At 39.3% G+C, this 57,671-nt stretch carries 49 protein-coding genes, 1 tRNA gene and 1 pseudogene (1 of these 51 running past the window's edge); 19 read left to right on the top strand and 32 right to left on the bottom strand.

Translation table 11 applies throughout. From position 1 onward, the window contains the following. Positions 1–1,343 carry the 3' portion of an anaerobic C4-dicarboxylate transporter DcuC gene (gene dcuC, locus Q1K78_RS05630; RefSeq protein ID WP_300175300.1) on the top strand. Its footprint begins 25 nt before the window's first position, so 1,343 of the gene's 1,368 nt are visible here — the last part of the coding sequence; its start codon lies off the left edge, out of view; its stop codon occupies positions 1,341–1,343. A gap of 356 nt (positions 1,344–1,699) precedes the next feature. Beyond that, the gene (locus Q1K78_RS05625; RefSeq protein WP_300175298.1) at positions 1,700–4,072 is read left to right on the top strand and encodes a YgiQ family radical SAM protein; all 2,373 of its coding nucleotides are present in this window, start codon (positions 1,700–1,702) and stop codon (positions 4,070–4,072) included. 154 nt (positions 4,073–4,226) lie between these two features. On the opposite strand, the gene tyrS is transcribed toward Q1K78_RS05625, so the two are convergent. Continuing rightward, a complete protein-coding gene (gene tyrS / locus Q1K78_RS05620; protein WP_300175296.1) occupies positions 4,227–5,507 on the bottom strand; it encodes a tyrosine--tRNA ligase in 1,281 nt (426 codons plus the stop codon). A gap of 357 nt (positions 5,508–5,864) precedes the next feature. Here tyrS and Q1K78_RS05615 point away from each other — a divergent pair, with 357 nt between their 5' ends. After that, complete coding sequence (locus tag Q1K78_RS05615; protein WP_300175294.1) at positions 5,865–6,635, top strand: phosphoribosylglycinamide formyltransferase; 771 nt, start codon at positions 5,865–5,867, stop codon at positions 6,633–6,635. 100 nt (positions 6,636–6,735) lie between these two features. On the opposite strand, the gene Q1K78_RS05610 is transcribed toward Q1K78_RS05615, so the two are convergent. Beyond that, on the bottom strand, positions 6,736–6,825 hold the full coding sequence (locus Q1K78_RS05610; protein WP_105055118.1) for a YnhF family membrane protein: 90 nt from the start codon (positions 6,823–6,825) through the stop codon (positions 6,736–6,738). Positions 6,826–6,984: 159 nt separating this feature from the next. Here Q1K78_RS05610 and Q1K78_RS05605 point away from each other — a divergent pair, with 159 nt between their 5' ends. Continuing rightward, positions 6,985–7,566 carry an outer membrane beta-barrel protein gene (locus tag Q1K78_RS05605; protein WP_300175289.1) on the top strand — a complete coding sequence of 194 codons (582 nt, stop codon included), beginning with the start codon at positions 6,985–6,987 and terminating at the stop codon, positions 7,564–7,566. A gap of 112 nt (positions 7,567–7,678) precedes the next feature. Continuing rightward, positions 7,679–8,305 carry a glutathione S-transferase gene (locus tag Q1K78_RS05600; RefSeq protein WP_300175287.1) on the top strand — a complete coding sequence of 209 codons (627 nt, stop codon included), beginning with the start codon at positions 7,679–7,681 and terminating at the stop codon, positions 8,303–8,305. An 82-nt stretch (positions 8,306–8,387) separates the two neighbouring features. Here Q1K78_RS05600 and ptsG read toward each other — a convergent pair whose 3' ends face one another. From ptsG to yceD, 14 genes are all read right to left on the bottom strand, one after another. Beyond that, positions 8,388–9,818 carry a PTS glucose transporter subunit IIBC gene (gene ptsG / locus Q1K78_RS05595; protein WP_300175285.1) on the bottom strand — a complete coding sequence of 477 codons (1,431 nt, stop codon included), beginning with the start codon at positions 9,816–9,818 and terminating at the stop codon, positions 8,388–8,390. Positions 9,819–10,268: 450 nt separating this feature from the next. Then, the gene (locus Q1K78_RS05590; RefSeq protein WP_300175283.1) at positions 10,269–11,039 is read right to left on the bottom strand and encodes a YchF/TatD family DNA exonuclease; all 771 of its coding nucleotides are present in this window, start codon (positions 11,037–11,039) and stop codon (positions 10,269–10,271) included. 1 nt (position 11,040) lies between these two features. Beyond that, the gene (gene holB, locus Q1K78_RS05585; protein ID WP_300175281.1) at positions 11,041–12,012 is read right to left on the bottom strand and encodes a DNA polymerase III subunit delta'; all 972 of its coding nucleotides are present in this window, start codon (positions 12,010–12,012) and stop codon (positions 11,041–11,043) included. Then, on the bottom strand, positions 12,002–12,634 hold the full coding sequence (tmk, locus tag Q1K78_RS05580) for a dTMP kinase (RefSeq protein ID WP_300175279.1): 633 nt from the start codon (positions 12,632–12,634) through the stop codon (positions 12,002–12,004). Before tmk ends, holB begins: the two co-directional genes overlap by 11 nt. 2 nt (positions 12,635–12,636) lie before the next feature. Further along, positions 12,637–13,647 (bottom strand): endolytic transglycosylase MltG, encoded by a 1,011-nt coding sequence (mltG, locus tag Q1K78_RS05575; protein ID WP_300175277.1) that lies wholly within the window; start codon positions 13,645–13,647, stop codon positions 12,637–12,639. Further along, positions 13,641–14,450, bottom strand: coding sequence for an aminodeoxychorismate lyase (gene pabC / locus Q1K78_RS05570; RefSeq protein WP_300175275.1), 810 nt, complete (start codon positions 14,448–14,450; stop codon positions 13,641–13,643). Before pabC ends, mltG begins: the two co-directional genes overlap by 7 nt. A 106-nt stretch (positions 14,451–14,556) precedes the next feature. Beyond that, positions 14,557–15,801, bottom strand: coding sequence for a beta-ketoacyl-ACP synthase II (gene fabF / locus Q1K78_RS05565; RefSeq protein ID WP_300175273.1), 1,245 nt, complete (start codon positions 15,799–15,801; stop codon positions 14,557–14,559). A gap of 91 nt (positions 15,802–15,892) precedes the next feature. Then, the gene (gene acpP / locus Q1K78_RS05560; protein ID WP_300175271.1) at positions 15,893–16,126 is read right to left on the bottom strand and encodes an acyl carrier protein; all 234 of its coding nucleotides are present in this window, start codon (positions 16,124–16,126) and stop codon (positions 15,893–15,895) included. Between the two features lie 169 nt (positions 16,127–16,295). Beyond that, positions 16,296–17,030, bottom strand: a complete 735-nt coding sequence (gene fabG, locus Q1K78_RS05555) for a 3-oxoacyl-ACP reductase FabG (protein WP_300175349.1) — start codon at positions 17,028–17,030, stop codon at positions 16,296–16,298. Positions 17,031–17,049: 19 nt separating this feature from the next. After that, entirely contained in the window at positions 17,050–17,973 is a 924-nt protein-coding gene (gene fabD, locus Q1K78_RS05550; RefSeq protein ID WP_300175269.1) for an ACP S-malonyltransferase, read from the bottom strand. A gap of 63 nt (positions 17,974–18,036) precedes the next feature. Further along, a complete protein-coding gene (locus tag Q1K78_RS05545; RefSeq protein ID WP_300175267.1) occupies positions 18,037–18,990 on the bottom strand; it encodes a beta-ketoacyl-ACP synthase III in 954 nt (317 codons plus the stop codon). A gap of 5 nt (positions 18,991–18,995) precedes the next feature. Then, positions 18,996–20,021: a phosphate acyltransferase PlsX gene (gene plsX / locus Q1K78_RS05540; protein ID WP_300175265.1), complete on the bottom strand. Its 1,026-nt coding sequence runs from the start codon at positions 20,019–20,021 to the stop codon at positions 18,996–18,998. Between the two features lie 10 nt (positions 20,022–20,031). Further along, complete coding sequence (gene rpmF / locus Q1K78_RS05535; RefSeq protein WP_300175263.1) at positions 20,032–20,202, bottom strand: 50S ribosomal protein L32; 171 nt, start codon at positions 20,200–20,202, stop codon at positions 20,032–20,034. Positions 20,203–20,218: 16 nt separating this feature from the next. Continuing rightward, positions 20,219–20,740 carry a 23S rRNA accumulation protein YceD gene (gene yceD, locus Q1K78_RS05530; protein WP_300175261.1) on the bottom strand — a complete coding sequence of 174 codons (522 nt, stop codon included), beginning with the start codon at positions 20,738–20,740 and terminating at the stop codon, positions 20,219–20,221. A gap of 133 nt (positions 20,741–20,873) precedes the next feature. Here yceD and Q1K78_RS05525 point away from each other — a divergent pair, with 133 nt between their 5' ends. Further along, on the top strand, positions 20,874–21,455 hold the full coding sequence (locus Q1K78_RS05525; protein ID WP_300175259.1) for a nucleoside triphosphate pyrophosphatase: 582 nt from the start codon (positions 20,874–20,876) through the stop codon (positions 21,453–21,455). 77 nt (positions 21,456–21,532) lie between these two features. Here the strand turns inward: Q1K78_RS05525 and rluC are convergent, their stop codons facing one another. Next, positions 21,533–22,480: a 23S rRNA pseudouridine(955/2504/2580) synthase RluC gene (rluC, locus tag Q1K78_RS05520; protein WP_300175258.1), complete on the bottom strand. Its 948-nt coding sequence runs from the start codon at positions 22,478–22,480 to the stop codon at positions 21,533–21,535. A gap of 442 nt (positions 22,481–22,922) precedes the next feature. Between rluC and rne the strand changes: the two genes are divergently transcribed. The 3 genes from rne (at position 22,923) to cobO (ending at position 28,354) form a co-directional block, all read left to right on the top strand. Continuing rightward, positions 22,923–25,901, top strand: coding sequence for a ribonuclease E (rne, locus tag Q1K78_RS05515; RefSeq protein WP_300175256.1), 2,979 nt, complete (start codon positions 22,923–22,925; stop codon positions 25,899–25,901). Between the two features lie 174 nt (positions 25,902–26,075). Next, entirely contained in the window at positions 26,076–27,623 is a 1,548-nt protein-coding gene (locus Q1K78_RS05510) for a SulP family inorganic anion transporter (RefSeq protein WP_300175254.1), read from the top strand. A gap of 125 nt (positions 27,624–27,748) precedes the next feature. Continuing rightward, positions 27,749–28,354, top strand: a complete 606-nt coding sequence (gene cobO / locus Q1K78_RS05505) for a cob(I)yrinic acid a,c-diamide adenosyltransferase (RefSeq protein ID WP_300175252.1) — start codon at positions 27,749–27,751, stop codon at positions 28,352–28,354. Between the two features lie 84 nt (positions 28,355–28,438). Here the strand turns inward: cobO and Q1K78_RS05500 are convergent, their stop codons facing one another. The 3 genes from Q1K78_RS05500 to apbC form a co-directional block, all read right to left on the bottom strand. Further along, positions 28,439–30,577 carry an AsmA family protein gene (locus Q1K78_RS05500; RefSeq protein WP_300175250.1) on the bottom strand — a complete coding sequence of 713 codons (2,139 nt, stop codon included), beginning with the start codon at positions 30,575–30,577 and terminating at the stop codon, positions 28,439–28,441. 175 nt (positions 30,578–30,752) lie between these two features. Continuing rightward, positions 30,753–31,400 (bottom strand): uridine kinase, encoded by a 648-nt coding sequence (gene udk / locus Q1K78_RS05495; RefSeq protein ID WP_300175248.1) that lies wholly within the window; start codon positions 31,398–31,400, stop codon positions 30,753–30,755. Positions 31,401–31,504: 104 nt separating this feature from the next. Beyond that, a complete protein-coding gene (gene apbC, locus Q1K78_RS05490; protein WP_300175246.1) occupies positions 31,505–32,572 on the bottom strand; it encodes an iron-sulfur cluster carrier protein ApbC in 1,068 nt (355 codons plus the stop codon). A 133-nt stretch (positions 32,573–32,705) separates the two neighbouring features. On the opposite strand from apbC, the pseudogene metG reads away from it, so the two are divergent. Further along, positions 32,706–34,766: pseudogene (gene metG / locus Q1K78_RS05485) on the top strand (methionine--tRNA ligase). 87 nt (positions 34,767–34,853) lie between these two features. Here the strand turns inward: metG and pyrF are convergent. From pyrF to aroA, 7 genes are all read right to left on the bottom strand, one after another. Then, positions 34,854–35,558, bottom strand: a complete 705-nt coding sequence (pyrF, locus tag Q1K78_RS05480; RefSeq protein WP_300175244.1) for an orotidine-5'-phosphate decarboxylase — start codon at positions 35,556–35,558, stop codon at positions 34,854–34,856. A gap of 69 nt (positions 35,559–35,627) precedes the next feature. Beyond that, on the bottom strand, positions 35,628–36,797 hold the full coding sequence (gene lapB / locus Q1K78_RS05475; protein ID WP_300175242.1) for a lipopolysaccharide assembly protein LapB: 1,170 nt from the start codon (positions 36,795–36,797) through the stop codon (positions 35,628–35,630). 7 nt (positions 36,798–36,804) lie between these two features. Further along, positions 36,805–37,089 (bottom strand): lipopolysaccharide assembly protein LapA domain-containing protein, encoded by a 285-nt coding sequence (locus tag Q1K78_RS05470; protein ID WP_300175240.1) that lies wholly within the window; start codon positions 37,087–37,089, stop codon positions 36,805–36,807. 133 nt (positions 37,090–37,222) lie between these two features. Then, positions 37,223–37,504 carry an integration host factor subunit beta gene (gene ihfB / locus Q1K78_RS05465; protein WP_045102545.1) on the bottom strand — a complete coding sequence of 94 codons (282 nt, stop codon included), beginning with the start codon at positions 37,502–37,504 and terminating at the stop codon, positions 37,223–37,225. 57 nt (positions 37,505–37,561) lie between these two features. Then, positions 37,562–39,235, bottom strand: a complete 1,674-nt coding sequence (gene rpsA / locus Q1K78_RS05460; RefSeq protein WP_300175236.1) for a 30S ribosomal protein S1 — start codon at positions 39,233–39,235, stop codon at positions 37,562–37,564. Between the two features lie 96 nt (positions 39,236–39,331). Further along, complete coding sequence (gene cmk, locus Q1K78_RS05455) at positions 39,332–40,006, bottom strand: (d)CMP kinase (RefSeq protein WP_300175234.1); 675 nt, start codon at positions 40,004–40,006, stop codon at positions 39,332–39,334. Positions 40,007–40,162: 156 nt separating this feature from the next. Beyond that, positions 40,163–41,443 (bottom strand): 3-phosphoshikimate 1-carboxyvinyltransferase, encoded by a 1,281-nt coding sequence (gene aroA / locus Q1K78_RS05450; protein ID WP_300175232.1) that lies wholly within the window; start codon positions 41,441–41,443, stop codon positions 40,163–40,165. Between the two features lie 197 nt (positions 41,444–41,640). Between aroA and aat the strand changes: the two genes are divergently transcribed. From aat to infA, 3 genes are all read left to right on the top strand, one after another. Continuing rightward, the gene (aat, locus tag Q1K78_RS05445) at positions 41,641–42,354 is read left to right on the top strand and encodes a leucyl/phenylalanyl-tRNA--protein transferase (RefSeq protein ID WP_300175230.1); all 714 of its coding nucleotides are present in this window, start codon (positions 41,641–41,643) and stop codon (positions 42,352–42,354) included. A gap of 2 nt (positions 42,355–42,356) precedes the next feature. Beyond that, entirely contained in the window at positions 42,357–43,049 is a 693-nt protein-coding gene (locus Q1K78_RS05440) for an arginyltransferase (RefSeq protein ID WP_300175228.1), read from the top strand. An 89-nt stretch (positions 43,050–43,138) separates the two neighbouring features. After that, a complete protein-coding gene (infA, locus tag Q1K78_RS05435) occupies positions 43,139–43,357 on the top strand; it encodes a translation initiation factor IF-1 (protein WP_005420180.1) in 219 nt (72 codons plus the stop codon). A gap of 96 nt (positions 43,358–43,453) precedes the next feature. Here the strand turns inward: infA and clpA are convergent, their stop codons facing one another. Then, positions 43,454–45,706: an ATP-dependent Clp protease ATP-binding subunit ClpA gene (clpA, locus tag Q1K78_RS05430; RefSeq protein WP_300175222.1), complete on the bottom strand. Its 2,253-nt coding sequence runs from the start codon at positions 45,704–45,706 to the stop codon at positions 43,454–43,456. Between the two features lie 42 nt (positions 45,707–45,748). Then, positions 45,749–46,069: an ATP-dependent Clp protease adapter ClpS gene (clpS, locus tag Q1K78_RS05425; protein ID WP_300175220.1), complete on the bottom strand. Its 321-nt coding sequence runs from the start codon at positions 46,067–46,069 to the stop codon at positions 45,749–45,751. Between the two features lie 396 nt (positions 46,070–46,465). Between clpS and cspD the strand changes: the two genes are divergently transcribed. Continuing rightward, entirely contained in the window at positions 46,466–46,687 is a 222-nt protein-coding gene (gene cspD, locus Q1K78_RS05420; protein WP_300175218.1) for a cold shock domain-containing protein CspD, read from the top strand. A 114-nt stretch (positions 46,688–46,801) separates the two neighbouring features. After that, positions 46,802–47,338, top strand: coding sequence for a DUF4136 domain-containing protein (locus tag Q1K78_RS05415; RefSeq protein WP_300175216.1), 537 nt, complete (start codon positions 46,802–46,804; stop codon positions 47,336–47,338). Between the two features lie 50 nt (positions 47,339–47,388). Here the strand turns inward: Q1K78_RS05415 and Q1K78_RS05410 are convergent, their stop codons facing one another. Both Q1K78_RS05410 and Q1K78_RS05405 read right to left on the bottom strand, forming a co-directional pair. Continuing rightward, positions 47,389–48,846, bottom strand: coding sequence for a protein adenylyltransferase SelO (locus Q1K78_RS05410; protein WP_300175214.1), 1,458 nt, complete (start codon positions 48,844–48,846; stop codon positions 47,389–47,391). A 108-nt stretch (positions 48,847–48,954) separates the two neighbouring features. Then, positions 48,955–49,031 (bottom strand) — tRNA-Arg (locus tag Q1K78_RS05405). Positions 49,032–49,294: 263 nt separating this feature from the next. Here Q1K78_RS05405 and folD point away from each other — a divergent pair. The 4 genes from folD to Q1K78_RS05385 all read left to right on the top strand — a co-directional run bounded on the left by folD (position 49,295) and on the right by Q1K78_RS05385 (position 55,146). Further along, positions 49,295–50,152 carry a bifunctional methylenetetrahydrofolate dehydrogenase/methenyltetrahydrofolate cyclohydrolase FolD gene (gene folD, locus Q1K78_RS05400; RefSeq protein WP_300175212.1) on the top strand — a complete coding sequence of 286 codons (858 nt, stop codon included), beginning with the start codon at positions 49,295–49,297 and terminating at the stop codon, positions 50,150–50,152. Between the two features lie 187 nt (positions 50,153–50,339). Next, positions 50,340–52,274, top strand: coding sequence for a PrkA family serine protein kinase (locus Q1K78_RS05395; protein WP_300175210.1), 1,935 nt, complete (start codon positions 50,340–50,342; stop codon positions 52,272–52,274). A 77-nt stretch (positions 52,275–52,351) separates the two neighbouring features. Then, positions 52,352–53,620 carry a YeaH/YhbH family protein gene (locus Q1K78_RS05390; protein ID WP_300175208.1) on the top strand — a complete coding sequence of 423 codons (1,269 nt, stop codon included), beginning with the start codon at positions 52,352–52,354 and terminating at the stop codon, positions 53,618–53,620. Between the two features lie 8 nt (positions 53,621–53,628). Beyond that, positions 53,629–55,146, top strand: coding sequence for a SpoVR family protein (locus Q1K78_RS05385; RefSeq protein ID WP_300175206.1), 1,518 nt, complete (start codon positions 53,629–53,631; stop codon positions 55,144–55,146). Between the two features lie 119 nt (positions 55,147–55,265). Here Q1K78_RS05385 and Q1K78_RS05380 read toward each other — a convergent pair whose 3' ends face one another. Continuing rightward, positions 55,266–57,494: an NADP-dependent isocitrate dehydrogenase gene (locus Q1K78_RS05380; protein ID WP_300175204.1), complete on the bottom strand. Its 2,229-nt coding sequence runs from the start codon at positions 57,492–57,494 to the stop codon at positions 55,266–55,268. Positions 57,495–57,671: the final 177 nt, after the last annotated feature.

The raw sequence follows: 57,671 nt of genomic DNA, 5'->3' as shown, positions 1-57,671 counted from the left end.
TAATCACCGTTTTGGTGGGTTACTTTATCGTAAAAGGATACAAGGCAGCCGGTGTTCTACTAACTGCTGGTTTAGCACTACTTATTATTGCAGGCTTATTAGGTCACACGGTTTTACCTGCAAAAGTTACCGCAACAGGTAACTTATTAACGGATGCACTAGAATACGTGAAATACATGCTTCAGTATCGTGGGGGCGGCCTAGGAATGCAAATCATGCTACTTTGTGGTTTTGCTTCTTACATGACTCACATTGGCGCAAACAATGTGGTTGTTAAACAATTTTCTAAACCATTAGCATTTATTAAATCACCTTACGTTTTACTGGTAGCGGCTTATATCGTTGCTTGTTTAATGTCTCTTGCTGTAAGTTCAGCAACAGGTCTAGGTGTGTTGTTAATGGCAACACTATTCCCTATGATGACAGCGATGGGTATTTCTCGTCCAGCAGCAGTTGCCGTCTGTGCATCTCCAGCAGCCATCATTCTTTCTCCTACTTCTGGTGACGTTATTGTTGCAGCAGAAAAGTCTGGTATGCCTCTACACAGTTTTGCAGTTGAAACAGTCTTACCTGTTTCTATTTGTGCAATCATTGTTATGGCAGCAGCCGCTTTCTTCTGGAATAAATATCTAGATAAGAAAGAAAATACGCCAATGGAAAAAGTTGATATTTCAGCAATGGAAGTCAACGCGCCTTCTTACTACGCGATTTTACCTTTCTTACCAATCGTTGGTGTTTTTGTCTTCAATGGCGAAACTATCCCTGGCTTGTCTTTAGATATCTATACTATCGTTGTTGCTTCAATCTTCATTGGTGCGGTAATTAACTTTATTACTAATAAACTAGACGGCAGAGCAACCCTAGAAGATTTAGAATCTTGTTATGCAGGTATGGCAGATGCATTTAAAGGCGTGGTAATGCTATTGGTTGCTGCTGGTGTATTTGCACAAGGCCTAATGTCTGTTGGTGCAATTGATAACCTTCTACACCTAGCCGATAAAGCGGGAGCTGGTGGTATTGCCTTAATGCTTCTTCTTACTGGTTTAACGGTTGCTGCTGCTATCGCAACGGGTTCTGGTAACGCTCCATTCTATGCATTCGTTGAGCTTGCTCCGCAACTTGCTGAAAAAATGGGTTTAAGCCCTGCGTTCTTAATCATCCCAATGCTACAAGCATCTAACCTTGGTCGTACAATTTCACCGGTATCTGGTGTTATCGTTGCGACATCAGGTATGGCTAAAATCAGCCCATTTGAAGTAGTGAAACGTACCTCTGTTCCTGTTATTTGTGGTCTAATCACAGTAATCTTGGGGACCATGGTATTGGTTCCTATGTACGCATAGATAGTTAAAGAAATAAATAAAACGCCAGCAGATTGAAACTACTGGCGTTTTTTCATAAATAATAGGCATATTATTACAAAAAATTTACGCTCTGCTAATTAAACTCATCTTGCTAACCTATATATTACTTATCTATACCAATCTAAAATAAATTAATGGATAAATAAGTCATGCTCAAAGACACCACTATCATTTTCTCTTTATCAATCTCTGCTATTTCTATTACTTATTTATGTCGTCTATATTTTTCAATGGCATAAAGATATGAATTCGCTTAATAATAATGGGGGTTTTCTTTTCTGGTGAAAGCGCTCTCAAATCGGTATAATTCTGCCTCCAAATTCTGAGGTGAACTAATGCACAACGTAACTCCAATAAACGAATACCCGAAATTCTGGGCAGAATGCTATGGAACAGCCCCTTTCTTTCCTACTTCTCGTAAAGAAATGGACCAACTTGGTTGGGATAGCTGCGACATTATCATTGTAACTGGGGATGCGTATGTGGATCACCCAAGTTTTGGTATGGCGATCATCGGACGTTTGCTAGAAGCACAAGGCTTCCGCGTTGGTATCATTGCCCAGCCAAAATGGGAAAACAAAGACGAGTTCATGACCCTTGGTCAACCAAACTTATTCTTTGGTATCACTGCGGGTAACATGGATTCCATGATCAACCGTTATACCTCGGATAAAAAACTTCGTCACGATGATGCTTACACCCCAAACAATGAAGGCGGTAAGCGCCCTGATCGTGCAGTATTAGTCTATTCTCAGCGTTGTCGTGAAGCGTTTAAAGACACCCCTATCGTATTGGGTGGTATTGAGGCAAGTCTTCGTCGTCTAGCGCATTATGATTACTGGTCTGACAAGGTTCGTCGTTCTGTATTATTTGATGCAAAAGGCGACATTCTTCTGTTTGGTAATGCGGAACGTGCATTAGTTGAGGTTGCTCACCGTCTTGCTAGTGGCGAAGACGTGAAAACAATGACAAACATCCGTGGTACCGCTGTGAACTTACCAGCAGAACCTGAAGGATTTAAGATCATTGACTCGTCTCGTATTGAGAAACCAGGCAAAGCCGCTTTTGTGCCTATCAATCCATACGCGACAGAAGAGCAATGCGAAACGAATAAAGCGGAGGTAAAAGAAGAGCAACCACAAGTTATTACGGTAACCGCTTCTCGCCATGATTCAAAAACAACAGCAATTCGCATTCCACCGTTTGAAAAATTAAACAGTGACCGTATTCTTTATGCCCATGCTAGTCGTATTATGCATTTAGAAACGAACCCATATTCTGGTCGTGCATTAATCCAACGTCATGGTGATCGTGAGTTATGGGTAAACCAAGCGCCAATTCCTCTGACAACAGAAGAAATGGATTTTGTGTTTGATCTCCCTTATGCACGCGTACCACACCCAATGTATGACAAAGCAAAGATCCCTGCGTATGAAATGATTAAAACATCAGTCAACATTATGCGTGGTTGTTTTGGTGGTTGTTCATTCTGTAGTATTACAGAACACGAAGGTCGTATTATTCAAAACCGCTCTAAAAAATCAATTCTTAATGAATTAGAAGAAATTCGTGACAAAGTTCCTGGTTTTACTGGCACAATCTCAGATCTTGGTGGCCCAACAGCAAACATGTATCGCTTAGGCTGTTCTATTCCTAAAGCGGAAGCAACCTGTCGTCGACCTTCTTGTGTCTTCCCTAAAATCTGTGACAAGTTAAATACCGATCACGTACATACGATTGATTTGTACCGTGAAGCACGCCAAGTAAAAGGCATAAAGAAAGTCTTAATTGCCTCTGGTGTTCGTTACGACTTAGCGATTGAATCACCAGAATACGTACGTGAGTTAGTGACTCACCACGTTGGTGGTTACTTAAAAATTGCCCCTGAACATACTGAAAAAGGCCCATTAGATCTTATGATGAAGCCTGAAATGGGTTCATACGATCGCTTCAAAACAATGTTTGAAAAATACAGCCAAGAAGCAGGTAAGAAACAATACCTTATCCCTTACTTTATCTCTGCTCACCCGGGCACAGAAGATGAAGACATGCTGAATCTAGCGATGTGGCTGAAAAAGAACAACCTTGAGTGTGATCAAGTTCAAAACTTCTATCCATCACCAATGTGTAATGCAACGTCAATGTATTATTCAGAAACCAACCCACTAAAACGCGTTAAATATAAACAACGTGAAGATGTGACCGTTGCTAAAGGTGAGCGTCAACGCCGACTACACAAAGGGCTATTGCGTTATCATGATCCTAAAAACTGGAAAATGATCCGTGAAGCATTGACAAATATGGGTAAAAAACACCTTATTGGTGACAAACCACACTGTTTAGTGCCTGAACATGACATTGATACACAAACACCAGCCGAACGTCGTCAAACAGGTCGTCATGGTGCAAAACGCTTTGCAACTAAGCATACACAAGCGCAGTTTGATGGTGATCCTCGTACTAGCAATAATCGCAGTGGTCAAAATAATAGTAACCGCAGTGGCAAACCAGCTACTCAAGGACAACAACAAAACCGTACAGGAAATTCTGGTTCAGATAAACCAGCCTCTAGTGGTCAAAAGAATGGGGTTCGCAACGGTTATTCAAACAACAAACCAAATGGTAATGGCAAACCTGGTAGCAATAAACCTACTGCAAATAAGCCAAGCGGTTCAGCACCAAAACGTAATAAACCAAAGCATCGTTAATTACTCTTTCTTAATTAAAGACGCTTTCTTAAATAGAAAAAACTAACATGCATAAAAAAAGCGAACCTTGTCGGTTCGCTTTTTTATTATCTGAACAATAAATAATCTACACCCCATTAAAGAGAGACAAATACCTCATCAACGGAAGCTAATATTATTTCCAGATGTATAAGTTAAACAGTTTCTTACCACGCTTAATCACGCTGTACTTACCGAATAATGCGTCTTCTTTTTTCAGAATCACTTCAGCATCAGCAACTTTTTCACCATTCACTGAAACCGCACCGTTACCAATAAATTCACGCGCCATCTTATTTGATTTTGCTAGTTCAGATTGAGTTAGTACTTCAACGATAGTTTGCTCAGAAGCCTCAAGTTCAGTCGTTGGTAGACCATCTTGTGCTAATTGTGCTAAATCGGTTTCAGTTAGAGAGGCTAAGTCACCAGAGAATAACGCGGCTGTAATGCGCTCAGAAGATGCTAAGCCTTCTTCACCATGCACTAAGCGAGTTACTTCTTTAGCTAGTACACCTTGGCCTGCAGGACGACCTTGTACACTTTTGTCACTCTCTTCAATAGCAGCAATCTCATCAACAGATAAGAATGTGAAGAAACGTAAGAAATCATATACATCAGCATCTGCTGTTCCCAACCAGAATTGGAAGAATGCGTATGGTGACGTTTTGCTTGGGTCTAACCAAATTGTACCTGATTCCGTTTTACCAAATTTAGTACCATCTGATTTAGTTACTAACGGTAACGTTAGACCAAATACTTTATTACGGTTCATACGGCGAGTCAGATCGATACCGCCAGTGATATTACCCCACTGATCAGAACCACCGATTTGAAGCGTACACTCTTTAGCTTTGTTTAATGCAGCAAAGTCATACGATTGAAGAAGCATGTAGCTGAACTCAGTAAATGAAATACCAGATCCTTCACGATCGATACGCTGTTTTACTGATTCTTTTTGAATCATTGCGTTTACACTGAAATGCTTACCAATGTCACGCATGAATTCGATTACATTGATTTCACCGATCCAATCTAGGTTATTCACCACTTCTGCGCCATTTTTTGATTCATTAAAATCAACAAATGCAGACACTTGAGCGTGAATTTTATTAACCCAATCACCAACAACATCAGATGTATTTAATTGACGCTCAGCCGCTTTAAAGCTTGGATCGCCAATTAGGCCAGTTGCACCACCAACAAGCGCTAATGGTTTATGACCCGCTTGTTGAAAACGCTTAAGAACTAGCAAAGGCACTAGGCTACCAATGTGTAGACTGTCTGCTGTCGGATCGAAACCGCAATAGAGAGTACGACAGTCTGTTGAAAGGTGCTCAGCTAACTCTTCGTCTGCTGTGCACTGTGCAATAAGCCCACGAGCTTTTAAATCCTGCAATAATTCATTTGTTGCTGTCATAGATAACCTACTTGTACTCTAAATTTCGGTATAAAAAAGAAGATTCGATTTTACACATTTACCCGCTAAATAACAGAGTTTGTGAGTAAAAAGGCAGTTACTAGTGCTTTCTATTTTTTGTCATTATCTAATATCAAATACCCTAGTTACAATTGCTTTCATTTTACACTATGAATAGTTCAATTTTTAACCTTGAATTGACGTAAAGAAATGTCATTTTGTGATACTTAACTCAAACAAAAACAATACTAATTTGGAAACCTTGAATCTGCTAACTAGGCCCATATTTATCTAATAGGTGTTGCTAAGATATATTTACTTAGTTGCTATTTCTTTCTATCTTGCTAAGGAAAAAGAATGAAAAAGTTTGCCCGTGCCGCCGTCTTAATGGTTCTTGTCTTTGGACGACCTCAAGCACAAGCTTCCTCGTTAATTGAATTTATTGAACCTGATTTTCAAGAAGCGAATCAATCAGAAATCGATCACCAACATGTCCTTCATAGCTTAAATGGTCTTCTTTCAATTCAAAGTTGGAACCATTTCTCACAACAGCCTTATGACGATTTTGATATTTTAAACTCTAAAGCACATCAAGCTCAGAGAGAGTTAGAAAATGTGTGTAAAGAGACCGCATTGATATCCAATGCACAGCCTCAATTTGCGGGGGTAAAAAACGCAGAAAGAGCATTAGTAAAAATTGAACAAGAATTAAATGGCCAAGTTAACCAATTAACTGATATGGCAAGAGCCACGATAATTGCTGACTCTATCCCTGATTTGGTCACCGCCTATGAAGCTATCAATAGAGAAACGACGGTCTTAAGCGTATCAAACCGATTTGCTCAACCTGCAAAATCAGGTTACCGAGATATTAAATTATTGGTCGAATTACCGAAAACAAAATTAGTAGCAGAAATACAATTGCATTTAAAAGACATTGCGACAGTAAAAAATGGAGCGGAGCATAAGCTTTATGAGGAGATTCAAGGCCTAGAGCGTCTAGCACTAATGGATAAAAGAGAATTAACACAATTTGAGCAGGCCAGAATTGCAAAGTTAAGAGACTTATCTCAGTCTTTATATACCAATGCTTGGCAAGCTTATCTACCGACTCAAGCTTTAGCTTAACTATTTATTCCGCAACAACGTTATTCCGCAACAAAACTAAAAAAGAGCAATCAATATTCACTGATTGCTCTTTTTTTATGTCATGTACCATTGCTTTATTTCACGCCATTAAAACTAAACTGCCAAAGAATGCCAATCCTGAAAAAACAACTATAGTGGTAATAAGTGCAAATTTAAAATCACTGTCCATGATGACTCCTTGTTAATGTTGATAACAAAAATTTAACAGTAATTAGAGGTATCTTCAAGATCTCAGATTAACTAATCCATCAAATTGGTATTAATGTCACAATGTCTACATAATAAGTTAAACGTGAGTACAAATATAACCATGAAATTAGGAGTTAAAATGAAACGGATTGCCTTACTCGCTTTAATTACAATAGCCCCCCTTCCTGCTTTTGCTCAATTCTATATTACCCCATCAATAGGCATTGCCGCTGGTGGTGAAGTTGAAGACAAAAATGGAGATTCATTTAAAATTAAAAGTGATAATTCATTGTCCTTTGCTTTAGAGACAGATTTTGATACGGGTCGCATTGGCCTATTCTATAGCACTCAGAGTAGTGAAGTGAAATCACTTGGTAATAAGTCACGTTTTGATTATTTGCATTTCCAAAGTGCTTTAGATTATCCATTAACCTCTAAATTAAGTTCCTTTTTTGGGCTAAGTATCGGGGCAACTTTTACAGATGTTGATTGGAATGATGAAAGCATTAACTTTTCTGCCGGCGCTTTTACTGGTTTGCAATACCACTTTACCAATAATCTTGCTCTACAACTTGAGGCTCGTTGGTTAGGCACTTCTGTTGATAGTGACTTTGACAGCGCTTGTGTTTCAGACTCAACACAAACCAACTGCGTCATTCGGTATGAAGGAAGTTGGGTTAACCAAGTTCAAGGCAACCTTGGATTACGTTTCAGCTTCTAGCTTTACTTACGAGCTGTTTAATTGAGTTATTCATCATGGGTTGAGGCCTTATCGCTGTCATGCTAGTGGTTAGTATTGTTATAAATAAATCAAGCAAGCAAGGAGGCTTAATATGACAACTCTCTATTCATTTCGTCGTTGCCCTTATGCTATGCGTGCACGACTTGGTCTGGCTCTTTCAAATAAATCTGTGCAACTTCGTGAGATCATATTGAAACATAAACCTGAATCCATGATACAAGCGTCGCCTAAAGGTACTGTTCCGGTTTTAATTGAAAAAAATGGACACGTAGTAGATGAAAGCTTAGATATCATGAAATGGGCGTTAGAGGGCTCTGAACTGCTATTATCAACAACCCCGGCAATGCATGCATTAATTCAAGAAAATGATGAGAGTTTTAAAGGTTGGTTGGATAAATACAAATACGCTGACCGTCATCCAGAATTTTCAGAAGCTTACTATCGAGAACAAGGCGAGCAGTTTATAGAGAAACTAGAAGAGCATTTATCTAACTCTACGATGCTTTTTAGCAACGAATACAGTTTTGCTGACATTGCTATCTTACCTTTCATACGACAATTTGCATTTGTTGATATTAACTGGTTTAACCAAAGTTCATATCATAACCTACGTAATTGGCTAACCGCATTCATAGATTCAGAGTTATTCGAATCAATCATGACGAAGTACCCTACTTGGTTAGAATCAAATCAAGAAATTACGTTTCCTGAAAAGTAGCCTTCATCTTTTAATTTCTAAAGTCTAGAAAACAAAAAGGAGACTCGAAAGTCTCCTTTTTCATTCATTCAATAAATGAGAATTAGTTATGGCTAATCCATTCATTCATGTCTGTTTTCAAGTTATCCGATTTAGTACCGAAGATAGCTTGAACACCAGAACCTGCAACAACAACACCAGCAGCGCCAAGTTGTTTCAGTTTGTCTTGATTAACTGCATCAATGTTCGCTACAGAAACACGTAGACGAGTGATACAAGCATCAAGGTTTGTGATGTTCTCTTTGCCACCAAATGCAGCAACTAACTCACCAGCAAGTTCAGTACCAGTTACAGCAGGAGCTGCATTATCATCTTCATCTTCACGACCTGGAGTCTTAAGGTTCATTGCTTTAATTACAAAGCGGAACACGATGTAGTAAACAGCCGCGTAAACAAGGCCAATACCGACAAGAAGAAGCATGTTCTCTGCACGTGGAGACTGAACTACGAAGTCAATGAAACCATTCGAGAATGTGTGACCGTGAACAATACCTAATGCATTAGTTAGCATGTATGCAACACCAGCAAGTACTGCGTGGATAGCATAAAGAACAGGAGCAACAAATAGGAATGCGAATTCAATCGGTTCTGTGATACCCGTAAGGAATGAAGTTAACGCAGCAGATGCCATGATACCCATTACTTTAGCGCGGTTTTCAGGTTTTGCTGAATGTGCAATTGCAATTGCAGCAGCAGGAAGACCAAACATTTTGAATAAGTAACCACCAGCCAGTTGACCGAAACCATTACCAGCAGCGCGAGATGCGTCATCAGCAGTCAGGAAACAAGTCATAATACCGTTTACTTGCTCACCAGCATTGTTCACACAAGAACCTGCTTCGTAGAAGAATGGTACGTTCCAGATATGGTGCAGACCAAAAGGAATTAGAGAACGCTCAACAACACCGTAGATACCAAATGCCATTACTGGGTTTTGGTTTGCCGCCCAATCAGAGAATGCAGCAATTGCGCTACCGATTGGAGGCCAAATAACAGAAAGAACTAGACCTAGAGCAATCGATACGAAACCCGTTACGATTGGCACTGCACGCTTACCAGCGAAGAAGCCTAGGTATTCAGGAAGTTGAATACGGTAGAACTTGTTGAAAGCCCAACCAGCAACACCACCAGCAAGGATACCACCAAGAACACCAGTCTCGATACCATCAACGCCCATTACTGTTGCCATCACTTTAAGTGTAGCAACCATGATGCCGTAACCAACAACAGCGGCTAGACCAGCAACACCATCATTGTTTGTAAAACCAAGTGCAGTACCAACAGCAAATAGCAGAGCCATTTGACCAAATACTGAACCACCAGCTTGTTCCATTAAGTGAGAAACAACTTCTGGAAGGAAACTAAAGTTGGCTGCGCCAACCCCTAAAAGAATACCAGCTACAGGAAGAACTGATACAGGCAACATAAGTGCCTTACCAACTTTCTGTAAATTGGCAAAAAGGTGTTTAAACATGTTTTGCTCCTAATATTTATAAATACAATTTGAAACCGTCTTATCTTACCTTATCAATTACGGCAATATCCCCCTTGCCTAAGTGTAATCAACAAATTGTAAGTAATCATGTCCCTAATCAAACTGTCGCTAAATATAGACCTATGTAAAAACACTTTCTAGCATGTTTTCATTTATTGTTTTAAAACCCTGCAGTGATCACAAAAGCAAGGCGTAGTAAAAGTAACAATAAAAATGCACATTACCCATAACCATTTGATTTAGTTTAAAAAATAGCATTGACCCTAAAAAACAAAATGTTATTTTTAGCAACAAAAATAGATAGCTCAAATAAGACGCACTATTAATCATTTGCTTGCTTAAATTTTGCGATAAAACAGCTTTAAATCAATCATTCAAAAAAAGAGAGGTAAAAACCTCTATTTTGGCTACTTTTCACGCTAAATAAAATTATTTGTTCAAAAAAAGATTTTTAAAGTTATTGGTCGTTACTTGAGCAACTTCTTCGAATGACTTCCCTTTTAATAGCCCAATATATTCTGCAACTTCCCTTACATAAGCAGGCTGATTCTCTTTTCCTCTGAACGGAACCGGAGCCAAATAAGGAGAATCCGTCTCAACCAAAAGACGCTCTAAAGGTAAACGACGCACTACATCTTTTAGTTCAGTGGCTTTATTAAAAGTCACAATGCCTGAAATTGAAATATAGAACCCCAACTCCATCGCCGCTTCTGCGAATGCCCAATCTTCGGTAAAACAGTGGATCACACCACCACATTTATCTGCTTTACCATTTTTTAGAATGGCTAAGGTATCTTCTCGAGCTTGTCGTGTATGTATAATTAGTGGTTTATTATACTCAACCGCCACATCAACTTGCTGCTCAAATAAATCTCGCTGACGCGGTGCACTTTCAGGCTGATAAAAATAATCTAATCCTGTTTCACCAATGGCAATAACACGATCGTTTGCTGCATATTGGCGAAAAAGTGACAATTCAAAATCAGAGTCAACATCTAAAGGATGGATACCACAAGAAGCGTGAACTTCAGGATGATCTTTGATGATTTCCATCATATTTGGAAAAGCATCTAACGTTACGCCAACCGTTAAAAACTGCTCTACACCACGTAGTTTTGCTTTTTCAAGTACATCGGCAACATTGGTATGTAGATCATTGTAATTTAATTTGTCTAAATGGCAGTGTGTATCAACTAACACATTATTCTCCAATAAACTCAAATAACCATTGAGTTAATAATAATTCTTTATTTAATCCTGAATGTGCATTCAATTGTTGTCGCAAAGCATTCAAACTCAAATACTGTTTATAGACAGTATTTGCAGGGATACCTGTCGCTAAACGTTCGATAATCTCTTTTTCATCGCAATGAACCCAGCCGGCAGTGATACCTGATTGTCTCTTTTGAATATCAGATAATAAATAGCTTAGCCAACAAAGGCCTTCATCTTCTAATTTAATCAGACTTTTAACAAGGTCTGCGGTATCACAAAAAGAAGAGCTGACACAGGTATTAAAATAAGACAACAACTGTTGGTGAGCAGCTTGTTTCTTGTCTTGATAGAAACTTTTTACTGCTAATGGTCGGTATCCATTCAATATAATTGATTGCTTACTGACTTTTAGTTTTTCAGTCTCTTCTAACCATTGATCTATAACCTCAGCACTAATCTCCGGTTGATGCCAAAGCTGGCAACGACTTCGAATCGTTGGTAACAACGCATGTGGAGAGCTAGCCAATAAGACAAATTGACAATTTTTCGGCGGCGCTTCTAACGTCTTTAACAGAGCATTTGCCGCTGATTCTGTCATTTTTTCGGCAGGCTCAATAATGATCATGCGTTTGGCATTAAATTGTGATGATTCTAATGCCCATAAATTACATTGTCTGATCTGATCAACAGAGATCGATTTCCCTTCAACTTCAGGTTTTATCCAATGTAAATCGGGATGATTTCCTGACTCAACCAACCCGCAACTATGACAAAATCCACAAGGCTCCGTACCTTGCGTTAGACATAATAATGTATTAGAAAAATACTGAACAAGTTGATCTCGCCCTGTTCCTTCTGGCATTGCGCATAAGATGGCATGAGGCAATCGATCTTTCGCTATCAATTGCTGCCATTGCTGCCAAACACCTTGTTGCCAAGGATACAGTTTAGTTATCATTAGCCACTAACCACGTTTCTAGTACCGTAATAATTGATTGTGTTACCGTTTCCAAATCTTGCCCTGCATCGATAGTAATAATCGAATCATCACTATTAGCAAATTCTAAATAACGCTCACGACTACGCTCAAAGAAATCCAGCTTCATTTGCTCTATTCTATCCAGCTCTCCACGTGCAGACGCACGCTGTAAACCAAGCTTAGGATCAATATCCATATAGATAGTCAAGTCTGGTTTAAAATCACCAAGAACCGTACTTCTCATTGTCGCCATTAAATCACGATCAAAACCACGACCACCACCTTGGTAAGCTTGTGAAGATAAATCATGACGATCACCAACCACCCACTCACCTTTTGCTAATGCTGGCTTAATCACATTACCTACTAACTGCGCTCGTGCAGCGTACAGCAGTAATAATTCAGCCATATCAGTTAATGGCTCATCAGGGTGACCTTGTTTTACAAGCTCGCGCATTTTTTCAGCGAGTGGCGTTCCACCTGGCTCTCTAGTAGTTACTGGTGAAGTAATACCATGCTTAACTAATGTTGCTAATACGTTTTTAATCGCGGTACTTTTACCAGCGCCTTCAAGACCTTCAATTACAATAAATTTAGACATGATTAATTTCTTAAGGTTCTTAGGTAAGCTCTAACTGCTTTGTTATGCTCAACTAAAGATTTAGTGAATTTATGACCGCCAGTGCCATCTGCAACAAAATAAAGGTATCTGCTCGTTTCTGGATGCAATGCCGCTTTAATTGACGCAGGACCAGCCATTGCTATCGGCGTTGGCGGTAAGCCATTAATGGTATACGTATTATAAGCCGTTGGTGTTCGTAAATCTTTTTTACGAATATTGCCATCATACTTATCCCCCATACCATAAATAACGGTAGGGTCAGTTTGCAAACGCATACCACGCTTTAAGCGGTTCACAAATACAGAAGAGACTCGTTCTCTTTCTGAATCTATCGCCGTCTCTTTTTCAATGATAGAAGCTAAGATCAACGCATCATAAGATGATTTTAAAGGTAAGTTTGCTGATTTAGTTTCCCACTCAGTGTCTAATACTGAAATTAATGCATTATGAGAGCGTTCTAGAATATCAAAGTCACTCATCCCTGCCGCATAGTGATACGTTTCAGCTAAGAACAAACCTTCTAATTTAGTGCGTTCAATCCCTAGTTTATCTGCGATTTCTTTTTCTGAAAGATCACTTAATTCATGGTCTAGATAAGGCGCTTGTTCTAATTGTTGTTGCCACTCAGAAAAACGACTGCCTTCAACAAACGTGATTGAAAACTGATGCTCTTTACCTGTTTTTAATTGAGTCAAAACAGATGCAAGTGATTGGTTTGGTTCAACCCAATAAGTCCCCGCTTTTATTTCTGTTAATTGAGGTGATAATCTGTGCGTAAAACGTGCCCATTTTGTATTTGTAACCCAACCATTTTGTTCAAATTGACGAACTAATTTACGATAACTAGTACCGGGTTTTACTTCAATTAATTGAGCCTTGTCCAATGCGACTTGCTGCTCTGTAAATTGATTTGCTTGCTGGTAACTCCAGAATCCGAAACCAGTTGTCCCTATTGCAATCAATAAGACGAGGAATAAAAATTTCTTTAACACGAGTACAATTTCTCCTGAAACCAATGAGTAAACTTATATTGATTGAACTTTGTATGAGCAATCATATTAACAGGTACAACTTCAAATAAAGCATTAGTAATAAAGACTTCGTCTGCGTTCTCTAATTCCGATAACTCGACACTTACTTCCTCTAGCTCTAATTGAAATTCTTTTGCTAGTTGCAGAATGTGCTTCTTCATCACACCTTCAACACCAGAAAATGACAATTTAGGGGTAAAGATTCTACCACCCTTAATCCAAAAAATATTACCTATCGATGTTTCTATTACTTTGTTATTAAGGTCAAGAACAACGGCATCAAAATAAGAGGTTTTTGAAATGTCTTTTTTAATTAAAATTTGCTCTAACCGGTTTAAATGTTTCATTCCAGCAAGAGCTGGTGATGATAAACCAAGTTTAATCGTTGAGACACCTAGTTCTATGCCTTTTTCTTGCCATTGTTCATAGTGAGCTGGATAGTCAAAATCAGAAACAATAACCTGAGTATTCTCGCAGCCTTCAGGTGAGTAGCCTCGACCTCCAGTTCCTCGGCTGACTAAAATTTTAATTCCACCATGAACTACCTTTTTAGCAATCGCATACACTTGATTTTCAAGATGCTGCCAATTAGGCGCTCTAATCCCTAAACAATAAGCAGATGAAATTAACCGCTCTAAGTGCAAAGACCATAGCTGTATCTTACCATTATCTACTTTCATGGTCGTAAAGAAGCCATCACCATACTGAGAACTTCGGTCATTGATCGGCAATGTTTCGGATTCAACTCCATTGACCCAATACATAGATACTCCAAAATAAATAAATAAAAAAGGCGATTTGATATAATATCAAACCGCCTTCAAAATATAACTAACTGAATGAAACTAATTAAGTCTCATAAACAAGTTATTACACTTTCTTAAATATTAACGTACCGTTAGTACCGCCAAAACCGAATGAGTTACAGATAGCATATTCCATACCTGTCACTTTACGAGCGGTGTGTGGTACTAGGTCAATGTCTAGACCTTCTTCAGGATCATCAAGGTTAATCGTTGGTGGAACGATTTGATCAACCAACGACATTGCAGTAATGATCGCTTCAACAGAACCTGCAGCCCCTAATAGGTGACCAGTCATTGATTTTGTTGATGATACTAATACTTGTTTGGTTCCGGCTTCGCCAAGGGCACGTTTAATGCCTTTAATTTCAGCTACATCACCAGCAGGTGTTGAAGTACCGTGAGCGTTCACATAACCAATTTGCTCACCCGTTACACCAGCGTCACGCATTGCTGCTTCCATCGCTAATGCACCGCCAGAACCATCTGGTGTTGGTGATGTCATGTGATAAGCATCGCCGCTCATACCAAAACCCACTAATTCAGCGTAGATTTTAGCGCCACGAGCTTTCGCATGTTCGTATTCTTCAAGAACCATCATGCCAGCCCCATCACCAAGAACAAAACCATCACGGTTTTTATCCCAAGGACGTGAAGCCGCTTGTGGGTTTTCGTTGTTTGTTGATAGTGCTTTAGCTGCACCGAAACCGCCCATACCTAGCTCTGTTGATGCTTTTTCAGCACCACCCGCTAGCATTGCATCAGCATCACCATAAGCGATCATACGTGCAGCATGACCAATATTATGAAGACCTGTCGTACAAGCCGTTGAAATTGCGATATTAGGACCACGTAGTCCGCGCATGATCGACATATGACCAGCGATCATATTAACGATAGTTGAAGGCACGAAAAATGGGCTGATCTTACGAGGGCCTTTTTCTTTAAATGCTTTGTAGCCAGCTTCGATTAAGCCAAGGCCACCGATACCTGAACCAATAGCAGCACCGATACGGTGTGCATTTTCTTCAGTTACTTTAAAACCCGAGTCATCTAATGCCTGAATGCCAGCAGCCACACCGTATTGGATAAATAAATCCATTTTACGAGCGTCTTTTTTAGACATGTACTCTTCAGCATTAAAGTCCTTTACTAGACCTGCAAAACGAGTCGTAAAACCAGTGGTATCAAAGTGCTCGATATTAACGATACCACTTTGGCCTGCTAACAGCGCTTTCCAAGATGCTTCAACAGTGTTACCCACCGGTGTTAGCATACCCATGCCTGTAACTACTACACGACGTTTGGACACGATATAATTCTCCGGAATTAATTGAAATTAGATAGGGATTGTTGCGTATAAAAAACTCAGGCGGTCAAGATGACCGCCTGGAGGGTATTTCTTACTGTGCGCCAGTTACGTAGTCGATAGCAGCTTGAACAGTTGTGATTTTCTCAGCTTCTTCATCTGGAATCTCAGTGTCAAACTCTTCTTCTAAAGCCATTACTAGTTCAACTGTATCTAGTGAATCTGCACCTAGGTCATCAACAAATGATGCTTCGTTTTTAACTTCAGCTTCATCCACACCTAGTTGCTCAATGATGATTTTCTTTACGCGTTCTTCAAGATTGCTCATTTTAATTTTCCTAATTACAGATTTCGCTGATTTGCGATACTTGCTGTATTTTATTCATTAATAAGAAAGTTGCAAGGCTAAGATCGCTGGTCAAACCACGAAATTCGTGATTTTTAGTGCAATTTTAACCCAAAATTGACTTAAGTCACCCTTAAATCAATTTTATAAATTAAACCATGTACATGCCGCCATTCACATGCAGAGTTTCGCCTGTGATGTAAGCTGCTTCTGGAGACGCTAAAAATACAACTGCAGCAGCGATTTCTTTAGGGTCACCTAAACGACCAGCAGGTACAGATGATAGTGTTGCAGCTCGCTGCTCATCATTCAAGGCTTTTGTCATATCAGTTTCGATAAAACCTGGCGCAACAGTATTTACAGTGATACCACGAGAAGCAACTTCACGTGCCATTGATTTAGTAAAACCAATTACACCTGCTTTTGCAGCTGCGTAATTCGTTTGACCCGCATTCCCCATAGTGCCAACAACAGAACCTACGTTGATAATACGGCCATTACGTTTTTTCATCATGCCACGAAGAACTGCTTTAGATAAACGGAAAATAGACGTTAGGTTAGTATCTAAGATATCCATCCATTCGTCATCTTTCATACGCATAAGTAAGTTATCACGAGTAATACCTGCATTATTGACTAGAATATCAATTACACCGAACTCATCATTAATTGTTTTAAGTACTGCTGCAATAGATTCGGCATCAGTAACATTTAATGCAAGACCTTTACCATTCTCACCTAAATATTCACTGATTGCCACCGCACCGTTTTCAGAAGTTGCAGTACCGATAACAGTAGCACCACGAGACACTAATTGCTCAGCAATAGCACGACCGATACCACGGCTAGCGCCAGTAACTAAGGCAATTTTACCTTCTAAATTCATCATTTAATTTTCCCTTTAATTACTTAGCAGCTTCAAGAGAAGCAACGTCATTAACAGCTGCTGCGCTAAGTGATTTAACGATTCGTTTAGTTAAACCAGTAAGAACTTTACCTGGACCAACTTCATATAAGGTTTCTACGCCTTGTTCTGCCATTGTTTCTACCACTTCAGTCCAACGTACTGGGCAGTATAATTGACGAACAAGTGCGTCTTTAATTTTTGCAGGATCCGTTTCAGCAATTACATCAACATTATTAATAACAGGTAATACTGGTGCTGAAAACTCAATGCCTTCTAATGCTACTGCTAGCTTATCAGCCGCAGGTTTCATTAATGCACAATGAGAAGGAACAGATACTGGTAAAGGAAGTGCTCGTTTAGCGCCCGCTTCTTTACATAATGCCCCAGCACGCTCAACTGCATCTTTATTACCAGCAATCACAACTTGGCCTGGTGAATTGAAGTTTACAGGAGAAACAACGTCACCTTGTGCTGCTACTTCACATGCTTTAGCAATAGAATCATTATCTAAACCGATGATAGCAAACATAGCACCAACACCCGCAGGAACCGCTTCTTGCATCAATTGACCGCGTAGTTCAACTAATTTAATTGCTTCTTTAAAGTCAATAACACCGGCACATACAAGTGCTGAGTACTCACCAAGGCTATGCCCAGCTAAAACGGTTGGTTGTATTAAACCTTGCTCTTGCCATACACGCCATAATGCAACAGAGGTTGCTAATAATGCAGGCTGAGTACGGAACGTTTGGTTTAAATCTTCCACAGGACCATTTTGAACCAGTGACCATAAGTCATAACCTAGCGCTTCTGATGCTTCTGCAAAAGTTTGCGTTACAACGTCGTGTTGCTCACCTAATTCAGCAAGCATGCCAATAGCTTGAGAGCCTTGACCTGGGAAAACGATAGCAAAATTGCTCATGAATATTATTTCCTTTAAATAAGCGCTTAAAAAAACCAGGCCAAAAAAACGGCCTATTTCTCACTAAAACTTAACGAGTGCCGAACCCCATGTAAAACCACCACCAAATGCTTCAAGCAATAAGGTTTGGCCACGTTGAATTCGACCATCACGTACCGCTTCATCCAATGCTGTAGGCACTGTCGCAGCAGAAGTATTACCGTGACGATCTAGAGTAACAACAACTTGATCCATCGACATCGACAATTTCTTTGCTGTTGCTTTAATAATTCGTAAATTCGCTTGATGTGGGACTAACCAATCGAGATCTGACTTGTCCATTTGGTTTTTATGGAGCGTTTCTTTAACTAGGTTAGATAGCTGAGTAACGGCAACTTTAAAGACTTCATTACCCGCCATATACAACCATTTATCTGCTTCTTCGTTTTTACGAGAAGGAACAGGTAAAGAAAGTAATTCGCCAAATTTGCCATCAGCATGCAAATGAGTAGAGATAATTCCAGGCTCTTCACTTTGACCAATAACAACCGCGCCTGCACCATCACCAAATAAAATAACTGTTGAACGATCGGTAGGATCACAGGTATGAGAAACGGCATCAGAACCAATAACCAATACATTTTTTGCCATGCCTGTTTTGATGTGCTGATCGGCAACACTCAATGCATAAACAAAACCTGAACAAGCTGCTGATAAATCAAACGCAGGACAACCTTGAATACCTAATAATCCTTGAACTTCACATGCAGCAGATGGAAATGAGTACGTTGGTGTACTTGTCGCTAGAATAATAAGATCGATATCATTCTTATCTATTCCAGCCATTTCGATTGCATTCACAGAAGCAAGGTGACCCATTGTGGCCACTGATTCATTTTCACCAGCAATGCGGCGTTCACTAATACCTGTTCGAGCTAAGATCCACTCATCACTAGTATCGACCATTTTTTCTAAATCCGCGTTTGAGCGAATTTGTGCTGGTAAATAGCTACCAGTACCTAAAATTTTGCTATACATGAAGACTAATAATGCCTCTCGAGTAAAACTGCCTCCAAGCGATCACTAATACGATTAGGTATTTGTCGCTTGACCTCATGAACCGCTTCCTTGATGGCATTGTTAAAGGCAAATATATCTGCACTTCCATGACTCTTAATAACAATGCCACGCAATCCTATCAGACTTGCGCCGTTATACTGGTCGGGGTTCAGCTTTTTTAAGCTAGAAATGACATCACCAAAGAGCCATTTCGCTAAAATTTGTTTAAATTTGGATGTGATCAGGTGTGATTTTAGTTGATCTAAAAATAAATGCGCAACACCTTCACTGGTTTTTAAGCAAACATTACCAACAAACCCATCACACACTACTACATCAACATTGCCTTGATAAAGTTTATCACCTTCAATATAACCGATAAATTCAATATCCTTACACTGGTGTAGCATTTCTGCACATCTTTTTATCTGATCGTTACCTTTAATATCTTCTTCACCAATATTCAATAATGCCACTTTAGCCTTTCGCCCTAATGATTGCTCTGCTAATTCAGAGCCCATTACAGCAAATTGAAATAATGTCTCAGCATCACACGATACGTTAGCGCCAAGATCAAGCATCCAAGTGCGTTGATTGTTTTTTGTTGGTAAAGGACTAATTAATGCAGGGCGTTCAACACCTGGAAGAAGTTTCAAGGTAAAACGAGATAGACCCATTAATGCACCAGTATTTCCAGCGCTAATACACGCATCAGCGTCTTTACTAGCGACTAAATCAATGGCCATTCTCATTGAGCTACCACGACTATGTCGGAGTGCTTTTGAAGGTAGTGTGTTATTGCCTATAACGCTGTCGCTATGTGCAATAGAAAATCGTTGATTGGGGGTATAATTTAGATGTGTTAGCTGTGTAGAAATCGCATGACGATCTCCAACAACAATAATTTTTAGCTCTGGGAATTGCGACAATGCCTGCACGATGGCAGGCACTGTAACTTGGGGACCGAAGTCCCCACCCATCGCATCAATTGCAATGGTTAGCTGCTGCAAAGCTTCAACCTTACTTGTTGATTACCTTGCGGCCACGGTAGTAACCGTCAGCTGTAACATTATGACGAAGGTGAGTTTCGCCACTAGTTGGGTCTACAGACAATGCCATTGTTGTTAGTGCATCATGTGAACGACGCATGCCACGCATTGAACGTGATTTCTTGCTCTTTTGTACGGCCATGGACCCTACTCCTCAATTACTGTTGTTTTAAAGATTTTAAAACATCAAACGGATTCGGTTTCTCTTCCTCTTCAGGAATTTCGCCAAATACCAAATTGTTAGATTTGACCTGACAATCTTTAATGTCATGCATAGCGACTTGCGGCAACGCTAAAATAAACTCATCGGTTACCAACTCAACGAGATCAACTTCACCTACTTCATTTAAATCTACAAACTCATATTCCTCAGGAACAAGAGCTGCCTTCTCTTCGCTTAAAAAAGGCGTACACTTAAATGATACATTTAGGTGGTGTTCAAAATTTTTATTACAGCGTTGACATTCCAACAACACATTGACGCTAGCTTTACCAGAGATAACGGCTAGTCGTTGTTCGTCAACTTTAAATGACATCGTGACTTCAGCATCACTTTTCACATCTTCAGTAGATTCAGCCAAACGCTTTAAAATATCAGATTGGATGATTCCATCGTAGTCTAATCTTCGTTGAGCGTTTTGGATTGCATCAACTGTTCGTGGTAATTTTACCTTTTGCATAGGGCGCGCATCTTATCTTTCTAAAGGCTTAGAGTCAAAGAAAAATGGCAAAAATTATGCTTTTTTTCTTCCCAGTTGCTATTTCAGCAGAGTTCTTAATAATAAACGAAAAGTTTAAGAAGAAGAACCCATTATGCAACCAAAACTCATTCTAGCTTCAACATCGCCGTTCCGCCAGTCGATCTTAGAGAAGATCCAAGTCCCTTTTGATGCAATTTCACCCAACTGTGATGAAAGTCCACAGGAAAATGAATCACCTAACTCATTAGTAACAAGATTAGCAGAACAAAAAGCACGCTCTTGTAATATAAATGATCCTAATTACTTGATCATAGGATCCGATCAGGTTTGTGTTATTAACAATAAAATAATAGGCAAACCACTCACTCGAGAAAGAGCAATTAAGCAACTTCAAGAAGCCAGTGGACAAGTTATTACGTTCTATACTGGTTTATCATTATTAAATACCACTACGATGATTACAGAAACGCTCTGTGAAGAATTTCATGTTCACTTTCGTCAGTTAACCACACAACAAATCGAAAATTACATAGATAAAGAAATGCCTCTGTATTGTGCCGGTAGTTTTAAGTGCGAAGGGTTAGGTATTACTCTATTTAACAAGTTAGAAGGAAAGGATCCAAATACACTTATTGGCCTCCCTCTTATATCACTCATTGATATGCTAGAACGTCAAAATTTTACCGTGTTATAGTGAAAAATAGCACACATAAAAAAGCGATAAGTGTTTGTAACAACACTTATCGCAAAATAAAGTGACATATTAAAAAATTACTTTGTCGTGCGTAAACTGGTTAATACTCTTTCTAATCGTTTTTCCATCGGTGCGTTGATATCCATTAACTCTTCAGTACTTGGATGAGTAAATTTAATATTCGCCGCATGTAAGAAAAGTCGATCAAGACCAAATTGACCCGTATAGGCATCAAATCGTCTATCGCCATAGCGATCATCCCAACCAATTGGGTGACCCGCATGTTGAGCATGCACTCGAATTTGATGAGTACGCCCAGTAATAGGACTTGCTTGAATTAACGTTGCTTGCTCAAACTTTTCTAAAATTTTAAAACGAGTTTCAGAAGGCTTACCGTTTGGATTGACACGAACAATACTGTTCACTTCATTTTTAAGCAAAGGTACATTAACAACTTTACAAGTGCTTTTCCATTGCCCCATAACCAAAGCAAAATAATATTTTTGTACCGTTTTATTTCGGAACTGTTCTTGTAATCGACGTAAAGCCGAACGTTTTTTTGCAATTAGCAAAATACCAGAGGTATCTCTATCAATTCTGTGCACTAGCTCTAAAAAACGGGCATCAGGACGCAAAGCTCGTAATGCTTCAATTGCACCAAACTTTAGACCACTACCACCATGAACAGCCGTACCTGATGGCTTATTCAAGATCAGAAGGTGGTCATCTTCATAAATAATGCAAGTTTCAAGCTCTGAGACTTTAACTAGCTTAACACTAGGTAACTCTGGTGCCGTTGACTCAGGTAGCTTCACTGGAGGGATCCGAACAATATCACCCTCTTGAATTTTGTACTCAGGTTTAATACGTTTTTTATTTACACGAACTTCGCCCTTACGGACAATTCGGTAAATCATGCTTTTTGGTACGTTTTTTAAGCGGGCAAGAAGAAAGTTATCAATTCGCTGCCCTGCAAAATCGTCATCAATCTCGACGAATTGCACTTTAGGTTTATCTTCATTCATTCTCTTATTCTACTGCCTTAATTCTAATTGATGAACCTTTTTTAACTCAGTTTCAAATAATGAAGATTGCTGAGGCTTGATCTGACTGTTATAGTGGGCTTCTGAAATCAGCCCAGATGGCTATTTCTTCACCTTGGTGAGCATAAAAGCACCAACACGAACTAAAAATATACTGCTCGAATGCGGTGATGCAGCAATTGGCGTAAGACATCTACACTGCTTTGAGTTTTTTTGCTTGTTATGCCTAAACCATTTTTTATGTTTTAACGACCGCGAATAATTGCGGATCAGCACTATTTATCGATAGTGTTGATGTGGATTGTGCCCTAGAGCATCCCTGAGTTCCAGCCGTGAGGCTGCACATGTAATCAGCCTTGGGATCTGGCACCATTTGAAATGGATGTGGACAAACAAGCTCGACAATTTGTAATGAGTATTCCTAATGAAAAGAATGTTGATTAACGCAACCCAAAAGGAAGAGTTGCGCGTCGCATTAGTTGATGGCCAACGCCTTTTTGATCTAGATATCGAAAGCCCAGGTCACGAATCTAAAAAAGCTAATATTTATAAAGGTAAAATCACACGTATCGAACCAAGCTTAGAAGCTGCGTTCGTTGATTACGGTGCTGATCGCCACGGTTTCCTTCCCCTTAAGGAAATCGCAAAAGAATATTTCCCTCAAGGCTACACTTATCAAGGTCGTCCAAACATTAAGGACGTTTTGAAAGAAGGCCAAGAAGTTATTGTTCAAGTTGAAAAAGAAGAGCGTGGCAACAAAGGCGCAGCTTTAACAACCTTCATATCTCTTGCCGGTAGCTACCTTGTTCTTATGCCAAATAACCCTCGTGCAGGCGGTATTTCTCGTCGAATCGAAGGTGAAGAACGCACCCAACTAAAAGCAGCACTAAGCACATTAGAACTACCTCAAGGTATGGGTTTAATTGTTCGTACTGCTGGTGTTGGTAAATCTGCTGAAGAACTAGAGTGGGATTTAAACGTACTCCTAAACCATTGGGAAGCGGTTAAACACGCCTCTGAATCAAACCAAGCACCTTTCCTTATTCACCAAGAAAGTAATGTAATTGTTCGCGCAATTCGTGATTACTTACGTCGTGATATTGGCGAAATCTTGATTGATAGCCCAACAATTTTTGATCGTGCTCGTCAGCACATCCAACTTATTCGTCCTGATTTCTTATCTCGCGTTAAATTGTATGAGGGTGAAATACCACTATTTAGTCACTACCAAATTGAAAGTCAGATTGAATCGGCTTTTGAACGAGAAGTACGCTTACCTTCTGGCGGTTCAATTGTTATTGACCCTACAGAAGCACTGACTTCTATTGATATCAACTCTGCTCGTGCTACAAAAGGCAGCGATATCGAAGAAACCGCACTAAACACCAACCTTGAAGCTGCTGATGAAATCGCTCGTCAATTACGTCTTCGTGATTTAGGCGGTCTAGTGGTTATCGACTTCATTGATATGACGCCAGTTCGTCACCAACGTGAAGTAGAAAATCGTATGCGTGAAGCGGTTCGTATGGACCGCGCTCGTGTTCAAATTGGTCGCATTTCTCGCTTTGGTTTATTAGAAATGTCTCGCCAACGCTTAAGCCCATCTTTAGCTGAAGCAAGTCATCACATTTGTCCTCGTTGTACAGGTACGGGTGTTGTTCGTGATAATGAATCTCTAGCACTTTCTGTTTTACGTCTCATTGAAGAAGAGTCTCTAAAAGACAATACAACACAAGTACTTGCTGTTGTTCCTGTTTCAATTGCCTCTTACTTACTGAATGAAAAGCGTCGCTCAGTTCAACACATTGAAAAATACCACAATGTACGCGTAATTATTGTTCCTAACTCTGATATGGAAACTCCACATTTTGAAGTAGTCCGTATCCGTGAGGGCGAAGAGCAAGATATGTTGTCTTACCTTCTTCCTAAGAATTTAGAAGCATTACGTGAAGCAGAAGCAAAAGAAACACCTTCAATGTATTCAGCACCAAAGAAACGCGAAGAACCTGTTCTTCATGGTTTTAGTGCTCCGACACAAGCCGCGCCAGTAGTTAAGGCTCCAGAAGCGAAAACAACTGGAACTGAAGCTTCACTAACAACAGATGAAAAACCAGGTTTAATTAGCCGTTTCTTCTCTGCGATTGCAAACTTCTTCTCTGCATCAGAATCAACGCCTGCTGAACCTGAGAAAAAAGTAGAAGAAGAGAAACCAGCTCAGCCTCAACGTCGTAATCAAAATCGTAATAATGATCGCCGTCGTAATGAGAATGGTCGTAACAATAGAAATCGTAATGATAATCGTCGTAACGGCACTGATAGCCGCAACAATAACGAAAATCGTAATGATAATCGCCGTGATAATAAAACTGAAGATGTATCAATTGCGATAACTAAACCAGTAAAAGCTGTTGATAATAAGCCAACTAAACAACCTAAAGTTCGCAAAGAAATTGCTGAACAAGGTATCCAATTGGCAGCTGAAGCTCTACAGACTCCAGCACCAGAACAAACTTCTGAAAAACCAGTTGAGAAACGCGAAAAAACGGTTCAAATTAAACAACGCCGTCAACCTCGTCAATTGCAGAAAAAAGTTCGCACAGGTAAAGCTGTTGAAGCGGAAATAGAAGTTGCTGTTGAAGTTGCTGCTATCGTAGAAACTCAAGCTCAACCTGCTGCCACTTCTGAAGCAAATACAGAGCGTAAAGAAGGTCAACGTCGTAACCGTCGTTCACCTCGTCATTTACGCGCTAGTGGTCAACGTCGTCGTCGTCGTGATCGCCGTCCTGTAAATCCTGCGCGTTTATTTGCTGGTGTTGCATCGCCTGAAATGGCAATGGGTAAAGTTTATCCTGATTACGCTCGAATCTTAAAGCTAAAATTGGCTAAACAACAACAAGAAAAATTTGTTGATAACGAAACTCAAAATGCACAAGATGAAGCTAACCAAGCTAACTTAGTAAAAGCTATTGTCGTTGGTGGCGTTGCCTTCCCTGAAATGGCGATGGGTAAAGTGTTACTTCCTTATGTTGCAACTCCAGTCGTAGAAGCTCCGGTTACTATTACTGAAGAACCAGCTAAAGTAGAAGCACCTATTGCTATCGAACCAGTTATTGTCGAAGAGAAAGCGGCTCCTATTGAAGTTACACCAGCTGTAGAGCCTGCGCCTATTGTTGAAGTAACAGTAGAAGCTCAGCCTAAAGCTAATATTGTTGCTACTGCAAAAGCACAATATAAAGGTCAAGCTTCTTCAGGAATGACTAAAGCAACCGGCCCAACAGAAATCAAAGAGATTACTGTTACTGCTGCTGCATTTAGAAGTGAACGCTTCGATGCAAGACAAGCAGGCAGCCAAACAGCAACTTCACAAGCAAGTGCTGCAATGGCAAAAACATCTGGTTTATAATTTTTTAGGCTAACGTCTTTAAACAAATAACCATGAATTTAAGCAAGTTACGTTTCGGCGTAACTTGCTTTTTTTATATGAAGTTATTAATAAACATTGAAGTCCATCACGCTTTTCTGTACGATTTGCGCTATACCGTGCTTGAAAAATAACCAAGAAGATATCTAAAAAAATATGTTTGAATTCCCAAAATTCTCTAATCATTCAGTGAAGAATGATGTTCTATCAGGGTTAACCGTTGCGTTAGCTCTAGTCCCTGAAGCTGTTGCTTTCGCCTTTGTTGCTGGTGTTGATCCTATGGTTGGCCTATATGCTGCTTTCATTGTTGGCCTAATTACTTCAATTATTGGTGGTCGCCCAGGAATGATTTCTGGTGCAACTGGTGCAATGGCTGTTGTTATGGTTAGCTTAGTTGCAATGCACGGCGTTCAATACCTTTTTGCCGCTATTTTACTCGCCGGCATTTTACAAATAGCAGCAGGCTTATTTAAATTAGGTAAGTTTATTCGAATTGTTCCACATCCAGTAATGATTGGCTTTGTGAATGGTTTAGCTATTGTGATTTTCCTTGCTCAACTAGGTCAATTTAAAGCCCCTGATGCCTTAGGTAACTTAGATTGGCTGCAAGGCCCTGAAATGATGTTAATGTTAGGTCTTGTTGCGTTAACAATGGCTATCATTCATTTCTTACCAAAACTAACCACCTCGGTTCCTTCTTCATTAGTGGCAATCATTGTCGTTACTGGTTTAGTTCAAGGTTTAGATTTAGATACTCGTACTGTTGTCGATTTCCTACGTACAATGAGTGGTGATGAAGCAGCAACACTAGCAGGTTCACTACCTACTTTTGCGGTTCCAAATGTACCTCTATCTTTAGAGACACTGTACATCATCTTCCCTTATGCTCTTATTCTAGCGGCTATCGGCTTAATTGAATCATTACTAACATTAACGGTAATTGATGAAATGACAGGCACTCGTGGTCAATCTAATCGTGAATGTGTAGGTCAAGGCGTTGCAAACGTAACTTGCTCAGTATTTGGTGCGATGGGTGGTTGTGCGATGATTGGTCAATCTATGATCAACGTTAACTCAGGTGGCCGTGGTCGTTTATCAGGTATTACCGCAGCACTTGCCCTACTTGGTTTTATCTTATTTGCTTCAGGCTTAATTGAGATGATCCCATTAGCAGCATTAGTTGGTGTTATGTTTATGGTAGTTATCGGTACTTTTGAATGGGCAACCTTCAAACTGGCTCGTCGCGTACCAAAACAAGATTTCTTTGTTATTGTATTAGTAACTGTCGTAACGGTACTAACTGACCTTGCGGTAGCCGTTGGTGTTGGTGTTGTCGCTTCTGCACTTATGTTTGCATGGCAACACGCAAAACACATCTATTCAACCAACTCAATGACTGATATCGGTTCTAAAGTATACGAAATCAATGGCCCAATATTCTTTGGCTCTGCGGCTAACTTCTTAGAACTATTTGATGTAGAAAATGATCCGAAAGACATCATTATTGATTTTGCTACTTCTCGCGTTGTTGACCACTCAGCAATAGAAGCGATTGATACAATTGCTGACCGTTATTCTAAAGCGGGTAAAAAAGTACATCTTCATCATCTAAGCCAAGATTGCCACGCTTTACTCAATAAAGCAGGAAGCTTAGTAGAAATTAATGTTCAAGAAGATCCTATCTATAAAGTTGTAAGCCAATAATTAAGCCTATTACGCAAAACAATTGATAGATAATAAAAATCCCGATATGGTTCTCCTATCGGGATTTTTTATATCTCAAATAAATCTTTAACGTATCCCTATCCTTTTTTAACGGAATAAAAACTATGACAGACCAAGATAAAAAAGATGAACGTTATAAACAACGTCAGTCAAAAATAAAAGACAACGTCGATAAACGTGTAGAAGAAGCACAAATAGAAAAAGGCTTGTTAATCGTTGTCACGGGCAATGGGAAAGGAAAAACAACCTCAGGCTTTGGTACTGTTGCACGCGCTGTAGGTCACGGACTAAATTGTGTGGTTGCTCAATTTATTAAAGGTACATGGGATTGTGGTGAGAGAAACCTATTAGAAGGCCATGGTGTCCCTTTTCATGTAATGAAAACAGGATTTACTTGGAATACTCAAGATAAAACAGCCGATACAGAAGCTGCACAGCGAGTGTGGCAAGAGTGTAAAAAAAGTTTAGCCGACGAGTCAGTTGATCTGGTTCTATTGGATGAAATGACTTACATGGTAACTTACGGCTATATAGATCTAGATGAATTAAAAACGGTATTAGATAATCGTCCAAAAATGCAATCTGTCGTAATCACTGGTCGAGCTGCACACCGTGAATTAATAGAAATGGCCGATACCGTTTCTGAAGTTCGTAACGTTAAACACGCGTTTGATTCTGGGGTAAAAGCGCTGAAAGGCATAGATTGGTAAGTAATATCAATATCCTGTAATGAAAAAAATGGCCTGTATCATTAAGATCACAGGCCATTTTTATATTGTTATTATTGATACCGATTAATTAAACAACCCTTTTAACAATTTATTCGCTGCTTCTTTTACTTTTTCATCTTTGATTTTATCGCCATATTTTTCTTCTAATTTCTCAATACCACGATCAATTTCTTTTTTCGCTTTCTGCTGCATTACATCGTCAAATTCAAGTTTATACTTTGGTTTTGCCCAAGGCCCTGTAATTCGAATAGGGATTGTAACATCTTTAAGATCATTGATATCTTTACCACCCTGACCTTTTAGTGAACCAACGATTGACGTTTTAATTAACATATTCGCCGTTTCATTAATGTAATGTGCAGAGCCTTCGCCATGAATTCTTAATAACGGCGAAATCATTTTAATATTTTTAGTTGTCGCATTACCTTTTGATAAATAAAAGTCTGCAGACAATGCACTAAAATCTGTCTTTTCAGCCTCTTCACTGCCGTTAACTTTTTCGCCTTTAATCTTGGCATAAGTAGTTCTGATTAATAATGGAATATTTACCCCATTAACAGCACCATCGGAAAAGTTAATCGACACTTTACCTTTTAAATTTTGTTTCAATGCTGTCGGTTTTAAACTTTTACCTGATACATTAATGGCAATATTACCCGTCCCTTCAATCAAACTTTCTCCCATTACATCGATTAACAATGGTGCGACTTTAACCCCTTTAATTGATTGCTTAACAGTATAACTTGGCGTCGATTTGCGAGCATCAAGAGTCGCCGTCATATCAATAGCACCACGGTATAAATCAGAATGGAACTTACTTAGCGTCAATACGCCTCGGTTTACCGAGAATACTGATTCTACATTCTGCATTTTTGCGTTATTAGCTTTAAATTGGTCAATGATGATCGTGCCCGCTACATCCAGTGTTTTTAACGTACTTAAATCAGGTTCCTGTTCTTTTACTGGTGCTGAAGTGGAATGGTTCGATGAACTAGCTTTACCCGTATCTGCCGTCTTTTCTACATCACTTTTTGGAAGTGTTGCTAATAACGCATCAACATCAATATTTGGACTGCGTAAAGAAAAACGTACTCTAGGGATATCTTTTAACTCTACACTCGCCTTACCATTAAAATCAGTTTCTACAGCGGATAAGGTAAGTTTCTCTACTTTCAATAAGGATTTATTTAAATCAAATGAAGTATTAAAACCAATAACCGCGGTAACGTTCTCATTTGGTAACCCTTTACCTGTAACATTATTAGTACTTTGGAATGACTTAATACGAATAATATCTAATGCTTTAGGTACATTAACGGCAAAAGAAGAATCAGAGTTAACCATTAACTCATTTGCCTTTCCTTTTGCAATAAGTTTAATATTAGCCCATTCACCAAAAGAAAATTGATCAATCGTGAAGGTAATGTCATCAAATTTATTCACAGCATCTGAATATGAGGCCGTAAACTCAGTTTGCTTCAAGGATGCCGCATCCAATGTGGTTGCGATATTTAAATCAGTTTTACCAGCAAGTGATATTTTCTGTTGACCTAAATCGCCTTTCATATCAAAAGCTAAATGCGCCCATTCTCCAGGGCTAAATTGAGACAATGATAAATTTATATCACTCAGTTTTGTTTTTGATCCCGCTTTATCATCTTGAATAAGCACTTCTGCATTCGTTAAAGCAATACCTTCTAGTGTTATTTTCCAATCATTAATATTTGTACTCGGCGGAGTCGTGTCATTAGCATTAACGGTAACATTGGAGTCTTTGGATACTGGAACTTCATTCTCAACCGATGTTTTTTTAGGTGCTAAATTTTCAAGATTAGTCGAACCATTTTTTAGCGTATGCAACGAAAAAGAGGCACCATCTAAAGTCACTAGCCCTATATTAATTTCATGTTGAAACAATGGGCGAACATTAAGATCTAAAATTGCATTATCAAATTTAACTAAATCTGGAGTTGCGAACCCTTCAGGGTTACTTAATGCTGTTTTTCCAATGGAGAAACCAATGGATGGAAAAAATCGCCATTCAATATCACCATCAATAGTTAATTGACGACCAGTTTGAACTTCCACTTGCTCTTTTATCAAGGGTTTAAAATCGTTAGGGTTAACAAGTAATACCAGCACCAATAAAGCGGCAATGATAGCGATAAACGGTATGCTAATTAATAGGGCTATTTTTTTCACGGCCAAAATCCATCTAAATGTGTTGAAATAGTAACGGTTGTGTTAATTATGCCACTACTTAAGCATAATAAACATAGAGTTATCTATAGTTATATACCTAAATAACGGGAAGTAACAGAAATCAGACAAAAAAAAGACCAACGATAACGTCGGTCTATTTATTTAATATCGTTTATTATGCTTTCAGTAAACGAGAAATATGTGCTTTCAATACATCAATTGCAATACGGTTTTTACCGCCACGAGGAACAATAATGTCTGCATGCTGTTTTGATGGGTCGATAAACTGCAGAAACATCGGACGTACTGTTTTTTGGTATTGTTCAAATACCGATTCCATAGTACGACCTCGTTCTTCTACATCACGCTTAGCACGACGTAATAGACAGATATCTAAAGGGGTATCCATGAACACACTTGCGTGCATTAAATTACGTAAACGTGGATCTGTTAATAATAGGATACCTTCAAGGATAATAACCTTTTTAGGCGTCATTACTTCAACGTCTGTTGTACGTGTGTGCTCAGTATAACTATAAGTCGGAATATTAACCGCTTCACCACGCATTAACTGCTCAAGATGCTCACTCAGTAATTGGTGATCGAGTGCATTTGGATGATCGTAATTCGTTTTGACTCTTTCTTCCATGGTCAGGTGGCTTTGGTCCTTGTAGTAACTGTCTTCAGTTATTACGCCAATTTGGTGGTCGCCAACTTTTGCTCGTAGTTCGTTATAAATAGTCGAAGCGATCAGACTCTTACCTGAAGCTGATGCCCCTGCAATACCTACGATAATACAGTGATGATTACTGTTCTCTGACATAAAAGATACCTAAAGTGTGCGAGATACGGTTATTAATATAAAACCGCCTGATTATAAGGATTACCCAACAGACTTTCCAGCCAAAATTTCACTTAACTTTGATCCTACAATGACTTGAACAATATTTGGTCAACCACAACCTCTCCTTGCCAATATAATCGACTTGAAACCTGCTCGGCCAACTGAATATAAAGCTGACTGTGAGCACTAGACGTATCAGAGACAACACTTGGCGTACCTGAATCACTTTCACTGCGAATATCAATATGTAAAGGAAGCTGTCCTAATAAAGGAATAGAATAATGCTGAGCCATCAATGCTGCACCACCAGAACCAAAAATAGCTTCTTCATGTCCACAATTAGAACAGATATGAACACTCATATTTTCAACGACACCTATGACAGGAACGTCTACTTTAGTAAACATATTTACGCCTTTTATCGCATCAGTTAGCGCTAAGTCTTGTGGCGTTGTTACGATAACGGCTCCTGTGGTTGGGATCTGTTGTGACAAAGTAAGCTGAATATCCCCAGTACCCGGTGGCATATCGATAATCAAATAATCCAGGTCAGGCCATAACGTTTCATTCACTAATTGCGATAAGGCTTTCGATGCCATAGGACCGCGCCACACCGCAGCTTCTGATTTATCAACCAAATAGCCTATTGAATTACTGTAAATACCATGAGCCTCAACTGGCATCATTCGATTATTATCAACAATATTTGGTTTTTTATCTTCAACGCCGAGCATTAATGGAACTGATGGACCGTAAATGTCGGCATCTAATATTCCCGTTCTTGCTCCTAAATGTTGTAATGCTAATGCCAAATTAACTGCTGTTGTTGATTTACCAACCCCTCCTTTACCTGAGCTAACAGCAATAATGTTTTTTACACCCTTTACTGCTGACTTATCTGTTTTTAACGTTGCCGTTTTAGACGTCACCATAAATTGTAAAGACGGAAGAAGTAGACGCTCTTTTTGTTCTTCGACCCAAGAGAGCAAATCATGTTTTATCGAATCAGATACAAAAGGGAAAGTCACGGTAATAACACCCGTAGCAGCTATCAACACGATATTTGAAATGTCAGCCCAACCTTCACAAAGTTGCGGATGCGTGAATTCATTTAACCAATTTTTAATCTCTGCCATCGTTGTAAAAGCCATCTTGCCTACTCCTTGATTATTTTTACTCATCCTATCACTAATTGAATCCTTGATCCTCTATGCTTTCTAGCTCGCTTCAGGTACTATTTATCTCTTAAAATTTTCACCCATCACATTAAGCGAAAGAGAAGATATGGCTACCGATCCGAGAAAAATTCTGGTTACATGTGCCCTACCATATGCAAATGGTTCAATCCACTTAGGCCACATGCTTGAGCATATCCAAGCGGATATCTGGGTTCGTTACCAACGCTTACGTGGCAACGACATTAACTTTATTTGTGCAGATGACGCTCACGGCACACCAATCATGCTTAAAGCTCAACAGATGGGCATTACTCCTGAAGAGATGATTGCAGCAGTTAGCGAAGAACATCAAAAAGATTTCGCAGGCTTCGACATTAGCTTTGATAACTATCACAGCACACACAGTGATGAGAACCGTGAATTAGCGTCTAATATCTATCTAGAACTGAAAAAAAATGGCTTTATTACTAGCCGTACTATTTCTCAGTTATTTGATCCAGAAAAAGAAATGTTCTTACCGGATCGTTTCGTAAAAGGCACTTGTCCGAAATGTAAATCGGAAGATCAATATGGTGACAACTGTGATAATTGTGGTGAAACATATAGCCCAACCGATTTAATCAACCCTAAATCAGCCGTTTCTGGTGCAACACCAGTAATGAAAGATTCTGAGCATTTCTTCTTTGACTTACCTCAGTTTGAAAGCATGTTAAAAGAGTGGACTCGTTCTGGCTCTCTTCAAACTGAAACAGCAAACAAAATGCAAGAATGGTTTGAATCTGGTTTACACCAATGGGACATCTCTCGTGATGCACCTTATTTTGGCTTTGAAATCCCAGGTGAAACTAATAAGTTTTTCTACGTTTGGCTAGATGCTCCAATTGGCTACATGGGTTCATTCAAAAACCTTTGTAATAAACGTGATGACCTAAACTTTGATGAATACTGGAAGAAAGACAGCACGACTGAGCTTTACCACTTCATCGGTAAAGATATTGTCTACTTCCACAGCCTATTCTGGCCTGCCATGCTAGAAGGCGCTGGATACCGCAAACCAAACAATGTATTTGTTCATGGTTAAGTAACCGTAAATGGCGCAAAAATGTCCAAATCAAAAGGCACGTTCATTAAGGCGGGGACTTACTTAAACCACCTAGACCCAGAGTGCCTACGTTACTACTACGCTGCTAAACTTAACAGCCGTATTGATGATCTTGATTTAAACCTTGAAGATTTCACTCAACGTGTAAACTCTGATGTCGTAAACAAGATTGTTAACCTAGCTTCTCGTAATGCTGGTTTCATTACTAAACGTTTTGATGGCAAGCTTTCTGATAATTTTGTAGCTCCTGATCTTTACAACGAGTTCGTTGCTGCTGCTGATCGTATTGCTGAGCTATACGAAACACGTGAGTTTAGTCGCGCTATTCGTGAAATTACCGCTCTTGCTGATAAAGCAAACCAATACATTGATGAAAAAGCACCTTGGGTTCTTGCGAAAGAAGAAGGCAAAGAACAAGAGCTACAAGAAGTCGCTTCTGTAGGTATTAACTTGTTCCGCGTGCTGATGGCTTACCTAAAACCAGTAATGCCTGAACTTGCAGCGCGAACTGAAGCCTTCTTAAATGAAACGTTAACATGGGAAGGGATTGCACAACCTCTAACGTCTCATGAAATCACGCAGTTTAAAGCACTGTTCAACCGTATTGATCCTAAGAAAGTAGAAGCAATGGTTGAAGAGTCAAAAGAAGATGCCGCAGTTGAAATGGCTGCAAAAGAGAAAGCAGAAGCGGAAAAAGAAAAAGCAAACCAAACAGAACTAGACAAAGAACCAATCGCGGATGAGATTGAATTCGATGCGTTCGAAGCTGTTGATATGCGTATTGCTAAAATTATTTCTTGTGAAGCAGTACCAAAAGCAGATAAGTTACTTAAATTCCAACTGGATATTGGTGGTGAAATGCGCCAAGTATTCTCTGGTATTAAATCTGCGTACACCCCCGAAGAATTAGTTGGTAAGCACACTGTTATGGTTGCTAACCTAAAACCTCGTAAGATGAAGTTTGGTATGTCTGAAGGCATGATTCTGGCTGCTGGCCCTGGTGGTAAAGATCTTTGGATCCTTGAACCACACGAAGGTGCTCAACCTGGTATGCGTGTAATGTAACTCTTCTCTTTATAAAAGAGAACTTACAATAAAAATAGAGACCATACGGTCTCTATTTTTTTATCTGCATTTTTTATAAAGAACAGTTTATAAAACGGAAGCCAACGACAAATTAATGTCATGCAATACCTGTGATGGGTTTTCAGCTTGCGTAATTGGGCGACCAATAACCAAATAATCAGATCCTGACGTTATCGCATCTACCGGCGTCATAATACGCTTCTGATCACCAACCGCAGATCCTGCAGGGCGAATACCTGGTGTCACTAACTTAAACTCTTTGCCTAGGTCAGCGTTTAACATTGGTGCTTCTTGCGCTGAACATACAACACCATCCAAACCACTATTTTTAGTCAATGCTGCAAGACGTTTCACTTGTTCTTGTGGCGCAAGATCTAAACCAATACCCGCTAAATCTTGTTGCTCCATGCTCGTTAAGACAGTCACACCAATTAATAATGGACGATCTTTGCCGTACGGTTCTAAAATTTCACGCGATGCTGTCATCATACGCTCACCACCACTAGCATGAACATTTACCATCCAAACGCCCATTTCAGCCGCTGCACGTACTGCTTTTGAACAAGTATTAGGGATATCATGAAATTTTAAATCTAGAAAAACAGAAAAACCACGCTTATGAAGTTCCTTTACAAACTCAGGGCCAAATAGAGTAAACATCTCTTTACCCACTTTTAATCGGCAAGAACTAGGATCAATTTTATCAACAAATGAAAACGCATCTGCTTGATTATCATAGTCTAATGCAACGATTACCTTTTGGTCTTTCATTTTATCTCCTTGGGAAATTAATCTACTTTCATTTTATTCAAAAAAAGAGGCACAAACTGTGCCTCTTAATTATTCACCATCTAAACCTTTAATCGGTTTAATGACACCCCACCCTTTACAAGATGGACATTGCCAAAATAATCGATGAGCAGAAAAGCCACACTTACAACAACGGTAGTTTGGCTTCATTTTCAACTGCTCCCCTACCAAGTGCTGTAAACTTGCTAGACTTGCTTTTGCTCGACCGTCTTCAGCCTCATCAACATGATAGCCCATCAGACGATAAAAACCTTTCATTGTAGGGTTTTTAAGAAGCTGCTTAGTCATATAACCTTGCGCTAATGCTGTCCCTTCATGCTTAGCAATAAGATTAGATAACATTAGTTCAGCACTTGCCCCTGCGCCTTTAGAAATGGCTTCTTTTAAGAAGTTAAGTAATGAACCTTCTCTATCTAAATGTTCATAACACTCAGCTAAAAGCGGCAATGCTTCGCTTATAAAGTCGATATCCTGATCTAGTACAGATTCTAGCTGGCTAACAGCTCCTTTGTAGTTCTCTTCTTCTATAAGTAATTTAGCCATCATAATCGATGCTCGTACACATTGATTATCAATCGATAATGATTTTTTTAGATTCTGCTTTGCTTTATTTATATTATCATCAGCAAGTTCTTGCATAGCTAACTCACAATAATAATGAGCAATATCGGGTTTTAATTTCTTTTTACCCATTTTGACTAAGCTATTTGCAAAGTTAATCGCCTGCTCCCACTCACGAGTTTGCTGATGAATCGAGACAAGTTGCAATAAGGCCGCTTCTCTGTGATCGGGTTCATCAACAAGCTGTTCAAATATTTTTTCTGCTCTATCTAGAATACCAGCAACCATGTAATCTTTAGCCAATTGCTGAAGAGCAATATTACGTTGATCTAACGTTAAATTTGGACGAGCGATGAGATTTTGATGAATTTTAATTGCGCGATCCACTTCACCACGGCTTCTAAAAAGATTACCCAGTGCAAGGTGCGTATCAATGGTGTCGCTATCGACTTGAAGGAGCTCAATGAAGTGATCTACCGCTTTATCTGACTGATCAGATAGCAATAGATTCAGACCCGTCACGTATTGACGAGACAGGTGATTAGTTTCTCTTTGACGTTGTTGTCCAGCATTCCGATTACCCATATACCAACCATATCCGGCGGCAATCGGTAATAATAGGAATAGCAATTCTAACATTCAGCCATTACCCTTTTGTTGAGTCTAAGCGTAATTTATCAAGCTCTATCGTTTTCTTTTCAAGGCGTTTACGCAAACGACGTTGAGTCATATTCACTTTCAAATACATGCTACCACAAATTAACCAGCCTAAACCGAAGCCAGTCGCAAAGAAAATACCCAGTAACGTCGATAGCTGGAAATTATCCTGTGCTAATAAATAATTAAAATTAACCACTATCTGATTCTGTGCACCCACAGCTAATGAAATCAGAAATAGCGCAATTAATAAAACGGCAATTACAATTTTCACTGGTCTTCCCTCCAGTTAATGAATATCTACAGTATCTTATTTTACAACTATAAAGATACACCTAAATGCACTGAAAATGAACATAAAAAAACGGCATACTCAAAAGTATGCCGTTTTTATATACCAATTTGCATTAGCTGAAATTCACACGTTCACGCAGTTCTTTACCTGGTTTAAAATGAGGAACAAACTTACCGTCTAATTCCACTTTATCGCCAGTTTTCGGATTACGACCTAAACGAGGCTCTCGATAGTGTAGAGAAAAACTACCAAAACCACGAATCTCTATACGATCACCGCCTTCTAGCGTTGTTGCCATCTGTTCAAGGATTTCCTTGACTGTATCTTCAACCTGCTTAGCAGAAAGTTGAGGCTTTTTACTACACAGTTGTTCAATCAGTTCAGATTTTGTCATGAATGACCTCCTACGTTATCGAAAGAAAAGGGAGCATTACGCTCCCTTTAAATTTACTTACTCGCCTTTAGCTGCTTTGAAAGCGTCAGCCATTGCGCTACCGAAACCACCATCTTCTGGTTGAGTATTCAGTGTAGCCATTGCTTCTTGCTCATCAGCTTCATCTTTAGCTTTGATAGATAGGTTAACTACGCGGTTCTTACGGTCTACACCAGTGAACTTCGCTTCAACGCTATCGCCAACGCTTAGGATTAGAGATGCATCTTCAATACGGTCACGAGAAAGCTCAGAAGTACGGATGTAACCTTCTACGCTATCTGCAAGAGTAATTGTAGCGCCTTTAGCGTCAACAGCTGAAACAGTACCGTTTACTAGAGTACCTTTCTTGTTGTCTGCTAGGTAGTTGTTAAATGGGTCTTCTTCCATTTGTTTAACACCTAGAGAAATACGCTCACGCTCAGCATCAACAGCTAGAACAACAGCAGAGATTTCGTCGCCTTTCTTGTACTCACGTACCGCGTCTTCACCTGTAGCATTCCAAGAAATGTCAGATAGGTGAACTAGACCGTCGATACCGCCGTCAAGACCGATGAAGATACCAAAGTCAGTGATAGATTTGATCTTACCAGTAACGTGGTCGCCTTTAGCTTGCGCTTCAGCGAATGTCTGCCAAGGATTAGCTTTACATTGCTTAAGACCTAGAGAGATACGACGACGTTCTTCGTCAATCTCAAGAACCATAACCTCAACTTCGTCGCCTACATTGACAACTTTAGAAGGGTGGATGTTCTTGTTAGTCCAATCCATTTCAGAAACGTGTACTAGACCTTCAACGCCTTCTTCGATTTCAACGAAGCAGCCGTAGTCAGTTAGGTTAGTAACACGACCAGAAAGTTTGTGACCTTCTGGGTAACGCTTAGCGATAGCTACCCATGGATCTTCGCCAAGTTGCTTAAGACCTAGAGAAACACGAGTGCGCTCACGATCGAACTTAAGAACTTTAACATTGATCTCGTCACCAACATTTACGATCTCAGATGGGTGCTTAACACGCTTCCAAGCCATATCTGTGATGTGTAGTAGACCGTCAACGCCACCTAGATCAACGAATGCACCGTAGTCAGTAAGGTTCTTAACGATACCTTTAACTTCCATGCCTTCTTGTAGAGAAGCAAGTAGCTCATCACGTTCAACACTGTTTTCTGATTCGATAACAGCACGACGTGAAACAACAACGTTGTTACGTTTTTGGTCAAGCTTAATTACTTTGAACTCTAGCTCTTTGCCTTCAAGGTGCAGAGTGTCGCGTACTGGACGTACATCAACAAGAGAACCAGGTAGGAATGCACGGATACCGTTAAGTTCAACTGTGAAGCCGCCTTTAACTTTACCGTTGATAACACCCATAACTGTTTCAGCATCTTCGTATGCTTTTTCAAGTTGAATCCAAGCTTCGTGACGCTTCGCTTTCTCACGAGAAAGTTGAGTTTCACCGAAACCATCTTCAACAGCGTCAAGAGCAACGTCTACTTCAGAACCAACTTCAACTTCAAGTTCGCCAGCAGCGTTCTTGAATTGTTCAGCTGGGATTGCTGCTTCAGATTTAAGGCCTGCGTCAACAAGAACGAAACCGTTCTCGATAGCAACAACAACACCTTTAACGATGCTGCCTTGTTGGAATTCAGTTTCAGATAAAAACTCTTCAAAGAGTTGAGCAAAAGATTCAGTCATTAATTTGATCTTCAATTATTAAACGTCCATGGGTATCCTACCGCATGGGGTTGATAGTAAGGTTAGTTATCATCCTTGCAACTAACTAAGTTTCAATTATAGCTTAGATTCAATAAAAGCAATAGCTTGCGCGACGACTTCATCAATATTCATTGACGTTGAATCCAGTATTAAAGCGTCTTCAGCAGGACGTAATGGCGCGACAGCTCTATTGCGGTCTCGATCATCACGTTCTTGAATTTCGCTTAAAAGACGGTCAAATCTAACATCTAACCCTTTCTGTTGCAACTGCTTCATACGGCGATTCGCACGTTCTTCTGCACTTGCATCTAAAAATATCTTCACTTCAGCGCTTGGAAACACTACGGTTCCCATATCTCTGCCATCAGCAATCAATCCAGGCTGAGCAGAAAATGCACGTTGACGGCGCAATAATGCTTCACGAACTTGTGGTAATGCAGCCACTTTTGAAGCCGCCATTCCTGTTTCTTCTTTACGAAGTTCAGCAGAAACGTCTTCGCCTTCAAGGATCACTTTAACAAGGTCGCCTTCCGCTTTAAATTGCACATCTAAATTAGCGGCTAAAGGAACAAGTCCATCTTCTGAGCTCAAAGCTACACCATGGTGAATCGCCGCTAAGGCTAATACACGGTAAATTGCGCCTGAATCTAATAAATTATAACCTAGCTTTTCTGCAAGTAACATGCACAACGTGCCTTTACCTGCTCCACTTGGACCATCAACAGTAACGACTGGTGAATGAGTAGTCATGGAGTTCTCCATTAATTATTGTGATTGGTTTCTACGGGCGCATTATACCCAAGTCAGATTATTTATATACTCTAGTTTATTAAAAACTAAAAAAGCCCCATGCATTTTGCACAAAGCTTTTAATTATTAATAATTTATTTGTTAAAATACAATGAATTAGATACTAAGCTCTTTTAACTTTTCAAAATAATCAGGGAACGTTTTTGACGTACAACTAGGATCATTAATCGTCACAGAAGTATCACTTAATGCCACCAAAGAAAAGCACATTGCCATACGATGATCATCATATGTATCAATAGCCGCATGCTTCAATACCGCAGGTGGAGTGATCGTTATATAATCTTCACCCTCTTCCACTTCTGCACCGACTTTTCTTAATTCTATAGCCATTGCGGCTAAGCGATCCGTTTCTTTAACACGCCAGTTATACACATTGCGAATAGAGGTTGTACCTTGTGCAAAGAGCGCAGCAGTCGCAATCGTCATTGCTGCATCTGGAATATGATTAAAATCCATATCAACGGCTTTTAGATCGCCTTTACGTGCAATAACATAATCATCGCCCCACTCAATATCGGCTCCCATTGCTACTAATGCATCAGCAAATTGCACATCACCTTGGATACTTTTCTTACCAATACCGGTTACTTTTACTTCACCTCCTCTAATCGCAGCAGCAGCAAGGAAGTAAGAAGCTGAAGAGGCATCACCTTCGACAAGAAAATCACCAGGTGCGATATAGGTTTGATTCGCAGGAACAATAAAAGTTTGATAATTCTGATTTTCAATCTCTACACCAAACGTCGACATTATATCTAGGGTAATATCGATATAAGGTTTTGATACCAAATCACCGACAATATTAATCGTTGTCTCTTGAGTTGATAGCGGTGCAGCCATTAAAAAGGCCGTTAAAAACTGGCTTGAAATAGAACCATCAATTTCAACCGTTCCCCCTTTAAGGCCAGTTCCCTTGATTTTTAATGGTGGGTAATTTTCATTCTCTAAATAATTAACGTCGGCACCAGCTGCTTTTAATGCCGTAACAAGATGTCCAATTGGACGTTCTTTCATGCGAGGCTCACCAGTAAGAACAAACTCACCGTTACCCAAACACAATGCAGCAGCTAGTGGGCGCATCGCTGTGCCAGCATTACCAAGAAATAATTCCAGCGTTTCTTTTGATTCAAAAGCACGACCTAAACCAATCACTTCACAGACTGTTTTATCTTCAGATAACGTATACTCAACGCCTAATGCTTTCAATGCGTTCAACATGTGACGAATATCATCACTATCAAGCAAATTGGTTAACTTTGTTTTTCCTGATGCTAGTGCTGCCAATAATAGTGCACGATTTGAAACACTTTTTGAGCCTGGCAGGTTAATTTCGCCATCAATTTTTGAAATTGGTTGAAGAGTTAAGCTTTCCATGTTTATGTAAAAATTCCTGTACAAATAAATAATAATGCTATGCCTGCTATTTCACTCAGTTATTGCATAGCTGTTTCAGCTTTCATTGTTATTTTTTGTTATTCTTCATACTTTCAGGGTAACGAAAACCAAAGCGTTGTACCAGAGGCAATGTTGTCTCTTTACTTAAAAATAATGAATCTTTATTGCTTTTACTTATGACTATTTATCTACCACAACTTGATTCAAATGAAACAAGTCACTTTCCTGATATTGAAAGTGCATTAACTGATCCTGATGGTTTATTAGCAATGGGAGGCGATCTAGCAGCATCTCGGCTATTAAATGCATATCAACAAGGTATTTTTCCTTGGTATAGCGCAAGTGATCCTATTCTATGGTGGAGCCCAAGCATTAGAGGTATTTTTCTACCAGACCAATTCTTACCATCAAAAAGTTTGAACAAATTCTTCAGGAAATCAAACTATGAAATCACTATTAATAAATCAACAGAACAAGTCATTGAACTATGCGCATCAACAAGAGCCCTTGAAGAAACGTGGATCATGCCTGAAATGATCCAAGCCTATAAGCAACTTGCCAAACTAGGACATTGCCACTCAGTCGAGGTATGGTGTGATAATGCACTTGTTGGCGGGTTATATGGCCTTCAAATCGGTCAAGTTTTCTGTGGTGAATCTATGTTCTCATTAAAAACAAACGCCTCTAAAATCGCACTATGGAAATTTTGTGAGCATTTTGTTGCAGCTGAAGGAAAACTCATCGATTGCCAAATGATGAATCCACATTTAGAAAGCCTTGGCGCTGTTGAAATGAAGCGAGCCTCTTTTAAAAAAATACTGAATAAACTAACCAACACCCAGGTTTTACCGCATTGTTATCTTCCACAAACTATAGGGAATAATCGATAATTATGAGTCAATTTTCTCTTCAAGTTGGATTAACACCCGAAGGTCCTTGTAATTACCTTCCCGGTCAAAAAGAACGCCTTGCTGTTGCTATGGATCAAGAGTTGTATTCCCCAACAGGTTATCAATCACTTATCCGTTTAGGGTTTAGACGCAGCGGCACAACCATTTATAAACCAATGTGTAATGCATGTACTGCCTGCCAACCACTACGGATCGATGCCAATCAATTTACACCGAGTAAAAGTCAAAAACGTATTTTAAATAAAATATCCTCGTTTACTTGGAAGCTAAAAAGCAAAATGGACGATGAATGGTTTGACCTTTATGAGCGATATATTACCGCTCGCCATCAAACAGGCAGTATGTATCCAGCAAATAAAGAGCAGTTTTTCGATTTTTCTCAAGCCGATTGGTTAGCAAGTCATTTTCTTCATATTTATGAAAATGATACACTCATAGCAATTGCTGTCACTGACGTTCTTAATGATTCAATTAGTGCAATGTATACCTTCTTTGAGCCTATTCACTCTTTATCATTAGGGACGGTATCTATCTTAATTCAACTTAAACTGTGTACTAAACTTAATAAAAACTGGCTTTACCCTGGTTATCAAATAGATGATTGCCCAGCGATGAAATATAAAGATCGATATAAACCTAACCAAAAGCTAGTAAATATGGTCTGGCAAGGGTAAAATGCCCACCAAACTTTACATACATAATTTTTAAGAGCAATATTAGCTACTTGAAAATCAGCCAAAGCTATCTATATAAAGAGGATTCAATGGCAAAAGAAGACGCAATTGAGCTGCAAGGCACGGTTCTAGATACACTACCAAACACTATGTTTCGTGTAGAATTAGAAAACGGTCACGTTGTTACTGCTCATATCTCAGGTAAAATGCGTAAAAACTACATCCGTATTCTTACTGGTGACAAAGTAACAGTTGAAATGACGCCTTACGATTTATCTAAAGGCCGTATCGTCTTCCGTGCTCGTTAATTTGTCATTTTTAGCAACTTAGTTTGCTATAAATAAACAATAAAAAAACCCAGTCAATGACTGGGTTTTTTATTATCTAAAGTTAAGTAATTAGAATTAATGAACTGCTTCTGCTTCACTGGTAAATTCAAATGCTAATTCACCCTTGTTCAGCTTAACGCGTACCGTGCCACCATCAACTAACTCACCAAATAGCAATTCATTTGCCATTGGTTTTTTCAGGTTCTCTTGAATAACACGAGCCATTGGACGCGCACCCATTGATTTGTCATACCCTTTATCAGCAAGCCACTCTTTAGCATCTTGTGATACTTCCATTGATACCCCACGAGCATCTAACTGTACTTGTAGCTCAACAATGAATTTTTCAACCACAAGTGAAATAACATCTTTGCTCAAATGTTCAAACCAAATGATATTATCTAAACGGTTTCTAAACTCTGGAGTGAAGACTTTCTTAATAGCAGCCATCGCATCGGTACTGTGATCTTGCTGGATCAAGCCAATCGATTTTTTCACCGTTTCATGAACACCTGCATTCGTCGTCATTACAAAAATCACATTACGGAAATCGGCTTTTCGGCCATTGTTATCTGTTAATGTACCGTTATCCATAACTTGAAGAAGCAAATTAAATATATCTGGGTGTGCTTTTTCAAGCTCATCAAGCAAAACTACTGAATGAGGATGCTTGATTACTGCATCTGTTAATAGACCACCTTGCTCATAGCCTACGTAACCAGGAGGAGCACCAATTAATCGACTAACAGTATGACGCTCACCATATTCAGACATATCAAAACGAAGAAGCTCAATACCAAGTGCTTTTGCTAATTGCACCGTCACTTCTGTTTTACCTACCCCTGTAGGGCCTGCAAATAAGAAAGAACCAACCGGTTTATTATCCGCACTTAAGCCAGCTCTACTTAGTTTGATCGCTTCACACAGCGCATCAACGCCTTTATCTTGACCAAATACCAACATTTTTAATTTCGCATCCAGTTTTTTCAATACATCTTTATCACTAGAAGAGACTGATTTTTCAGGGATACGAGCCATTTTGGCAACCATAGATTCAATATCAGCAACATTAATGGTTTTCTTTCGACGGCTTATTGGAGTCAAACGACAACGAGCACCCGCCTCATCAATAACATCAATCGCTTTATCTGGTAAATGACGTTCATTAATATATTTTGCAGAGAGCTCTACCGCAGCACGAAGTGCTTTATTGGTATAACGGACTTCATGATGCTCTTCGTATTTACTTTTTAGGCCAATTAAAATTTTAGTTGTATCGTCAATTGACGGTTCTAATACATCAATTTTTTGGAAACGACGAGCTAAAGCGCGCTCTTTTTCAAAAATAGTACTGTGCTCTTGGTAAGTGGTTGAACCAATACAACGTAATTTCCCGCTACTTAATAGAGGTTTAATTAAATTCGCGGCATCAACTTGACCACCAGAAGCGGCACCCGCACCAATAATAGTGTGGATTTCATCAATAAATAAGATCGCATGCTCTTCATTCTCAAGCTGCTTTAAAATAGCTTTAAATCGTTTCTCGAAATCACCACGATACTTAGTACCAGCAAGTAATGAACCGATATCTAAAGAATAAATAATACAATCTTTGATAACATCAGGAACTTGACCTTCAACGATGCGCCACGCCAGACCTTCTGCAATCGCCGTTTTACCGACACCTGCTTCACCGACTAATAATGGGTTATTTTTACGACGACGACACAGAACTTGAACTGTACGTTCCAGCTCTTCCTCACGGCCAATGAGTGGATCAATTCCACCATTTTTGGCCACTTGATTTAAGTTGATAGCAAAACTTTCTAGTTTATCTTCTGAATTTGCTTCTACTGCGGTTTCAACATTATTCAGATCAGAGTTCTCATCACGATGCTCGGGAGCGCCATGTGAAATGAAATTAACAATATCTAATCGACTGATGTCATTCTTTTTAAGGAGGTATGCTGCATGTGATTCTTGCTCACTAAAAATAGCAACAAGGACATTAGCGCCAGTAACTTCATTGCGTCCAGATGATTGAACATGAAAAACTGCACGTTGGAGAACACGTTGAAAGCTTAATGTCGGCTGCGTTTCTCGGCTTTCATCATCAGCAGGAATTAAAGGGGTTGTTTGTGTAATAAACTCTTCAATTTCGGTCGCCAACGCCTTTAAATCAGTATGGCAAGCTAACAGAGCTTCATGAGCTGATGGGTTATCTAAAAGCGCCAATAACAAATGTTCTACCGTCATGAATTCATGACGCTTATCTCGTGCACGAGCAAACGCACCGTTTAAACTCGCTTCTAATTCTTTATTTAGCATAGGAACCTCCCAAAACACCAAATGATGGTGTAACGAACAAACTTACGCTTGCTCCATTGTACACAGTAGTGGGTGCTCATTATCACGCGAATACGTATTCACTTGCGCGACTTTAGTTTCAGCAACTTCAGCAGTAAAAACCCCACACACTGCTTTCCCTTCATAATGCACAGTAAGCATTAGTTGTGTTGCTTTTTCCAAATCCATGGAAAAAAACTTATCTAATATTTCAACAACAAACTCCATTGGAGTGTAATCATCATTATTTAAAACCACTTTGTACATCGGTGGTGGCTTTAACCCTGTTTTCTCCAATTCAAGAACATCTGAATCAGGAGAAATCCATTCATATAATTTGCTCATGTCGACAACTGATTAGTTAAATAGCATTTCTGATACCACAAGGATATCTTCCTACTATTGAGCCTAATCTAGACAAAGAATTACATCAAACAAAAGATGTCATTTTAATGTCTTTATCACTTAATTTCCTTTTAAGTGAATAGAAAAGCAGCGATAACAAAATAAAGAATAGAGTCTTTTTTTCTTAATAACCACTTTTATTCATCAAATTGATATTACTGATAATTATGTTAATCTCAAATATGATATTAGAAAGAAATGTTACAAAGGTAATCAAATTGTTCTTGACTCCCTCTTTAGATTTAATAGAGTGTACTCGTAGTGGTTATCAATTAAGCAACTCCTTAATTGATAAATATTATGCTAGGTAACTAAAAATGCAGAGGGATGTATAGCATGGCAACAGGTACAGTAAAATGGTTCAATAATGCCAAAGGGTTTGGCTTCATTTGTCCAGAAGGAGAAGATGGCGATATTTTTGCTCACTATTCAACCATTGATATGGATGGCTATCGAACATTAAAAGCAGGACAAGCTGTCACTTACGAAATCCACGAAGGACCTAAAGGTTTTCACGCCAGTGAAATTAAACCTTTTGAGGGTGAAGTAGCTAAATAATATCCATGTTTATCAATACCTATATAAAAGGTGAGTATTTGTTACTCACCTTTTTTGAACCTATTGATTAAGAAACGCTCTAAAAAATTCCACTCATTTATCTAGGTAGCTAATTTGAAATATATTTCATCACTTATTCTATTATTTACTCTATCAGGTTGCGTATCTGAAACTTATCAAGAAAAAAACACGGTAAACTTAGTCACGACTGGTGATATCAATAATACGCTTCAAGGGAAAAAAACCTTCTCTTGGCACCCTACTATCAGTGCTAATTATTTAAATAAAGAATTGAACAATAGAGATACTGAGCCACGGTTCTCTCAATCTCTGAAATCGTCATTAGAGAACAGAGGGTTTCAATTTATCGAGAACGCTACTGATGCCGATTTCTATGTTGGTTACGGTTTAGGATTAGAAGAAAACATTCAAGATGAAGATATTTTAGAAAAAACGGGGCTATTAACAGGGATGCAACCAATAGGGGTTGATAACGACGACTCAAAAAAAGCCAGTATTTTCATCGCTATCTTTTTACCAAATGAGCCATACCAACGATGGTCAGTATTAGCACAGGGTTACACAAACTCTGATAGTACAATGTCTTTAGATGAACTTACTGAATTCATGCTCCATAATCTAAAAAAATAAACGTCTGGATCATAAATAATAAAGCAGTCAATTTGGCTGCTTTATTATTTTTATGAAGAGCAACTAATCTCCATTTTCTTACCCCACTCAGGAGGTAATTGAGCATAGGATTCAAAATCTAAATGCTCATCAAACGGTTTTTTCAATAATGTCGACAGTATTTCTAACTCACTAAAATCGCCTTCTTGGGCTCTATCAATCGCTTGTTGAGCTAAATAATTACGAAGAATATATTTAGGGTTAACACTTCTCATTCGTTCACAACGAAATTCAACACCCTTTTCTTCTAACTCACAGCGCGTTAAATACAAATCCATCCATAACCTTGCTGCTTCTCGATCAACAAATAGATCCACAACAGTTTGCTGATCTTCAGCATCTAAACATGAAAGTATTCGCATAAATCGAGTGTAATCCACCGCATTTTGTGACAACAACTCAAACATAGATTCAAATAAGCGACTATCTCCTTCATGTTTAGAAAGGAGTCCCAATTTATCTCTCATTAATTGACTGAAATAACCATGAAGCTGTGTCTCATATTGATCCAAAGATAACTCTAAATCTGATTTATCAATTAATGGAGACAACGAGTGTGCCAGAGCTGACAAATTCCATAGGCCAATTCTAGGTTGTTGATTAAAAGCATAGCGCCCTTGATAATCAGAATGGTTGCAAATATAACCAGGCTCATAATCATCAAGGAAACCAAAAGGACCATAATCAAACGTTTGTCCTATAATCGACATGTTATCGGTATTCATAACACCATGTGCAAAACCTACGGCTTGCCACTGTGCAATCATATAAGCGGTACGATCAACAATCTCACTAAACATAGCCGCGTAAGGTTTATCAGAATGAGTACAATCTGGGAAGTGCCATTCAATAACCTTATCTGCTAACAATTTTTGTTCTGTAAGTAAGTTGGAATAAAACAAATGTTCAAAATGCCCAAATCGAATATGAGTTTCAGAGGTTCTAATAAGTAACGCTCCCGTTTCATACCCTTCTCGAAAAACGGCAGTATCACTCGTCATCATCCCTAAAGCTCGTGTGGTTGGTATATTGAGCCCTGCCATCGCTTCACTGCACAAATATTCTCTGATAGTTGAACGCAGCACTGCACGACCATCTCCAGTCCGTGAATACGGTGTTCGACCCGCTCCTTTTAGATGAAGATCGAAGCTGACTCCTGATTCATCAGCAAGTTCACCCAGCAAAAGTCCTCGTCCATCTCCAAGATCTGGATTGTAACTACCAAACTGGTGCCCTGCATATTTCATTGCTAGAGGAGAAAAAGCAGAAGGAATACTATCGCCTGAAAATGCAGACAACAATTCAGGTGTATTTTCAGGGGTCAAAGGCAGACCAAATTGCTCTGCTAACTCACTATTCCACATAACCCAACGCGTATTATCTAACGGACTAGGGTTTACATGAGTAAAGAGGCAACGAGGTAATTCAGAATAACGAGTAGTAATCGAAAAAGCGTTCCAAAAAGACATTTGTGCATTCCATTAACAAGCAATGTCGTAACGCTAGCATATTGATAAATGATATGACAGAAATGAAAAAAGCCGCACTAACCATAGGTTAATGCAGCTTTTCCAATTTGGTACGCCCTGAAGGATTCGAACCTTCGGCCACCTCCTTAGAAGGGAGGTGCTCTATCCAGCTGAGCTAAGGGCGCTCTATGGGGTAGGATTATACGAATATACGAAATCAGATCAATCCTTTTTTATCATTATCTTACCGAATGCTGAAAAAAAGGGCAGATCGAACATAGTTTGATCTAAATAATAGATTAAACACATGCTTTAGAGGAAAACTGGGTAGCAATGCAATATTGATATGTATTAAATAGCAAGAAGCAAACGTTTGCCTTATAGCTATTACTTATTGTTTCTGCGACAATACGCAGGTCAATCAGTATCAGACTGCTAAAGGAACACTATGACCGCTCAAATTATCGATGGAAAACTTATTTCTCAAACCGTTCGTTCAGAAGTAGGCGCTCGTGTTAAAGCCCGAGTAGACGCTGGATTACGTGCTCCAGGTCTCGCTGTTGTTCTTGTTGGACAAGACCCAGCCTCTCAAGTGTATGTAGGCAGTAAGCGCCGCGCATGTGAAGAAGTCGGTTTTATTTCAAAGTCTTATGATTTACCGACAACGACAACAGAAGCTGAATTGCTGTCTATTATTGATACATTAAATAAAGATGCTGAAATTGATGGTATTTTAGTTCAACTACCTCTTCCAGCGGGAATGGATAGCACTAAAATCTTAGAGCAGATCGATCCAGACAAAGACGTTGATGGCTTCCACCCATACAATGTTGGTCGACTATCGCAACGAATTCCTAAACTACGTTCATGTACACCAAAAGGAATTATCACTCTTCTTGATCGTTACAATATTCAAGTTCGTGGTATGCATGCTGTCGTTGTTGGAGCTTCAAATATTGTTGGTCGCCCAATGACGTTAGAATTACTACTTGCAGGCTGTACCACAACGACTTGTCATCGATTCACAAAAGATCTTGAGCATCATATTCGTCAAGCTGATCTTGTTGTCGTTGCCGTAGGTAAACCAAACTTTATTCCTGGTGAATGGATAAAAGAAGGCGCTGTAGTGGTCGATGTCGGTATTAATCGCTTAGACAGCGGTAAACTTATCGGTGATGTTGAATACGATGTAGCAAAAACAAAAGCAAGCTACATCACCCCTGTTCCTGGTGGTGTTGGTCCAATGACTGTTGCAAGTCTAATTGAAAATACATTACTGGCTTGTGAGCAATACCACAGCAAATAATCAAATGAAATAACAAAAATATCAATAGGCGCACTTTTTAAGGTTCGCCTTTTTTATATCTGCGCATTGCCACATTTCTCGATTAATTTTTATTCTATTTTCAGTTTTTTCTTGGACAAAATAAGGGTTTAGTAACTAACCTTAGATAAGAACGATTCGGAACTATGGACGACAAGAGGAAATGGATATGAGTATTTTTGACCACTATCAAGCCCGTTATGAAGCAGCAAAATATGAAGAAATATCACTGCAGGATTTCTTGTCATTATGTAGTCACGACAAAAGTGCTTATGCCAATGCAGCCGAAAGACTTCTTATCGCTATTGGCGAACCTGAAGTCATAGATACTGCACTTGATCCTCAGCTCAGTCGTATTTTTTCTAATCGTGTTATCTCTCGCTACGAAACCTTTAAAGATTTCTACGGCATGGAGGAGCCAATTGAGCAAATTGTTTCTTACCTAAAACATGCAGCTCAAGGCCTTGAAGAACGTAAACAAGTGCTTTACCTATTAGGGCCAGTAGGTGGTGGTAAATCATCATTAGCTGAAAAGCTAAAAAGCTTAATGCAAAAACTACCTATTTACGTGTTAAGCGCTAATGGAGAAAGAAGCCCAGTTAACGACCATCCTTTCTGTTTATTTGATGTCACTGAAGACGGGGAATTACTAAAAAAAGAATATGGCATTGAGCCTCGTAACCTGCGTTCAATAATGTCTCCTTGGGCAGCAAAAAGGTTGCATGAATTTGGTGGTGACATCACCCAATTCAAAGTCATCAAAGTTCATCCATCAATCCTTGATCAGATCGGAATAGCAAAAACAGAACCCGGTGATGAAAACAACCAAGATATTTCATCTCTTGTTGGTAAAGTCGATATCCGTCAATTAGAACATTTTGCCCAAGATGATCCCGATGCTTATAGCTATTCAGGCTCTTTATGTAAAGCCAACCAAGGCTTAATGGAGTTTGTAGAGATGTTTAAAGCACCAATCAAAGTGCTCCACCCTCTACTAACAGCAACGCAAGAAGGTAACTTCAACGGCACAGAAGGATTATCAGCCCTGCCTTTTGATGGCATGATCTTAGCCCACTCAAATGAATCTGAATGGCAAGCCTTCCGAAACAACAAAAACAACGAAGCCTTTTTAGATAGGGTTTATATCGTTAAAGTCCCTTATTGTTTACGTGTTTCAGAAGAAGTTCGAATTTACCAAAAACTGCTTGAGCACAGTGAGCTTTATCATGCTCCTTGCGCCCCAAGTACCTTAGATATTTTGGCTCAATTTTCTATACTTTCTCGTCTTAAAGATCCTGAAAATTCATCATTGTTCTCTAAAATGCGTGTTTATGATGGTGAAACATTAAAAGACACCGATCCAAAAGCCAAAAGCTATCAAGAATATAAAGACTTCGCAGGGGTTGATGAAGGGATGTCCGGCTTATCAACTCGATTTGCCTTTAAAATCCTTTCTCGTGTATTTAACTTTGATCAAACTGAAGTTGCAGCGAACCCTGTCCACCTGTTCTACGTCATTGAACAACAAATTGAGCGTGAACAATTTGCCCAAGACATTGCAGACAAATACACCGAATTTGTTAAAGGCTTCTTAGTGCCTAAATACGTTGAGTTCATTGGCAAAGAAATTCAAACCGCTTATCTCGAATCTTACTCTGAATACGGTCAGAACATCTTTGACCGTTACGTTGTCTATGCTGATTTCTGGATCCAAGATCAAGAATATCGAGATCCAGACACCGGCCAGTTATTTGATCGTTCAGCTCTGAATGATGAGCTAGAAAAAATAGAGAAAACGGCTGGGATAAGTAATCCAAAAGATTTCCGAAACGAAATCGTCAACTTTGTTCTACGTGCTAAAGCCAACAACAATGGCCAAAATCCAACATGGACAAGTTACGAAAAACTGCGTGTCGTTATTGAGAAAAAAATGTTCTCTAATACCGAAGATCTGCTGCCTGTTATTTCCTTTAATGGCAAAACATCGACAGATGATCAGAAAAAACACGACGATTTTGTCGCTCGAATGATGGAAAAAGGCTACACCAGAAAACAAGTTCGCCTACTGGCAGAATGGTACTTACGTGTACGTAAATCTTCATAATAAAACTCTTTTATTTTCGAGATTATGTTGCAGCTCATCACTTAATGAGCTGCCCCTAGCAAAATAAGGGGTAACTAATGGCTCAATTTATTGATAGAAGATTAAACGGGAAAAAGAAAAGTACCGTTAACAGACAGCGCTTTATCCGCCGTCATCAAGAACAGATTAAACGTGCCGTCTCTGATGCCGTTAATCAACGTTCAGTGACAAACATAGAAGACGGTGAAAGTATCTCTATTCCTAAGGGAGATATATCCGAGCCTGTTTTTCATCAAGGCCAAGGAGGGATTCGTGAACGAGTGCTTCCTGGTAATGATCAATTCATAAGAGGAGATAAGATTGAACGCCCACAAGGAGGAAATGGTGGGGGTTCTGGAGATGGCGATGCGAGTCCCGACGGTGAAGGCGAAGATGAATTTAGCTTTCAAATCTCAAAAGATGAATATTTAGATATTCTATTTGAAGAACTTGAACTGCCTAATTTAGAAAAAAATCAGGTTCAAAAGATCACTGAATGGGAAACCCATCGCGCAGGGTTCCAAACTGCTGGCATTCCTTCTAACATTGATATTGTACGTTCACTACAACAATCCCTTGCTCGTAGAACCGCTATGACAGCAGGTAAAAAACGCCTGCTTGCTGAATTAGAAATAGAGTTAGAAGAAATTAAAAACAGCGAACCTGCTCAACCTCTCTCAGTACGAAAAATGAAAGAAGAAATCGACACATTACGAGAAAAGATTAAACACGTACCCTATATTGATTCTTTTGATTTACGTTATAAAAACTACGAACGCACGCCTATCCCATCAAGTCAGGCGGTCATGTTTTGTTTAATGGACGTTTCTGGGTCAATGGATCAAGCAACGAAAGACATCGCAAAACGTTTTTATGTTCTGCTTTATCTTTTCCTTACTCGTACCTATGAAAATGTCGAAGTAGTCTTTATTCGCCACCATACTCAAGCGAAAGAAGTCAATGAACACGATTTCTTCTACTCCCAAGAAACGGGAGGCACAATGGTCTCCAGCGCATTAAGATTAATGAAAGAAGTGATTGCTGAGCGATTCCCTGTAAATGAATGGAATATCTATGCAGCACAAGCGTCTGATGGGGATAATTGGGCAGATGATTCACCAAAATGTAAAGAGTTGCTTACCGCATCGATTCTTCCTTATTGTCAGTATTACTCTTACATTGAAATAACCAAACGCCACCATCAAACCTTGTGGACAGAATATGAAAAACTCATCCACGGATTTGATAATTTTGCGATGAAAAACATTCGTTCGGTTGAAGATATCTACCCTATTTTCAGAGAGTTATTTCAAAAACAATTGGCTTAGGAGGCACTATGAAAAGGAAAACAATGCTACCTGACGGGCCAGATTGGACCTTTCAAATGCTAGATCAATACCATGTTGAGATAAAAAAGATCGCCGAATTTTATCGCCTTGATACTTATCCTAATCAGATTGAAATAATCACAGCCGAACAAATGATGGATGCCTACTCTAGCGTAGGTATGCCAATAAACTATCACCATTGGTCTTTTGGTAAAAAATTCATTCAAACAGAGCAAAATTATAAACATGGTCAAATGGGATTAGCGTATGAGATTGTCATTAATTCATCGCCGTGTATTGCCTATTTAATGGAGGAAAACACCATCACAATGCAGGCCTTAGTGATGGCTCATGCCTGTTATGGGCATAATTCTTTTTTTAAAGGTAATTATCTTTTTCAAACATGGACAGACGCCAGCTCTATTGTTGATTATTTACTGTTTGCTCAACAATACCTAACTCAGTGTGAAGAAAAATATGGCGTAGATGAGGTGGAAAAGATCCTCGATTCTTGCCATGCATTAATGAATTACGGCGTTGATCGCTATAAACGTCCTGAAAAAATATCTATTGCAGAAGAGAAAATCCGTCAAGAAGACAGAGAATCTTACCTTCAATCTCAAGTAAATGATCTATGGCGAACCGTACCAAAATCAAAAGAAGAAAGCAGCGAAGATAAAATTCGTTTTCCCTCTGAGCCACAAGAAAACATTCTTTATTTCATAGAGAAACACGCACCATTATTAGAGTCATGGCAACGAGAAGTGGTGAGGATCATAAGAAAAATCAGCCAGTATTTTTATCCTCAAAAACAAACCCAAGTGATGAATGAAGGCTGGGCTACCTTTTGGCACTACACTATTTTGAACCATTTATATGACGACGGCCTCGTCTCTGAAAAATTCATTTTAGAGTTCTTGCACAGCCATACAAATGTCGTGGCGCAACCTGCTTACAATAGCCCTTATTACAGTGGCATTAATCCCTATGCATTAGGCTTTGCTATGTTCCAAGATATCCGTCGGATCTGTGAAGAACCAACAGATGAAGACAGAGAATGGTTTCCTGATTTAGCCGGAACGGATTGGCTTGATGCTGCTCATTTTGCAATGCATAACTTCAAAGATGAAAGCTTCATTAGTCAGTATTTATCGCCAAAACTTATCCGTGAATTTAAATTATTTTCAATTCTAGACAATGATAAAAACAAACACATTGAGGTCAATGCGATTCACGATGAAACAGGCTATCGAGAAATAAGAGAAAAGCTGGCAGCTCAATATAATTTAAGTAATTTAGAACCAAATATTCAGGTATGGAATGTCGATGTGAGGGGGGACCGTTCTTTAACGCTCAGACATATTCCCCACAATAGGATCCCATTAGATAAGAGCCATGCTGAAGTGATGAAACATTTACACCGTTTATGGGGGTTTGATGTTGTGCTTGAAGAAGTTATTTCATTTAACCGAGCAGAAATCATTTCTTCTTGTCCAAAACGTAATTACTACAATACGAATATTTGATACTTATTCTTGATTATTCAAGCACAAAAAAGCCTTGAAGTATCACTACCTCAAGGCTTTTAATTTTAACCACTCTTTATATATTTAAACCGCTTTTTATATAAAGAAGTTGTTCGATGTTAGATTGATGCTAGCGCCGCATTTAATGTTGCACTTGGACGCATCTCTTTTGCAGCAAGTTCAGCAATCGGTTGGAAATAACCACCTACATTACCAGCAGCACCTTGTGCCGCATTTAACTCATCCACAATTTTTGCTTCATTAGATGTTAATGTTTCAGCAAATGAACCAAAGTAAGCTTGAAGCTCTGCATCTTTCGTTTGTGCTGCAAGCTCTTGTGCCCAATACATCGCTAAATAAAAGTGGCTACCACGGTTATCTAACTCACCTACACGACGTGATGGTGATTTGTTCGTTTCAAGGAACTTAGACGTTGCTGCATCAAGTGTATCAGCAAGGATTTGTGCTTTTGCATTGCCCGTCGTTACACTTAAGTGTTCAAACGATGCCGCTAATGCTAAGAACTCACCTAAAGAATCCCAACGTAAATGGTTTTCTTTTTCAAACTGCTGAACGTGTTTTGGTGCAGAACCACCCGCGCCAGTTTCAAACAGGCCACCACCATTCATAAGCGGTACAATTGACAGCATTTTTGCTGATGTACCAAGCTCTAGAATTGGGAATAAATCCGTTAGATAATCACGTAATACATTACCCGTTACCGAGATCGTATCTTCGCCTTTAATAATACGCGCTAACGTAAATTCAGTCGCCGCAACTGGAGACAAAATTTGAATATCAAGACCTGCTGTATCATGATCCGCAAGGTAAGTATTTACTTTCTTAATCAGTTCAGCATCATGTTGACGATTACTATCAAGCCAGAAAATAGCTGGAGTACCTGTTGCACGAGCACGATTTACCGCTAATTTAACCCAGTCTTGGATTGGTGCGTCTTTTGCCTGACACATACGCCAGATATCGCCTTCACTAACAGAATGCTCAATCAATGAAGCACCCGCTCCGTCAATCACTCGTACTGTGCCCGCAGCAGGAAGAATAAATGTCTTATCATGAGAGCCATACTCTTCTGCTTTTTGAGCCATTAACCCTACGTTTGGAACTGAACCCATCGTTGTTGGATCAAATGCGCCATTCACTTTACAGAATTCAATCACCGATTGGTACACACCGGCATAACAACGATCTGGGATCATTGCTTTCGTATCTTTTAGTTGACCATCTGGTCCCCACATACGACCAGAAGTACGTAATGCAGCAGGCATAGAAGCATCAATGATTACATCACTTGGTACATGAAGATTAGTAATACCACGATCAGAATCAACCATCGCAAGTTCTGGTTGATATGCATAAACCGCTGCAATATCCGCTTCAATCGCCGCTTTTTCAGCATCAGGAAGCGACACTATTTTAGTATAAACATCACCAACACCGTTATTTGCATCAACACCAAGTTTTGCAAAGGTTGCTGCGTATTTATCAAATACTTCTTTATAGAAAACTTTAACCGCGTGACCAAAAATAACAGGATCCGAGACTTTCATCATCGTCGCTTTCATGTGTAATGAAAGTAGTATATCTTCTTCCTTGGCTTTTTTGATTTCAGCTTCGAAGAATTCAACTAACGCTTTTTTACTTAAACAAGAACCGTCAATGATTTCTTTGTCTTTCAGTGCCAGCCCTTCTTTCAGTACTGTTACGTCGCCATTATCAGCAACAAATTCAATATTAACGTTTGTTGCGCCATCAATCGTTACTGATTTTTCGCTTGAGTAAAAGTCACCATCACTCATACTTGCAACGTGTGATTTAGAATCCTTCGCCCACGCACCCATTGAATGTGGGTTATTACGCGCGTATTGCTTAACTGCACCAGGCGCACGACGGTCAGAGTTACCTTCACGAAGAACAGGGTTTACCGCAGAACCTTTAATTTTATCGTAAACCGCTTTAACGGCTTTTTCTTCGTCCGTTTTTGCTTCTTCAGGATAATTAGGCAGAGCATAGCCTTTCGCTTGAAGCTCTTTAATTACCGCATGAAGCTGAGGAATTGATGCGCTAATATTTGGGAGTTTAATGATGTTTGCTTCTGGTGTTTTTGCTAAGTCACCAAGCTCAGCTAATGCATCACTAATGCGTTGTTCTTCTGTTAAATATTCTGGAAAGCTTGCAATAACACGACCCGCAAGTGAGATGTCACGAGTATCAACATCAATGTTAGATGATGCAGCAAATGCTTGAATAATTGGAAGAAGTGAATGCGTTGCCAGTGCTGGCGCTTCATCAGTGATTGTATAAATAATAGTAGATTTTTGCGTTGTCATTTAATTTCCCTATTTAATCCACAAAACCCGTAACAAAACGTATAATGAGTTCTGATTTACCGACTTTATTTTTATTAGTCTCTTGTTTCACGCGCGTACTATAGCGAAAAGCGGTGAACTTTAAAACTAAACACCACAAAAGCTTTACAATTTTGCAAGGTAGTTAACATGACATTC

Origin of the sequence: uncultured Aliivibrio sp., from assembly GCF_946479765.1 — a bacterium.
Lineage (GTDB): Bacteria > Pseudomonadota > Gammaproteobacteria > Enterobacterales > Vibrionaceae > Aliivibrio.
Note: the sequence above shows the minus strand (reverse complement) of the source record. Positions and strands in the feature narration are given on the sequence as shown.

Coding starts and splice junctions, on each gene's coding strand:
- Q1K78_RS05625 (WP_300175298.1), top strand. CDS start 1,700: ATGCACAACGTAACTCCAATAAACGAATACCCGAAATTCTGGGCAGAA.
- tyrS (WP_300175296.1), bottom strand. CDS start 5,507: ATGACAGCAACAAATGAATTATTGCAGGATTTAAAAGCTCGTGGGCTT.
- Q1K78_RS05615 (WP_300175294.1), top strand. CDS start 5,865: ATGAAAAAGTTTGCCCGTGCCGCCGTCTTAATGGTTCTTGTCTTTGGA.
- Q1K78_RS05610 (WP_105055118.1), bottom strand. CDS start 6,825: ATGGACAGTGATTTTAAATTTGCACTTATTACCACTATAGTTGTTTTT.
- Q1K78_RS05605 (WP_300175289.1), top strand. CDS start 6,985: ATGAAACGGATTGCCTTACTCGCTTTAATTACAATAGCCCCCCTTCCT.
- Q1K78_RS05600 (WP_300175287.1), top strand. CDS start 7,679: ATGACAACTCTCTATTCATTTCGTCGTTGCCCTTATGCTATGCGTGCA.
- ptsG (WP_300175285.1), bottom strand. CDS start 9,818: ATGTTTAAACACCTTTTTGCCAATTTACAGAAAGTTGGTAAGGCACTT.
- holB (WP_300175281.1), bottom strand. CDS start 12,012: ATGATAACTAAACTGTATCCTTGGCAACAAGGTGTTTGGCAGCAATGG.
- tmk (WP_300175279.1), bottom strand. CDS start 12,634: ATGTCTAAATTTATTGTAATTGAAGGTCTTGAAGGCGCTGGTAAAAGT.
- pabC (WP_300175275.1), bottom strand. CDS start 14,450: ATGTATTGGGTCAATGGAGTTGAATCCGAAACATTGCCGATCAATGAC.
- acpP (WP_300175271.1), bottom strand. CDS start 16,126: ATGAGCAATCTTGAAGAACGCGTAAAGAAAATCATCATTGAGCAACTA.
- fabG (WP_300175349.1), bottom strand. CDS start 17,030: ATGAATTTAGAAGGTAAAATTGCCTTAGTTACTGGCGCTAGCCGTGGT.
- fabD (WP_300175269.1), bottom strand. CDS start 17,973: ATGAGCAATTTTGCTATCGTTTTCCCAGGTCAAGGCTCTCAAGCTATT.
- Q1K78_RS05545 (WP_300175267.1), bottom strand. CDS start 18,990: ATGTATAGCAAAATTTTAGGTACTGGTAGCTATTTACCAGCACAAATT.
- rpmF (WP_300175263.1), bottom strand. CDS start 20,202: ATGGCCGTACAAAAGAGCAAGAAATCACGTTCAATGCGTGGCATGCGT.
- yceD (WP_300175261.1), bottom strand. CDS start 20,740: ATGCAAAAGGTAAAATTACCACGAACAGTTGATGCAATCCAAAACGCT.
- Q1K78_RS05525 (WP_300175259.1), top strand. CDS start 20,874: ATGCAACCAAAACTCATTCTAGCTTCAACATCGCCGTTCCGCCAGTCG.
- rluC (WP_300175258.1), bottom strand. CDS start 22,480: ATGAATGAAGATAAACCTAAAGTGCAATTCGTCGAGATTGATGACGAT.
- rne (WP_300175256.1), top strand. CDS start 22,923: ATGAAAAGAATGTTGATTAACGCAACCCAAAAGGAAGAGTTGCGCGTC.
- Q1K78_RS05510 (WP_300175254.1), top strand. CDS start 26,076: ATGTTTGAATTCCCAAAATTCTCTAATCATTCAGTGAAGAATGATGTT.
- cobO (WP_300175252.1), top strand. CDS start 27,749: ATGACAGACCAAGATAAAAAAGATGAACGTTATAAACAACGTCAGTCA.
- udk (WP_300175248.1), bottom strand. CDS start 31,400: ATGTCAGAGAACAGTAATCATCACTGTATTATCGTAGGTATTGCAGGG.
- apbC (WP_300175246.1), bottom strand. CDS start 32,572: ATGGCTTTTACAACGATGGCAGAGATTAAAAATTGGTTAAATGAATTC.
- pyrF (WP_300175244.1), bottom strand. CDS start 35,558: ATGAAAGACCAAAAGGTAATCGTTGCATTAGACTATGATAATCAAGCA.
- lapB (WP_300175242.1), bottom strand. CDS start 36,797: ATGTTAGAATTGCTATTCCTATTATTACCGATTGCCGCCGGATATGGT.
- ihfB (WP_045102545.1), bottom strand. CDS start 37,504: ATGACAAAATCTGAACTGATTGAACAACTGTGTAGTAAAAAGCCTCAA.
- rpsA (WP_300175236.1), bottom strand. CDS start 39,235: ATGACTGAATCTTTTGCTCAACTCTTTGAAGAGTTTTTATCTGAAACT.
- cmk (WP_300175234.1), bottom strand. CDS start 40,006: ATGACTACTCATTCACCAGTCGTTACTGTTGATGGTCCAAGTGGAGCA.
- aroA (WP_300175232.1), bottom strand. CDS start 41,443: ATGGAAAGCTTAACTCTTCAACCAATTTCAAAAATTGATGGCGAAATT.
- aat (WP_300175230.1), top strand. CDS start 41,641: ATGACTATTTATCTACCACAACTTGATTCAAATGAAACAAGTCACTTT.
- Q1K78_RS05440 (WP_300175228.1), top strand. CDS start 42,357: ATGAGTCAATTTTCTCTTCAAGTTGGATTAACACCCGAAGGTCCTTGT.
- infA (WP_005420180.1), top strand. CDS start 43,139: ATGGCAAAAGAAGACGCAATTGAGCTGCAAGGCACGGTTCTAGATACA.
- clpA (WP_300175222.1), bottom strand. CDS start 45,706: ATGCTAAATAAAGAATTAGAAGCGAGTTTAAACGGTGCGTTTGCTCGT.
- clpS (WP_300175220.1), bottom strand. CDS start 46,069: ATGAGCAAATTATATGAATGGATTTCTCCTGATTCAGATGTTCTTGAA.
- cspD (WP_300175218.1), top strand. CDS start 46,466: ATGGCAACAGGTACAGTAAAATGGTTCAATAATGCCAAAGGGTTTGGC.
- Q1K78_RS05410 (WP_300175214.1), bottom strand. CDS start 48,846: ATGTCTTTTTGGAACGCTTTTTCGATTACTACTCGTTATTCTGAATTA.
- folD (WP_300175212.1), top strand. CDS start 49,295: ATGACCGCTCAAATTATCGATGGAAAACTTATTTCTCAAACCGTTCGT.
- Q1K78_RS05395 (WP_300175210.1), top strand. CDS start 50,340: ATGAGTATTTTTGACCACTATCAAGCCCGTTATGAAGCAGCAAAATAT.
- Q1K78_RS05390 (WP_300175208.1), top strand. CDS start 52,352: ATGGCTCAATTTATTGATAGAAGATTAAACGGGAAAAAGAAAAGTACC.
- Q1K78_RS05385 (WP_300175206.1), top strand. CDS start 53,629: ATGAAAAGGAAAACAATGCTACCTGACGGGCCAGATTGGACCTTTCAA.
- Q1K78_RS05380 (WP_300175204.1), bottom strand. CDS start 57,494: ATGACAACGCAAAAATCTACTATTATTTATACAATCACTGATGAAGCG.